37 protein-coding genes are annotated in these 41354 nt (G+C 36.8%); 31 read left to right on the forward strand and 6 right to left on the reverse strand.

Going from position 1 to position 41354, the window contains the following annotated elements; genetic code table 11:
• Positions 1-274: 274 nt before the first annotated feature.
• Positions 275-1495, reverse strand: coding sequence for a serine/threonine transporter SstT (gene sstT, locus U9M49_RS12635; protein WP_095370447.1), 1221 nt, complete (start codon positions 1493-1495; stop codon positions 275-277).
• 722 nt (positions 1496-2217) lie between these two features.
• Between sstT and codB the strand changes: the two genes are divergently transcribed.
• Complete coding sequence (gene codB, locus U9M49_RS12640) at positions 2218-3495, forward strand: cytosine permease (RefSeq protein ID WP_307319080.1); 1278 nt, start codon at positions 2218-2220, stop codon at positions 3493-3495.
• Positions 3464-4735, forward strand: coding sequence for a cytosine deaminase (locus U9M49_RS12645; protein WP_322909918.1), 1272 nt, complete (start codon positions 3464-3466; stop codon positions 4733-4735). Before codB ends, U9M49_RS12645 begins: the two co-directional genes overlap by 32 nt.
• Before the next feature lie 232 nt (positions 4736-4967).
• On the opposite strand, the gene U9M49_RS12650 is transcribed toward U9M49_RS12645, so the two are convergent.
• The gene (locus tag U9M49_RS12650) at positions 4968-5852 is read right to left on the reverse strand and encodes a LysR family transcriptional regulator (RefSeq protein ID WP_095370444.1); all 885 of its coding nucleotides are present in this window, start codon (positions 5850-5852) and stop codon (positions 4968-4970) included.
• A gap of 131 nt (positions 5853-5983) precedes the next feature.
• Here U9M49_RS12650 and U9M49_RS12655 point away from each other — a divergent pair, with 131 nt between their 5' ends.
• Complete coding sequence (locus U9M49_RS12655) at positions 5984-6649, forward strand: YczE/YyaS/YitT family protein (protein WP_322909919.1); 666 nt, start codon at positions 5984-5986, stop codon at positions 6647-6649.
• 142 nt (positions 6650-6791) lie between these two features.
• Here U9M49_RS12655 and U9M49_RS12660 read toward each other — a convergent pair whose 3' ends face one another.
• Entirely contained in the window at positions 6792-7139 is a 348-nt protein-coding gene (locus tag U9M49_RS12660) for a DUF3870 domain-containing protein (protein WP_095370442.1), read from the reverse strand.
• A gap of 326 nt (positions 7140-7465) precedes the next feature.
• Here U9M49_RS12660 and U9M49_RS12665 point away from each other — a divergent pair, with 326 nt between their 5' ends.
• The 10 genes from U9M49_RS12665 to U9M49_RS12710 all read left to right on the forward strand — a co-directional run bounded on the left by U9M49_RS12665 (position 7466) and on the right by U9M49_RS12710 (position 17793).
• Complete coding sequence (locus tag U9M49_RS12665; protein WP_322909920.1) at positions 7466-8404, forward strand: 3-hydroxyacyl-CoA dehydrogenase NAD-binding domain-containing protein; 939 nt, start codon at positions 7466-7468, stop codon at positions 8402-8404.
• Entirely contained in the window at positions 8405-9736 is a 1332-nt protein-coding gene (locus U9M49_RS12670) for a short-chain fatty acid transporter (protein WP_307319066.1), read from the forward strand.
• A 15-nt stretch (positions 9737-9751) separates the two neighbouring features.
• Positions 9752-10429: a cyclase family protein gene (locus U9M49_RS12675; RefSeq protein WP_322909921.1), complete on the forward strand. Its 678-nt coding sequence runs from the start codon at positions 9752-9754 to the stop codon at positions 10427-10429.
• Between the two features lie 21 nt (positions 10430-10450).
• Positions 10451-11521, forward strand: a complete 1071-nt coding sequence (locus tag U9M49_RS12680) for a zinc-dependent alcohol dehydrogenase (protein WP_322909922.1) — start codon at positions 10451-10453, stop codon at positions 11519-11521.
• Between the two features lie 254 nt (positions 11522-11775).
• Positions 11776-13386, forward strand: a complete 1611-nt coding sequence (locus U9M49_RS12685) for a sensor histidine kinase (protein WP_095370439.1) — start codon at positions 11776-11778, stop codon at positions 13384-13386.
• Positions 13379-14056, forward strand: a complete 678-nt coding sequence (locus tag U9M49_RS12690) for a response regulator (protein ID WP_095373527.1) — start codon at positions 13379-13381, stop codon at positions 14054-14056. The genes U9M49_RS12685 and U9M49_RS12690 overlap by 8 nt, the downstream gene beginning before the upstream one ends.
• Before the next feature lie 230 nt (positions 14057-14286).
• Positions 14287-15264, forward strand: a complete 978-nt coding sequence (locus tag U9M49_RS12695; protein ID WP_322909923.1) for a tripartite tricarboxylate transporter substrate binding protein — start codon at positions 14287-14289, stop codon at positions 15262-15264.
• Positions 15265-15279: 15 nt separating this feature from the next.
• Positions 15280-15729, forward strand: coding sequence for a tripartite tricarboxylate transporter TctB family protein (locus U9M49_RS12700; RefSeq protein ID WP_095370437.1), 450 nt, complete (start codon positions 15280-15282; stop codon positions 15727-15729).
• A 16-nt stretch (positions 15730-15745) separates the two neighbouring features.
• A complete protein-coding gene (locus tag U9M49_RS12705) occupies positions 15746-17257 on the forward strand; it encodes a tripartite tricarboxylate transporter permease (protein ID WP_095370436.1) in 1512 nt (503 codons plus the stop codon).
• A 116-nt stretch (positions 17258-17373) separates the two neighbouring features.
• A complete protein-coding gene (locus U9M49_RS12710; protein WP_322909924.1) occupies positions 17374-17793 on the forward strand; it encodes a DUF1801 domain-containing protein in 420 nt (139 codons plus the stop codon).
• A 119-nt stretch (positions 17794-17912) separates the two neighbouring features.
• On the opposite strand, the gene U9M49_RS12715 is transcribed toward U9M49_RS12710, so the two are convergent.
• On the reverse strand, positions 17913-18833 hold the full coding sequence (locus tag U9M49_RS12715; RefSeq protein ID WP_322909925.1) for an MBL fold metallo-hydrolase: 921 nt from the start codon (positions 18831-18833) through the stop codon (positions 17913-17915).
• A gap of 709 nt (positions 18834-19542) precedes the next feature.
• Here U9M49_RS12715 and U9M49_RS12720 point away from each other — a divergent pair.
• From U9M49_RS12720 to U9M49_RS12775, 12 genes are all read left to right on the forward strand, one after another.
• Positions 19543-20973 (forward strand): PLP-dependent aminotransferase family protein, encoded by a 1431-nt coding sequence (locus U9M49_RS12720; protein WP_095370432.1) that lies wholly within the window; start codon positions 19543-19545, stop codon positions 20971-20973.
• Between the two features lie 104 nt (positions 20974-21077).
• On the forward strand, positions 21078-21269 hold the full coding sequence (locus U9M49_RS12725) for a hypothetical protein (RefSeq protein WP_095370431.1): 192 nt from the start codon (positions 21078-21080) through the stop codon (positions 21267-21269).
• 21 nt (positions 21270-21290) lie between these two features.
• On the forward strand, positions 21291-21755 hold the full coding sequence (locus U9M49_RS12730; RefSeq protein WP_322909926.1) for a YfmQ family protein: 465 nt from the start codon (positions 21291-21293) through the stop codon (positions 21753-21755).
• Between the two features lie 113 nt (positions 21756-21868).
• Positions 21869-22045 (forward strand): hypothetical protein, encoded by a 177-nt coding sequence (locus U9M49_RS12735; protein ID WP_157733782.1) that lies wholly within the window; start codon positions 21869-21871, stop codon positions 22043-22045.
• Between the two features lie 153 nt (positions 22046-22198).
• Complete coding sequence (locus U9M49_RS12740; RefSeq protein ID WP_095370429.1) at positions 22199-22555, forward strand: carboxymuconolactone decarboxylase family protein; 357 nt, start codon at positions 22199-22201, stop codon at positions 22553-22555.
• A gap of 12 nt (positions 22556-22567) precedes the next feature.
• Positions 22568-22999 carry a pyridoxamine 5'-phosphate oxidase family protein gene (locus U9M49_RS12745; RefSeq protein ID WP_095370428.1) on the forward strand — a complete coding sequence of 144 codons (432 nt, stop codon included), beginning with the start codon at positions 22568-22570 and terminating at the stop codon, positions 22997-22999.
• A gap of 89 nt (positions 23000-23088) precedes the next feature.
• Entirely contained in the window at positions 23089-24105 is a 1017-nt protein-coding gene (locus U9M49_RS12750; RefSeq protein WP_307319039.1) for a serine hydrolase domain-containing protein, read from the forward strand.
• 404 nt (positions 24106-24509) lie between these two features.
• Positions 24510-25169: a DUF975 family protein gene (locus U9M49_RS12755; protein WP_095370425.1), complete on the forward strand. Its 660-nt coding sequence runs from the start codon at positions 24510-24512 to the stop codon at positions 25167-25169.
• A gap of 276 nt (positions 25170-25445) precedes the next feature.
• Positions 25446-25988 carry a glycerol-3-phosphate responsive antiterminator gene (locus tag U9M49_RS12760; protein WP_307319033.1) on the forward strand — a complete coding sequence of 181 codons (543 nt, stop codon included), beginning with the start codon at positions 25446-25448 and terminating at the stop codon, positions 25986-25988.
• Between the two features lie 452 nt (positions 25989-26440).
• Positions 26441-27151, forward strand: a complete 711-nt coding sequence (locus U9M49_RS12765) for an MIP/aquaporin family protein (RefSeq protein WP_095370423.1) — start codon at positions 26441-26443, stop codon at positions 27149-27151.
• Between the two features lie 19 nt (positions 27152-27170).
• The gene (gene glpK, locus U9M49_RS12770) at positions 27171-28661 is read left to right on the forward strand and encodes a glycerol kinase GlpK (RefSeq protein WP_307319031.1); all 1491 of its coding nucleotides are present in this window, start codon (positions 27171-27173) and stop codon (positions 28659-28661) included.
• A gap of 100 nt (positions 28662-28761) precedes the next feature.
• Positions 28762-30375 carry a glycerol-3-phosphate dehydrogenase/oxidase gene (locus U9M49_RS12775; RefSeq protein WP_341098653.1) on the forward strand — a complete coding sequence of 538 codons (1614 nt, stop codon included), beginning with the start codon at positions 28762-28764 and terminating at the stop codon, positions 30373-30375.
• 298 nt (positions 30376-30673) lie between these two features.
• Here U9M49_RS12775 and U9M49_RS12780 read toward each other — a convergent pair whose 3' ends face one another.
• A complete protein-coding gene (locus U9M49_RS12780) occupies positions 30674-31624 on the reverse strand; it encodes a zinc-binding dehydrogenase (RefSeq protein WP_095370421.1) in 951 nt (316 codons plus the stop codon).
• A 290-nt stretch (positions 31625-31914) separates the two neighbouring features.
• Here U9M49_RS12780 and garD point away from each other — a divergent pair, with 290 nt between their 5' ends.
• Positions 31915-33450, forward strand: a complete 1536-nt coding sequence (gene garD, locus U9M49_RS12785; protein WP_307319024.1) for a galactarate dehydratase — start codon at positions 31915-31917, stop codon at positions 33448-33450.
• Between the two features lie 56 nt (positions 33451-33506).
• On the opposite strand, the gene U9M49_RS12790 is transcribed toward garD, so the two are convergent.
• A complete protein-coding gene (locus tag U9M49_RS12790) occupies positions 33507-34193 on the reverse strand; it encodes a FadR/GntR family transcriptional regulator (RefSeq protein ID WP_095370419.1) in 687 nt (228 codons plus the stop codon).
• A 175-nt stretch (positions 34194-34368) separates the two neighbouring features.
• On the opposite strand from U9M49_RS12790, the gene kdgD reads away from it, so the two are divergent.
• The 5 genes from kdgD to U9M49_RS12815 all read left to right on the forward strand — a co-directional run bounded on the left by kdgD (position 34369) and on the right by U9M49_RS12815 (position 41238).
• Positions 34369-35301, forward strand: coding sequence for a 5-dehydro-4-deoxyglucarate dehydratase (gene kdgD / locus U9M49_RS12795; protein WP_095370418.1), 933 nt, complete (start codon positions 34369-34371; stop codon positions 35299-35301).
• Between the two features lie 4 nt (positions 35302-35305).
• The gene (gene gucD / locus U9M49_RS12800; RefSeq protein WP_095370417.1) at positions 35306-36766 is read left to right on the forward strand and encodes an alpha-ketoglutaric semialdehyde dehydrogenase GucD; all 1461 of its coding nucleotides are present in this window, start codon (positions 35306-35308) and stop codon (positions 36764-36766) included.
• A gap of 95 nt (positions 36767-36861) precedes the next feature.
• The gene (locus U9M49_RS12805; RefSeq protein ID WP_095370416.1) at positions 36862-38217 is read left to right on the forward strand and encodes an MFS transporter; all 1356 of its coding nucleotides are present in this window, start codon (positions 36862-36864) and stop codon (positions 38215-38217) included.
• An 18-nt stretch (positions 38218-38235) separates the two neighbouring features.
• Positions 38236-39594 (forward strand): glucarate dehydratase, encoded by a 1359-nt coding sequence (gene gudD, locus U9M49_RS12810; RefSeq protein ID WP_233435307.1) that lies wholly within the window; start codon positions 38236-38238, stop codon positions 39592-39594.
• A 1101-nt stretch (positions 39595-40695) separates the two neighbouring features.
• A complete protein-coding gene (locus U9M49_RS12815) occupies positions 40696-41238 on the forward strand; it encodes a competence protein ComK (protein WP_322909928.1) in 543 nt (180 codons plus the stop codon).
• Positions 41239-41354 lie beyond the last annotated feature (116 nt).

Here is a 41354-nt window from a genome sequence, read left to right on the forward strand (position 1 = left end):
CGAGTCACGGCTTGTAGCTTCATTTCCGCAGTAAATTTGGACAAAAAAACTGCACCTCCAATAGTTGTAGATAGTGTCTAACAATTGGGGTGCAGTTCACATTGCCTGCGGGGTCTCAGCTTTCCCTCTATTTCCTGCAGGAGTCGAGTGTCTTCCGCTTCTTTCACTATTCTTATTCATATAAGGGTTCAAATCACAGAAAAAAACCGAATGATTAGATGTTAATCATTCGGATAAATCATTAGCTATATACTTATGTCCCAACCTCTATGCTTTATGCCACGTGATTTTGTTTGCGTTTTTTTGCCTTTTCTGCAGTCGCAGTAAACAATACATCAGAAGATGAGTTCAATGCGGTTTCACAAGAGTCTTGTAGAACTCCAATAATGAATCCAACTGCAACGACCTGCATGGCTACATCATTAGAAATCCCGAACAAGCTAGCTGCTAGAGGAATTAATAATAGAGAGCCCCCAGCGACACCTGATGCACCGGCAGCAGATACAGCAGATAGGACACTTAAAATAATGGCTGTCCAAAGATCTACTTCAATACCTAGAGTATGGGCAGCGGCTAGTGTTAATACGGAGATAGTCACAGCAGCTCCTGCCATATTAATTGTAGCACCTAGTGGGATAGAGATAGAATAAGTATCTTCATCTAAATCCATCTTTTTACAAAGATTTAAGTTTACAGGGATATTAGCAGCAGAGCTTCTAGTGAAGAATGCAGTAATCGCACTTTCTCTTAATGTTTGTAAAACCATTGGATAAGGGTTTTCTCTTGTGAAAATGAAAACGATCAATGGGTTAACTACAAGTGCAATAAAGAACATACAGCCAAGCAACAAGATTAAAAGCTGTCCATATTCTGTTAATGCGGAAAGGCCATTAGAAGCAATCGCATCAAAAACAAGACCTAAAATACCGATTGGTGCTAACTCAATTACCCATTTAACAATAGTAGTAATCGCGTCTGAGATGTTTGCTAATGCCGTTTTGGTTGTATCTGCAGCAATTGATTTTAAAACAATACCTAATACAATTGCCCAAGCTAAAATACCAATATAATTCGCATTCATCAATGCGTTAACTGGATTATCTACTATATTAAATAATAATGTTTGTAATACTTCTACAATCCCGCCAGGTGGTGTTACATCATCTGCTCCCGTTTGGAGTGTAAGGCTTACAGGGAAAATGAAGCTAGCAATTACGGCGATGACACCAGCTGAAAATGTTCCTATTGCATATAGAAAGATAATCATTTTCATATTCGTTTGTTGGCCTGTTTTATGACTAGCAATGGCGTTTATAACTAGAAATAAGACTAAAATTGGTGCAACAGCTTTTAAAGCACCGACAAATAGAGAACCAAATATAGAAATCCAACTAGCTTGTGGAACAACTAAAGCTAATATAATACCAATAATCAGACCAGCTAGAATACGCTTTACTAAACTAATTTCGCTCCATTTACGTATGAAGTTTTTCATGATGCTCCTCCAAATTCAAATTTAATATATTAATATAATGTACAGTTGTCGCGTCCACGTGGACAATATCTTTCAATAAGTGTATCACGAATTGTTCATTAACGGAATAAGAAATTATTTCGAAATATTCATTTTTGATAGATGATTTTCCTTCAAAGAGTCTATGTGCTGCTCTTTCTTTAATAGATATAAAATAAAAATAGTAAATGATGGCATTCGCAAGATATGTTACTTCCCGTTCGCTAGTTTGAGATTTTTTGTGATCGTTTTACATAATGATTAATTGTCTTCCTTCCTTTTTATTACATATTTAATATATTTATAAAGCAGCGACGAAGGTATTTGAATTTACCTAGGTTTATAAAAACGTAAGTTCCTGCTTTATTATTTTTCATTTTGATTATATAGATATTTCACAGGTAAATACCATTGAATGGAATGTTATTGTAAAATATTTCATATATTAAATACTATTGACTGCAGCTTGATTATCTGCAATAATAAACTCAATTAAATACTGGTACCTTTAATTCAGTCCAGAGAGGCTGGCAAGGGCAGCGGATATCATTATTTCTGTAGTGATATAGTATTTTCTAGAGAGAAATACTATATATAATCATATACAGATAATGAAATTAGGGGCTAATTGTCAGATCTAACTGATGATTAGTCTCTTTTTTTTCTGCTTTTTGGTATCAGAAAACTGATGGAGGGATTTACAAATGAGTAAAATCGATCAAGAGTTTTCGTGGCAAGCGGTGCCAAAATCGCAGAGAAATAATTTCTGGAAGACATTATTTGTTATGTTAGGGTTCACGTTTTTCTCAGCAAGCATGTTAGCAGGAGGCGAGCTTGGTATAGGACTCAGCTTTAGTGAGTTTATTATCATCGTCCTCTTAGGGAATTTACTATTAGGCATATATACAGGTGCTCTTGCACATATTGCTGCCAAGACAGGATTGTCCACACATCTTTTAGCTAAATATGCTTTTGGAGAGAAAGGGTCGTATTTACCTTCCTTTTTACTAGGATTTACGCAAGTCGGTTGGTTTGGTGTTGGTGTGGCTATGTTTGCTGTTCCTGTAGCAACAGCGCTAGATTGGAATGTGTATGCACTTATCTTTGGTTTCGGTATTGCGATGACAATCACTTCTCTCTACGGGATGAAGTCATTGGTTATTTTAGGGTTTATTGCAGTACCAGCAATCACACTCTTGGGTGGTTATTCAGTTATAGAAGGAATTTCAGCTTTTGGTGGCTTAGAAGGCTTAATGGATTATACACCTGCGCAAACGATGACAGTTGCTGCAGCATTGTCCATCTGCATAGGGTCATTTATAAGCGGCGGAACATTGACACCTGACTTTGCAAGGTTTGCTAGGACTTCTAAGCAAGCCGTAACAGCGACGGTCATCGCCTTTTTCTTAGGAAATTCACTTATGTTTTTATTTGGTGCAGTCGGTGCGATGGCATATGGTTTAGCTGATATATCTGAAGTCATGTTTTTACAGGGATTGATGATTCCAGCTGTACTTGTATTAGGACTTAACATCTGGACAACGAATGATAACGCCTTATATGCATCGGGGCTTGGTTTTGCCAATATTACGAAGATTTCCAAGAAAGTATTTGTTGTCGTAAATGGTTTGGTTGGTACCATCTTTGCTATGTGGATGTACAATAACTTCGTTGGTTTCTTAAATATCCTAAGTGCTGCCGTACCATCTATCGGTGCGATTATCATAGCCGATTACTTCTTCATTAAACGTAGAAACTATGAAGGATTTGAGCAAGCGAAATTTAAAGTCATTAATTGGGTGGCCATGGGAGCATGGGCACTAGGGGTTACTTTTGCTCAAATTATGCCGGGCATCACACCTCTTAATGCATTGTTTGGCACAGCAATCATTTATATCGTTTTAACCTTCATTGTAGCAAAAATATCAAAATCTAAGGAGATGACAACTAATGATCATACAGAACGCGAAATTACGGGGTAAAGAAGGGCTATGGCAATTAATTATTAAAGATGGTGTTTTTCACGAGATTACACAAAAAACAATTGAAGTTCCAGATGGTGAACAAGTAATTGATGTTGATGGGGCGCTCACTTTACCTCCATTTATTGAACCTCATATTCATCTGGATACAACTTTAACAGCAGGTGAGCCAGAATGGAATAGAAGTGGTACTTTATTTGAGGGAATCCAAAGATGGTCAGAGCGGAAAGCATTTTTAACTCCAGAAGATGTTAAAACAAGGGCGAAGCAAGCGCTAAAATGGCAAATTGCCCAAGGGATTCAGCATGTTCGCACACATGTCGATACCACAGATACAACCTTAACAGCTGTTAAAGCTTTATTGGAAGTAAAGGAAGAAATGAAAGACTATGTTAATATCCAGCTTGTTGCTTTCCCGCAAGAAGGGATTTTATCGTATCCAAGTGGGGCAGAGCTGATGGAAGAAGCGTTGAAAATGGGTGTCGATGTCGTTGGTGGTATTCCACACTTTGAATTTACAAGAGAATATGGCGTAGAGTCGATGAAGATTGCTTTTGACCTTGCCGAAAAATACAATCGTTTAATTGATATTCATTGTGATGAAATAGATGATGAACAGTCACGTTTTGTTGAGGTTGTTGCTAAAGAGGCGTATGAGCGGGGTTTAGGAACACGAACAACAGCAAGTCATACGACAGCGATGGGTTCTTATAATGATGCTTACACATATAAGCTATTCCGCTTACTGAAGATGTCTAACATTAATTTTGTTTCAAACCCATTAGTCAACATTCATTTGCAAGGAAGATTTGATACGTATCCAAAAAGAAGGGGATTGACTAGGGTAAAAGAAATCCAAGAAGCTGGACTTAATATTTGCTTTGGTCATGATGATATTTTTGACCCTTGGTATCCTCTAGGAACAGGAAATATGTTACAAGTACTTCATATGGGTATTCACGCTTCACAGTTGCTAGGTTATGAACAAATTGTCAATTCAATCGATTTGATTACGAAAAATAGTGCAAAGACATTACAAATCGAGGATGAATATGGTATTGAGAAAGGTAAACCGGCGAATTTTATTATCCTTGAAGCAGAAAATGAATATGAGGCCGTTAGGAAACAAGCGACAATCCTTTATTCTATTCGCGGAGGTAAAGTGATAGCTGAAACGAAGCCACAAGTAACCAATATTACATTTGGAGATCATGTTGAGCAAGTTAATTTTAAAAAATGAATTTCAAGATAATGACCACAGAGAAAATCTGTGGTTTTTTCTATAAGAATTTTTGAATGAAGCACACAAAATTATTTATCGGCAAAAGGAAGAGGAGTGGTTTTAGTAAAAGGGTATGAATAATATCTAGTTTTTAGATGTTTAACCCTTCTATTATTAACTACTAAGACCATTCCACAACCTCAGCCAGTATTCTGTTGGATCCACCGCAGGTAGAGCGGCTGATAGTGCTTTAACTTTCCCCGTCAATCATTTCCCAAAAGTGCCAAGAGGCTTTGGACATTTGTTTCTCTTTGAGGCGCAAAATAACAGGTTCCATTTGATATTCATAAGATTGTATTGCTCGAACTTCAATATTTTCAAATAGTTGAGGAGAATTGTCCATTTGCGGAATCATTGATATCCCAAGACCTTTACTGACAAGTTGGATGGCCATCATCACATCTTTACATTCAATAATGATATTTGGAGTTATATTTCTTTCTTCAAAGGACTTAAGAATATTTTCAGTGAAAGTCAAACCCTCTAGTGCTCCTAACAAGATGAAAGGAAAGGAAACCATTTCTTCAAAAGTTGTTCTTTCAGGAGACAGTTGATCTGCCCATTCACTTGGAATAATTGCTACACAAGATCGTTTGTTCAAACTTTTTATTTTGTATTGCTCATTATTCATTGGTCTTAATAGAAAAGCCATATCGATTTCTCTTTGGTCGAGTCTTTTCAATAATTCCTCGGTATTACCGTTTAAAATACTGACCTTGACATTAGGAAATTCCTTCCGATACAAGCTGATATAATCAAGCAGCAGATTTGAGCAAGAAGAAGATACCCCGATTCGGACAGTTCCAGCATCTCCTCGTTCGATTTCTTGTATTTGTTCTTCTACAACTTGCATTTCCATTAACATTTGTGTTGCATATTTGTACAAAATGATTCCTGTCTCTGTTAACTCCCATTTTTCCCGGTAACGATGAATTAAGGTAGAACCTAAGTCGGTTTCTAGCTTCTTTAAAACTTGGCTCAAAGGGGGTTGCGCCATATGCAGAACTTTTGCTGCTTTAGAAATACTGCCTTGATCGACGATTGTTTTATAATATTGAAGCTGTCTGATATCCATAATTTCTCCCCTTTCATCATATGTAATTTAATATAACTAGTTTATCATATATATATTTTTTATATATTTGTTCTGATGATAAAATGAGTAAGTGAAACATTGAACAAATTTAGAATCGGGTGAAACAAATTATGGCTAAACGACTAGTTCTTTATGTACTAGGCTTATTTTTTTTATCACTAGGCGTTAGTTTTTCTATTCAAGCGGATTTAGGAGTTTCACCAGTATCATCATTACCTTATGCGTTAAGTTTAAGTACTGGTATGAAAATCGGTATGATGACTGTCGCTGCGAATATTCTATTCATTATTGTTGGAAGCATTTTGACTAAATCTTTTATCGTAAAAGAGGTTGTTGGTCAACTGGTTATTTCGTTCTTATTCGGTGGATTTATGGATTTAACTTTGCTTTTAGTTCAAATTTTTCCAGCACCACAAACAATTGGGATGAAAATTATCTTTTTGCTTATTAGTTTATTTGTAGTGGCAGTAGGCCTGTTAGGTTATTTTAATGCTAAGTTACCACTTATGCCTTATGATGCCTTAACCTATGCCATCAGTGCGCGTTTTAAGATGATTTTTAGTAAGGCGAAAATTACAAGTGATTTATTGAATGTCTGTGTCGCCGGTGCTGTTTGCCTCATCTTTGTCCATTCACTAGGAGCTATCGGGGTTGGCACAGTTATAGCCGCTTATTTTATTGGTAAGATCCTTGGTTGGATGACAAAATTATACGAAGTACCGTTAAAAGAATGGTTGTGGGCAAAGCCACAAGAGGAATTAAGTAAGATCAACTAAGGGGTAATATAAAATAATTCATTATAACCAGTGAGGGATGGGGATGCCTTGCTGGTTATTTTTTAGTTAAGAAAGATATTTTGTTGTTTACGCTAATCTAGTTGGAGGAGAATAAAAGCCAAACCGGCAATATAACCGGTTCTCAATTTGATTCTCCCTCTTCCAATTGCTTTAATTTCTCATGATATCTTTTATGGGCTCCTTTTAAGGCAACAATTACTGCTGTGGTGGATGGTGCGAAATAGTGCTTTTCTATCCGGTTGATAAGGCCTTGAAGGTCGGTACTCATGTCAAATCCAATCATTAATCTCTTAAAGAAATCTTGCGTCAGTCCAGTTATAAAGGTAAATTCTGCGTTGATAATCTTATGGTTAGTAGAATTGATTTCGAGAACAATACCTGCGTGTTTGTATACTTCATACATCGCTGTTCCTTGTGGAGCTTTGGCATAAGCAGTAACAAGTACGGAGCTAAGTTCATTTTGTGCCATGATAGTGGCTCCCTTCTATTTCGGTTTACTAAACAGTTCTATTTTATCATATAACTTCAAAGGTTTTTAGAATTGAAAATTTTCCATTGACTATCTAAATCTTTTAAAATATGATAATACTATCAAAATGATTTGAATATATTATTCTTTCTGAAGAAAAGCGTCTTCTTAACGATGAAATTCACCTTTCATAACACTTAAGGATACCTAGCTTTTTCAAGGAGATAAGAGTCGAGTAATTTTCTTATTTTCCTGGGATAGCTAGGTTTTTTGTTTTTGTTAAATTAAGGTAATTCGTATAAATGCTGGAGGGGGGAGTTATTAGAGTGACTAAAAGAATCGCTGTTATTGGTGGAGGAACAATGGGGATCGGGATTGCCCAATTGTTTTCTACAAATGGGTATCAAGTTACGTTAGTGGATGTGAATAAAGAAGCATTATATTTAGCAAAAGAGAGAATGGAATATCAACTTTCTACTCTTCTTTCCAATTCAGATGATGTTAAAAGTGTGTTGGCATCTGTCTCTATGACTGTTGAAATGAGTGAAGTGAAAACAGCTGAGTTCATTATTGAAGCAGTTCCGGAAAAACGAGACCTGAAACAACAGGTGCTACAGGAAATAGAGAGGTTTTGTGCGGAGGAGACGATCATTGCAACAAACACATCTGGGTTGTCTATTGATAGCTTAGCTGAAAGCCTAACCTATCCTCAAAGGATGATGGGTACACATTTTTTCATGCCAGCTCATGTCATTCCACTCGTTGAAGTGGTAAAAGCAAAAGCAACATCGGAAGCAGTTGCAGACAAAGTGATGTCACTATTAAAAGAGGTTGGCAAAAGGCCAGTACTGATTAAAAAAGACATCCCAGGATTTATTGCCAATCGCATTCAACATGCAATGGCAAGAGAGGCCATTTCACTATTAGCTTCAGGTGTCGCTTCAGCAGAAGACATTGACACAGTTATTCGTTATAGTTTAGCGCCTCGGTTATTATTTAGCGGACCGCTTGAACAACGAGATTTAAATGGACTAGATGTTCATTTTCATATTGCTTCATACTTATATCCAGATCTCGAAAATCGGACAGATCCTGATCCATTTTTTGTGAAAAAGGTAGAAGCAGGAGAACTAGGTATAAAAAGTGGGAAAGGTTTTTATGATTGGCAAGATAGAAATGTACAAGCAATTGTCGAAGAGAAGAATAACGCAATTTTGCAAATAATGAAAGCGCTTAAAGATAGAGACAACAAGGAGGGGAACTAGATGGAAAAAATGACAAACTTTTTCACAAATTTAATGAGGAAGTATTTACCTGATGCATTTGTATTTGCTATTGGATTAACGATTTTAACAATGATTCTAGCCATGTTGATTGAGGGACAAACACCAAAAGAACTTGTGCTAGCATGGGGAAATGGGTTTTGGGATTTATTAGCGTTTACGACACAAATGGCTGTTATTTTAGCTATGGGTTATGTTTTAGCAACTGCACCACTAACGGATAGGTTATTAAATAAAATTGCGGCTAAAGTAAAAACACCTAAGGGTGCAATTATAGTGGCCACTTTAGTTGGGTCGATTGGTAGCTATCTTAACTGGGGATTTGGGTTAGTTATTGGAGGAATTATCGCCCGTAAATTAGCAATGAATGTAAAGGGTGTGCATTATCCCTTAATTATTGCAGCTGCATATAGCGGTTTTACCTTTTATGGTTTAGGTTTATCAGCTAGTATTCCTGTGCTCATTTCTACACCAGGTCATCCAATGGAAGCGGCAATGGGCATAATCGGTTTAAGTGAAACCATTTTCTCTTTACCAATGGTAATAACAACGGTTGTCTTATTAATTACTTTGCCACTTGTGAATGCTGCTCTTCACCCAAAGAATAAAGAGAATGTAAGAGAGATAAATCCTGCATTATATGAAGAGAAAAAAGAAGCATCAGTGAATATATTAGGCGATGATACTTTTGCCTCAAAGATTAATAATAGCCGATTACTTAGTTATGCTATTGGTATCATTGGTTTAGTTTATATCCTTTTCTATTTCATCGATGGTAACACAATGAATCTTAATATTATTAACTTTATTATCCTTTTCTTAGGAATTATTCTTCTAGGGACACCTGCGAAATATACGCAAAGCTTAAATAGCGGAATTGGTACAATATCAGGAATCATTCTACAATTTCCGTTTTATGCAGGAATCATGGCGATTATGGCATCATCGGGTCTAGTTGATACAATTGCTGCTATATTTGTTAATTTTTCAACTGCTGAAAGTTTACCATTCTGGGGAATTATTAGTTCTTTCTTTATTAATTTCTTTGCTCCATCTGGCGGCGGTCACTGGGTTGTTCAAGGACCATTTATGATTGATGCGGCGAAGGAGTTAGGTGCAAGTCTTAGCCAAACATCTATGTCTGTTATGCTTGGTAATGCATGGAATGATGTGATTCAACCTTTCTGGATTTTACCAGCGCTCGCTTTATCGAAACTAAAGCTTAAAGATATAATGGGTTATTTAGTAATGATTATGTTTTATGTAGGAATTATTTATATTGCAGCTTGTTTAATATGGGGTTACTTACTATAAAAGGAGGAGCTAATAATGAAAGTAGTCGATTTATCTGTTGTTTTATACGACGGTTTGGTATCTTTCCCGTCTCACCCAAAGGTGGTATTTATGGATCATGTTACACATGATTTTTCAAAACCGCGATATCAAGCGCCGTGTGAAGGGTATGCGAGTAAAACGATAATCATGTCAGATCATAGTGGCACACATATGGATGCTCCCTATCATTTCTTTAAAGATGGTTGGACAATTGAGCAAATCCCTGTGGAGGCAACAATGGGGAATGCAGTGTTGGTAGATGTTTCTCAAAAGAGTGCAAATGAGCCTGTAACAAGAGATTTGGTTGAAGAGGTTGTTCGTCGTGACAATCTTAAAGTGAAGAAGGATGATATCGTTTTATTTCGCTGCTGGCCAGGAGTATGGAATGCTGCAGGTTTTCATGACTGCTTATCATTAGATCCTTCTGTTGCTAGTTGGGTAGTGGAACAAAAAGTAAAAGCGATTGGTCTTGATCTTCCTAATGCTGATATTAATACAAATATGCAACGTAATGTTCATATGGAGTTACTTGGCCGAAATATCATGATTTTTGAGAATGTAGTAAATCTAGAGAAGTTAACAAAGAAACATTTTTATTTTATGGGAACGCCACTAAACCTAAAAGGAATGACGGGCTCACCAATAAGAGCTTTAGCGATAGAAGAATGGTAAAAGAAAGGAGGAGAGCTTTTTATGAAAGCAGTAGTAAAAACTAATAGATCACGAGGTATTGAAATAAAAGATGTAGAATTGCCTACTTTAAAAGAGAATGATGTACTAGTACAAGTGCTAGCTGCCAGTATTTGTGGAAGTGACCTTCATATGCACGAAGGGATGAATGCGTATGAATGGGTATCTACCCCTGTCACACTAGGACATGAATTTGCTGGAGTGGTAGTGGAAGTGGGTCATAAGAATCACGCTCATTTGATTGGAAAAGATGTAGTCATTAATCCGTATATTCCTTGTGGTCATTGTGAGAATTGTTTGAAAGGGCAAACGAATCTATGTGACCATGGCAAAGGTTCCATGAGTAAAGTGCCGGCAGAATCATTACGATACGGTTTTAGAGAAAATGGTGGAATGGCAGAGTATGCTTCTATCGATTATCGGAATGTACTCCCGCTTCCCGAGGAAGTTACTATTGAAGTGGCAGGTATGCTAGAAGCAATTGGAATTGGTGTGCGCGCAATTGAAAGGGCGAACATTCTGCCGGGTGAAACAGCAGTTGTTATTGGACCTGGACCCATTGGATTATCAATGGTTGCCTCCCTATCAAACTATGGATTTAAACAATTGATTGTCACTGGATTAACAAAGGACAAAGACCGTTTGGCATTAGCATTAGAGCTAGGTGCTACTGATATAGTGTATGTTGATGATGAAAACTTATTAGAGGCAATTGCTCATAAGACGAACGGAAATGGCGTAGATCATGTTTTTGAAACGAGTGGGTTTAATGGTTCGCTGACAGATGCTGTGAGAATATGCAAAAAAGGTGGGGAAGTCCTACTTATTGGGATTAGCCCGCAAGAAAGTACCATAGCTACTAGTGAAATTGTACGTGGTGAGATTGATATAAAAGGAATATATGGAGTGACAGAACAAACGATGAAGCGTGCGATTGCCATGGCAGCATCAGGAAAGTATCCATATGAAAAACTTATTACACATACGTATGCTTTGGAAGAGGCAGAAGCAGGATTTAATGCAGGCATAAGAAAAGAAGCGGTAAAGGTAATATTAAAGCCATCAGGAGAATGAGCTTATATAAGATGGCAAATGCAAACGAACAATCTCTAAACTTGGGTTGTTCGTTTTTTTTTTGAGTTAGTGATTATTTCATTAGGAATTTTCGGTAAAATCTTACGCTATCAATAAAATATAGGTTTTATCATTTTATCGTCTTATTTCGTATGGTTATGCCCACCCTATAGAGAATTGATTGTATGAGTTGATAGATTATTCAGAAAGAATCCTGCTATAATGTAAAGAATCTATAAATACTGGAGAACTGTATGAAAAAGTTATTAAAAGTTCCTATAAAAATTAAGATTCTCGTCCTTATAGTCATTTTAATTATTTCTATTATTGTTTTGTTATCTGCGATGTATATCGTGATGAAATTAAATGATGATATGGCTAAGGCTGAAGAGTTAACAATGCAGACAGCAAAGACCGTTTCTTATATGCCGGCATTACATGACTTTTACAACCCTTATAAACTAGTAAATACTTTAGGAAATGTAGTAAATCAAGTAAAAAAGATAGACAATATGGAAGTGTTTTTTCAAAAACGCAATGGCATGATTATCGCCTCGACTGATGATGAATCTACTTTTGGAGAATTAACAATAGAAGAGCATGAAAAAGCACTTATTTATGGAAGCTCTTATGTGATGCAAACAGTAGAAGAAGATAAAAAAGTGATTAAGGCCGTTGCCCCTATAATGGTCAATTATGGTGAATATAAAAAAGTAGAGGGAGCAGTCATTGTCCTTTTTGAAGTGAACCAATTATATGAAGCCATTTGGGAGGATATTAGAGAAATACTTAAAGTATCTGTGATAATCTTGTTTCTTGGCATCTTTGCCGGCTATTCATTGACTAATAGTATTAGGAAAGACACATTAAATTTAGAACCTTATGAAATTGCTGCCATGTTCAGAGAGAGAAACGCTATACTCCATTCAGTGAAGGAAGGGATCCTTTCTATTGATGAAAAAGGGATGATTACGATGGTCAATACTTCCGCTGCTCAGCTATTGACATTAGAGAGTGGAGTAGAAGGGAGATTAGTAGAGGAAGTCATTTCTTCAGAGGTAATGATTGAAGGACTGAAGAGTTGTAAGAAACAAGTAAATGTTGAAATACAAATTGATGAGAAAGCCATTATCATGAATACACAACCAATTATAGAAGCTGGGAAGAGAATAGGTACAGTAGCTAGCCTCCGAGATCGTACTGAAATTAAACGAATGATAGATGCCATATCTGAAGTGAAACAGTACTCTGATGATTTACGAGCACAATCACATGAATTTACGAATAAGTTATATGCCATCTTAGGCTTACTTCAATTAGATAAAAAGGAGAAAGCGATTGAATTCATAAACAGCGAAGCAACATTATTAAAAAAAGAAGAAAAAATCATTTTTACAAAAATAAAGGATGAACGCGTGCAAGCGATATTATTAGGAAAATTAGCACAAGCTTCCGAAAAGAAAATAGACTTTGTAATAGATAAAGAGAGTTCTTTAGAAGGGTTACCAGATAACCTCAACTTATCGTCACTTATCATTATTCTAGGAAACTTAATTAGTAATGCTTTCGATGCAGTAAAAGAGAATGCGCCCAAGGAAGTGAAATTTTTTGTTACCGATATTGGAGACGAGGTTATTTTTGAAATCCAAGATAATGGAACAGGAATTGCTGAAGAAATGACACAACAACTATTCGAGAAGGGACAATCATCTAAAGGGAAAAATCGTGGTTACGGGCTCTTTAATGTTCAAGTAGAGATAGAATCTCTAAATGGTGTGATTGAATATAGCAGTGATGAGCATAAGGGTACAATCTTTACTGTATATTTACCAAAGAAAGAGGGGAGTAAAAATGGGAATCATTAATGTAGCAATAGCCGAAGATGATTATCGGATTGCGCAACTTCATGAAGAGTATATAACTAGAATAGATGGGATGAAGGTAATTGGAACAGGTTTAAATGCTCATGCAATGATGGAACTGTTACAACAGCATCCAGTTGATTTATTACTTATGGATATATATATGCCGGATCGTTTAGGAATTGATCTATTAGAGGAAATAAGGGAGAAGTATCCTCTTGTAGATATTATTTTAATTACAGCAGCGAATGAGAAAGATTATTTATTGAAAGCACTAAAATATGGAGTAATCTCTTACTTAATTAAACCGGTTTCATTGGATGTATTTATTGCAACCTTAGAAAGGTACAAAGAAGAAAAGGGGAAATTCGCTTCTGTCACTGAAGTCAATCAACAGGTTGCTGATTATTTCTTTGGTCGCACGCAAACAGACATATTACATAAACAAACCGGTTTACCAGCTGGAATTGATCACGTTACGCTTGAGAAAGTGCGCTCCATTCTACAAAAGGGAGGAACAGGTTTAACAGCTGACAAGGTCGGAGAGAAAATGGGAGCATCTCGTACAACAGCCCGCCGCTACTTAGAATATTTAGTTAGTATAAACAAAGCTTATGTGGAACAAGTATATGGAGTGGTGGGGAGACCCGAGAGGAACTATTTTTATCGTTGAAAAACTGGTCGTAAAGGGACCGGTTTTTTTATGTATAAGAGGGAAAACATACGTCGGTGAATGGTATGTCGTATTGCCACTTATAGTTATTGTGAAATAAAGCACAAATGAACACAATGAATTTAATTAATTTTAAGTTTTTAATAGACAATTTTTAGAAAACGTTTACATTTATTTATTCAGAATTTAATATTAACTCAGAATTTAACAAAATAAGGGGAGTGGATATAGTGAAAAAGCTGGTAGTTTTCGTTCTAGCTGTTCTTATATTGACAGCGTGTTCTTCCAATTCAACTTCAGGAAATGGGGAATATCCAACAAAAAATATAGAAGTAGTTGCTCCTGCCTCACCTGGTGGCGGATGGGATTTAACAGCTCGATCTGTGCAAAAAATTCTTAAGGATAATAACCTGGTGGATAATAACATTAATGTCATTAATAAGCCAGGTGGCGGTGGTGAAGTTGGATGGAGCTATTTACATACGAAGGATAGTCATTATCTTGCGGTAAACTCTAGTCTGCTATTAACCAATCATTTCTTAGGACAAAGTAAGTTAACTTATGAGGATTTTACACCTCTTGCGACCTTAGCAACCGAATGGCAGGCCATTGCTGTATCAGTAGATGCTCCATATGAAAATATAAATGACTTGTTTGAAGATATTAAGAATGATCCAGCATCTATAAAAATTGGCGTAGGACCAGGACTAGGCAATGATGATCATCTATCATTTGTGCAAGCGGCAGGAATGAGGGATGTCGCAGCAAAAGATTTGAATTTCCTCGTCTATGATGGCGGTGGTGGGGACGTAGTGACAGCCCTTTTAGGAAATCATGTAAACGCGGTCACGACTTCATTATCAGAAGTTAAGGAACAACATATAGCTGGCAAGCTAAAGATTTTAGCGGTGTCTTCGGAAGATAGATTAGAAGAATTAGAAGATGTACCTACATTAAAAGAAGAAGGTATTGACATGGTTTTCCCCCATTGGCGAGGTATTATGGGGCCACCAGATATGACAGAAGAAGAAATCAAATATTGGGATGAAAAATTGGGAGAGATGGTTAAGAGTGAAGAATGGGCTGAACTTTTAACAAATAATGATTGGGATAATTTTTACCAGAATAGTAGTGATACGAAAGCGTTTTTCGATGAACAAGCAGAATTATATAAGGATTTAATTGGCGAATCAGGGCTGGTTCAGTAAGGGAGGATTTGTTAAGTGAGAATCATCAAAATAGGTTTACCCATATTAATGATAGCCGTTAGTTTAGTTTTTCTAATTAGCTCATTTCAGATTCCAAAAGCTACATTAGGTAGTGCCAATGGGCCTCTATATTTTCCTATTGGCATCAGTGCACTGATGCTTATCCTAAGTGTTATTTATCTGGTGAATGAGCTGAGAAATATCCATGAAAAAGAAGAGAAACTGACAGATGTCTTTAGTAAGAGGGCCATACAGTTAATTGTTGTCACGATCATCCTCGGTATCATTTATGCCTTGACATTTGAAACACTAGGATTTTTAATTTCAACGATTTTATTCTTAGGTGTCTTATTATTTTATCTGAATGGTTGGAGAAAATGGCTCGTTAACGTCATCGTTACTGTGAGTTTTTCCTTCATTACTTGGTACGGATTTAGTCAACTATTAGGTGTAAGTTTGCCATAGAAAAGGAGGGAATCATATGGAGGGTTTTGTAGAAGGATTGATGACAGCCATACAACCAATTAATATTATTTGGATTGTAATAGGAGGATTCTTGGGGACAGTTGTTGGTATGTTACCAGGGTTAGGTCCAGCCACGGCTGTTGCGGTTTTAATCCCAGTTACTTTTGGAATGGACCCAACAAGTGCCATTATATTAATGGCTGCCATTTATTATGGTGCGATGTACGGCGGATCTAGAAGCTCTATATTATTAAATACACCTGGCGATGGTTCGGCAATTGCTGCCACCTTTGATGGTTATCCGATGGCAAAGAAAGGGCAAGCTGGTCAAGCAATGGCCATATCAGCAGTAGCTTCTTTTATCGGGGGGATATTAGCCACCTTTGGATTTATTGCCTTAGCTAAGCCGTTAGCAAGCTTTGCCTTGCAGTTCGGTCCATCGGAATATTTTTTACTTATGCTATTAACCCTCTCAGCTATTGTTTCGCTATCAACAGGAAAAATGATCAAAGGTTTTATAGCAATGTGCTTAGGGTTATTATTAAGTACAATTGGCATTGATCCGCAAACCGGTGTTCATCGTTTTACCCTTGGGATGCCACATTTAGCAGAAGGTATTGATTTTCTAATTGTCATCATTGGAATCTATGCGGTAGGTGAGGTATTTTATAATTTCTTAACGATTTATAAAGAAAAGAAAAAGCAAAAAGAAAATCAAGACATGGGTAAAACATGGTTCACCAAAGAGCAATGGAAACGTTCTAAATGGCCCATTCTCAGGAGTGCACCTCTTGGATTTATTGTTGGTGTACTTCCGGGAGCGGGGGGAACCATTGCATCAATGATTAGCTATTCTACTGAGAAGCAGTTATCTAAAAAACCAGAGGAATTTGGTAAAGGAGCTGTAGAAGGTTTAGCAGCACCAGAATCGGCAAATAACTCTGCCTCAGTTGGGGCGATGATTCCGTTATTAACAATGGGGATTCCAGGTTCAGGAACCACTGCTGTTATGCTCGGCGCATTAATCATGCTCGGCGTTAGACCTGGTCCGATGCTTTTTGAAAATGATCCGGTTATGGTTTGGGGACTTATTAACAGTATGTTTATCGGTAATATTGCTTTAGTGATTATTAATGTACTATTAGTTGGGTTACTCGTAAAGGTCCTTCACACGCCAGCTAAAGTACTGTATCCGCTTATCATTATGTTGGCTTTTATCGGTACTTACACGTTGAGTTATTCTACAGTTGACTTTTACTTATTATTGTTATTCGGTCTCATTGGTTTAGTTATGAAAGTGTTAGATTTTCCTATTGCTCCATTAGTTCTAGCGCTAATTGTGGGAACAGATATGGAACAAAATTTCCGTATGGCTCTGACATCATCTAATGGAAGTCTAAGTATTTTCTTTTCTTCTGGGATTTCTATTATTTTGATGATTCTTACAGTATTATCTTTATGCTATCCACTTATTTTGAAGTTGATTAAAAATAGAAAAAGAAAAGAAGACCAAACAATATCAGGTTAAATAACAGCTCGTCATTGATGGCGAGCTTTTTATTTGCCTATAATGTTGTATAGATACTTCCTGTAAAAAGAAAATAAAAAGCCTAGAGAATCACTGGATAAAAGGAGGAAGAAAACATGTATCAATTAAAGACAAAAGAGACGGATGAAGACGTCATAATGTTTATCGAAAAAGTGGATTCAGTAAAGAAGCGGGAGGATGCTTATCAGTTATTAGATATCTTTATTGAAGCGACCGGTTATCAAGCGAAAATGTGGGGAACGAGTATTATCGGATTTGGAAAATATCATTACAAATACGAATCTGGGCATGCTGGAGAGGCTCCGTTAGTTGGTTTTTCACCGCGTAAAGCTAAAATAAGTCTTTACTTAGCTGCATGTGATCCTAATCGCCTAAACATATTGAATGATTTTGGTAAGTATACTACCGGAAAGTCATGTGTGTATATTAATAAAGTTGCTGACATTGATATAGAAATTTTAGCGCAACTAATTAATAGTTCAATCAGTTATTTACAGAAGAAATATCCTCTCTAAACTCGTTGCAATGGCTGGGAAGTCACTTCGATAAAAGGGGAAACTAGGGAAGTATTGATGCATAATTTCTTTCCTAGTCAACTTTATCAATATGCTGTTTGATAGTCGATCCAAATCAGTTACAACCAAAATGTTTCGCCGATTAATAATTTTTTTAGTTGATTGGCATCTAATTGTTGCTTTTCCCATTCAGCATCTAGTCTAGCAATAGCTTCTGGTCCGGTATCGTCTGCTAAATGATAAGTACCATAATGCATAGGGATAAAGGTAGCGCCATTTAATTCTATATATGCTTTCACTGCATCTTCTGGGTTAATGTGACTGACTTTCATAAACCATTCTGGTTCGTAGGCGCCAATGGGCATTAATACAGTTTTGAGGTTGAACTTTTCGGCGATCTCTTTAAACCCACGAAAGTAACCTGTATCACCGACAAAATAAATAGAGTGTGGCTCATTTTCTATTATCCAACCACCCCAATGAGATGTATTCGTATCCGTTAGTGATCTTTTCGTCCAATGTTGAGCGGGTACAAAAGAAAGGGACAACGAATTGAGTCTAAAAGAATCATACCAGTTCGCTTCAAATATATGCTGATATCCCCGTTTGCTAAAACTTTTCCCTAAACCAATTGGTACATAGAAAGTGGGGTCTCCTTTTAGTTTTTTAATTGATGGAAAATCTAAATGATCATAATGACCGTGAGAGATTAAGACAATATCGATATCTGGTAAATCAGATATAGAAATACCGGGAGCTGTTAATCGTTTACCGAGACCCATACGTTTTGCCCACACGGGATCAGTAACGATATTTAATCCATCTATTTGAATGAAAAAAGTAGAATGGCCAATCCATGTAATAGAAGCTTCTTTTCTATTTTTGTTTAATCGTATAATTTCTTTTGTTGGGGATTGCTCAATTTGGATAGTAAGATCTTTTTTATTTTGTCTTCGTTCTTTTTGCCAACGACGAAAATCATTGAATGATTTAGTGTTTTCTACATTATCTAGATTAATAAAACGTTTTTTGCCTGTCATTCTATTCCTCCAAACTTATCTTCCTTTAAAAACATCTGTTAGCAACCATTATATCTGTCTATTTTTTAATATCAAAGTTTTTGTATTCATTTAAACGTAGAAAATGCCCCGTCATTTTTAACTCATGAAAGTACATCTAAATTTAAGTTTTGTGGAGGGAAAAAAGATTTGATGAAAAAAAGATGCCAGTGGATTCTTTATGAGGTTCCTGCGTATTTAAATAAGATTAATTCTTATGAATGCAACTCTTGGTATGTAAATTCATTGTATTTCTTATAGTAGGCATAGGACAAAATCTCTTTACGTAACTTTTAGTATGTCTAGGTGAAAGGTGCGTGAGCCGCGCTGAAAAGAGTACAAGAAAACCAAGTCGTATTTTATTCGATAAAAGCATCAACGATTAAACGTTTCATTATTTTAGACTGTGTGACTGGCACAGCGTTTTATTATGCTATTAAAGCCATTTCGACTAGTATGATACTTGCACTTATTGGTTGTGTTGTTGGGACGGAAGGAATTAAAAAAGTGAAAAGAGAAACGGATAGGAAGCATTAGCGAATACTAATTGTCTTTTAACTTCTCCCTTTTTTCAATGCTAAATAGAGTAGTGAATTTCTATGTTATTCATTTCACTCAGAAAACAAAGTACTATTCCATTATTAAATAAGTTGGTTACACTATATGTATTAACTAAAAAGGGATGTATATCATGGATGAAAAAATCAACCGTAAATTAAAGAAGCCGATTTATAAACAAATTGCCGATGAAATAGAGAACGGAATCTCTGACGGTACTTTTCCAGCTGATAAAAATCTACCATCGGAAAGACAGTTAGCTAAAACTTTTCAAGTTAATAGAAGTACGATTGTTGCTGCTTATGATGAACTTGAATCAAAAGGATTAATTGAACGGAGAATCGGAAGTGGTACAGTCATAAGTAAAGATATTTGGGGCATGACAAAAAAGCGTATGCCAAGTTGGAACAGATATATTGAAGCAGGTTCGTTCTTACCTAATTTGCCGATTACGCAAAAAATTCGTAAGGAAATGGAAAAAAGAAAACTTATCAATATGGCGAGTGGTGAGTTGTCAGAAGATTTATATCCAACCGATATTTTAAGAGAAATTACGCAAATGCAAGCGTTTATTGGGAGACTAGGTTACGACCATCCTCAAGGTAGTGAAGCATTAAGATATACCATTATGAAACATGTGGAGAAATACAGAAATATTCAAACAACACCAGCTTCTATCCTTGTTACTTCTGGAGCACAACAAGCCCTGCATCTTGTTGTGCAATGCTTATTAAAACCTGGTGATGCTGTTGTAATTGAAGATCCTTCTTATCATTACAACTTACCCATTTTCAAATCAGCAGGCATTCAAGTCTTTACCCTATCAGCACTAAGCAATAGGGCTCTTTCTGCCGAGCTTCTTTCATTACATAAAAAACACCGGATTAGTATGATTTTTTTAAATCCAGCATTTCAAAATCCAACAGGGAGGCTGTTTAGGAAAGCGCAATTGCAAGAGATTTTGGATATATCTTCTGAATACGGGATCCCAGTGATTGAGGATGATCCATACAGCTTAATTGCTTTTAATAACAATCCTGTCTCTACATTGAAATCGATGGATCAAAACGGAAATGTATTGTATATCAGTTCGTTATCAAAATTAGTTGCTTCTGGTTTAAGGATTGGCTGGATTATCGGGCCGAACTCGGTAATAGAAAGATTATCGGATGCAAAGCAGCAGATTGATTTTGGTCATGCTAGCTATACACAATGGATTGCTAATGATTTTTTGGAGTCAAAGCATTTTCCTGTACATTTAGATAGGATCAAAACAGAACTAGTGCAAAGAAGAAATGAAGTAGTTGCTAGTTTAAAGAAATATTTAGGGGATCAGGTGGTGTTTACCATTCCTCAAGGTGGTATTCATATTTGGTGTGAAATAAACAGAGACGTTGATGAAATGAAGTTGTTAGAGAATGCTATTAAACAAGGGGTTATTTATTTTCCTGGAATGATGATGGGATCAAAGAAGTTATTTGTGCGGTTTACCTTTGGACGAGCAAATGAAGAACAAATAAGAACGGGTATCCAACGCTTTAGTGCTGCATTGGCACTTACTTAAATGAAGTGGATGGTAAAAAAATAGATGAATTGGCTGGTCATAAATATGCTCGTTTCAATTAAGATAAAGGAGAAAGCGAAATACATAAAAGAGGAGCATAAAAGATGATCATATTATACGGCGTAATTATATGCATCCTAATGATTGCGATTATTGCTACCCTATTGATTACGAATAGGAGTGATGATAATTATCAATCATCTTCAAGAAAAAATAATCTAAACTTAACAATGATTTATATAGTGGTGATTGCTTTGTCCATCATTGCTTTAGCTATATATATTGCTTATGACTAAAAGTTTTAGGAGGATCAAGGCATGACATGGACAATGGGTTTTGTATTAATACTAGGTATTTTAATCAAGATGATTACTAGCCCACCAAGTGCGGCTGTCGCATGGGTATTAAAAAAATTTGCCATCCATCAAGAAATAAATGAAAAAGAGATTACATTAGTATATGATAGCCAACTGATAGAGGGACAGGTTAAGGAGAAAGTAGTTACTATGTATAATGAAGCTAGTTTTTTGAAAAGAATTCATATTTATCCTGGTAATGAAGACTTATTTATGCCGCATAATCAAAAAACAGTTCCCTATCATATTTGTTATAGTAAAGGAAAGAAAAAGATACAATTATACCTTTATATTGAAGAAAAATATCTAACTGTTGTAAAACAAACGAAGAGGAAACTAATTGCCTATCAAATGTCTGCTAAGGAACAATATATTGAGTGTGAAGAAAATAGCATATACTCAAATAGTAAAATAGATAACATGTGATCCCCTAAAAAAATTATTCTAAAAATGAGGGCTACCTATTTATTGAAGCTATCCTTGTTTTATTTTTCCTATAAAGGGTAAATACAAAAGTAATAAGGAAGGTGGCTATAAAGATGAGTAGAGAATCTGTTAAAAAAGAGCAAAAGAAAAAAATAGAACAAGATCCTCATGTTGATCCATTACCACTTAAAGATATTGAACTAGAAGTAAAAGAGGAAAAAGTAGGCAAAAAACAAAAAAATAAATCGAGTTCATCATCGAAGAACGAACATGATTATAGTAGTAAATAAAATAGATATGAACACAAGGTTTCTCAAATTTTTTGAGGAGCCTTTTTTGAATGCTGAGGTTCTTCTTGATTTCATTAGATCGAGTTAGTGCTTAAGAAATGTGAAACAGCACATACTACATCTGTAAATATTGAAAATATGGAGGGAAAAGAGATGGAACAACAATCAAATATGGCAGAATCCATTCTTCAATTTAAAGAGGGTTTGGCTCATTTATCGCACACTTTACCAACATATGCAGAGAAATTTAACGAGTTTACAGAGGAATGTTTCAAAGAAGGTGCAGTTAGTGCCAAGCAAAAGCAGTTAATTGCACTAGGAATTAGTGTGCAAGCACAAGATGAATATTGCATCATCTTTCATACAAAAGGCTGTATCGATCAAGGGTGCACAGAACAAGAAATTATGGAAACCATTGCTGTTTCGTCAGCCTTTGGTGGCGGAGCGTCAATTAGTCAAGGGGTAACTTTAGTGCAAAGTTGTATCAATGAATTCAAACCGTTAAACTAGGAGTTGAAGTTGATGTCAAATGAAAAAGTAATGAAAAAAGCAAAAGAAATCATCAAGAATCATCCTATCGGTGTATTGGCAACGGTAGAATCAAATGCGCCACATATTCGTTATATGGCTTTTTATTGTGAAGATAGCGAGGGATTCACTCTTTATAGTGCGACAAAGAAAAATACAGAAAAGGTTGAAGAGATTGAGGAGAATGGACATACTTCTATTCTTTTAGGTTATACTGGTAAAGGTCTGAATGATGAATACATTGAAGTCAAGGGACAATGTCGAATTAGTGAAGATGAAGAGATAAAAAAGAAAATTTGGCAGGATTCTTTCTCTCGTTGGTTTGAAGGGCCTGAGGATCCAAACTATGTCATATTAGCCATTACCCCTCAAACCATTCGCTTTTTAAATAATGACCATCAGCAAACAGAAGAAGTAACTCTATAGAAAAGAGATCCCGTTTTATTTAGCGGGATTTTTTTTTCATTGAATAGAACGTATGTTTGTGTTACCTTTTAAAAAAGGAGTGATATATAGTGACTGCATTAAATATAGCAGAAAGAATGAAGGCGTTACACATACAAGGATTAACAATAACAATGATTAAAAATAAGAAAATCTTTCAAAGTGAATATGGAGTGCGTAATAAACACGACCAATTTCCTGTTATGGGAAATACGATGTTTAATGTGTGCTCTATAAGTAAATTGCTTACTACGGTCTTAGCTTGCAAACTAATAGATGAACAGCTCCTCCAACTAGATACACCAATAAATGAAGTGGTCACAACATGGACAATACCCTCTAATACACCCTCAACCACACTCACCCTTAGACAATTATTAAGTCACCAATCAGGTATCATTGATCCGCCAAATAGTTTTTTACCCTATCAAAAACGTTGGGGTTACCCTACAGTAGAACAACTTTTTCTTGGGAAAACTGAATATTGTCGAGAGCCTATTATCAGACAAGAGAATCAGGTGGGGAGATTTCATTATGCAGATGCTAATTTTTGCTTGATAGAGAAGTTAATAGAGGGAGTGACAGGTAAATCTTTCACACTATTAATGGAAGAGAAGATATTCCAGCCACTAGGTATGACGTGTAGTACCTATGAGATTACTTATGCGAAAAATATTTCTCAAGGACATGATAGGAACGGAGCAACAGTGAAAGAGAAATACCCACATTATCCTTATCCAGCTGCTTCAGGGTTATGGTCAACATCTCAAGACATTAGTATGCTGATGATTGAACTCATGAATGCAATCGTTGGTGATAGTAAGCTCGGCCTCTCACCCCTAACTATAAATGAAATGTTTACATCACAGGGTGAGTGTGAATGGTCAGGGCTTGGCTGCTTTTTAGGAAATACATCCAATGGATTTGAATTGAGTTCCCTTGGTTGGGGAGTAGGCTTTCAAAGTTTGCTTGCTCTATACCCGCAAAAGAAGGAAGGGATAATAATTTTGACGAATACTGAGCTTGGTATTCATCAAATGGATGGGCTCATCGGTGAAATTTATCGGGCATTTATAGGGAAAGAGTAAGAGAATAAATAAAAAACGTAATTTACCTCCAATAAATTTTCTAAGCATTAATCATAAGTAATTAATTTCGGAAAAGAACAAAAGAGCTCAGGGATAGAGTAACCTTCTTGGAATTTTTAGTGGTGATCATCTCGTGATGCTACTTTCTTTAATTAAAAAATAGCCCAAGTTGACAAGAATAATCACAACTTATTAGAGGGGGGAGTATGCGCATTATCGGATGCTAGAACTTTTAGTAGTAATTATTATATATTGGTAAATTTTTTGATATTATCAAAGATGTTTGTGCGTTTTTTAAAGCTAATAGCTTAAGGTAAAAAAAAATATAAAAAAAGAAAAATATACAATTGATGGCATTTTTTTCTTGTGTTACAATGTGTTGGTTGTGAAAGGAGAGAAACGAGATGAAAAGTAAACAAATTAAACAACTTGCTCTCGCATCATTGCGAGACAATTGGGGAAAGGGTGTATTGCTCTCATTCTTATATTTTCTAATTACGTTCATCCCCGAATTTATTATTGAAATACTATTAATTCCTTATCCTGAATGGGAGTATGCTGCAGGGTATAATTTAATTAGTATTGCAATTAGTATAATCTTAATTCCATTTGGTGTAAGTCTTTCATTGTCGTACATTACATTAATTAGAGAGTCTAAGCTTCCAGTGGAGGAATTATTTACAGGCTTTAAGTATTTGAGTTTCTTAAGAGCTTTGGGATTAACGATTTTACAAAGCATTTATATTTTCTTATGGTTCTTATTATTGATTATCCCAGGCATCATTAAGTCGCTTTCGTATTCTCAAGCGATGTATATTTTACGCGACCGCCCAGAATTATCTGTGAACAAAGCGATAACTGAAAGTCGAAAAATGATGAAGGGTCATAAGTGGAGATATTTTTGTTTGAACTTAAGCTTCATCGGTTGGGCTTTTCTATGTATCTTAACGCTTGGAATTGGGTTTCTTTGGCTTGGCCCATACTTTTTAACAGCGCATGCACACTTTTATGAAGATTTAAGAGACCGAGAAGGTGCTGTTGCTGTGAAGGAAGCGATTATATAATTGTTTAGAAGACCTTCATCTGATAAAGATGTTGGTCTTTTTATCTTTATATAATGTCTTGTATATACCTAAGGTTTTCTTTTTAAATCAATAGGGAACACTTTTAATCTGGATTCAGTGAGTATCTAGCTTTCTTTTTTTTGTGTAGAAGATGCTTTATAATGAATGAAGCCAAAGATAAACAATTAAGACAGGTATTTAGTGTAATTGCTTTTTTCTTTACCTGTTTCTATTATTAATGGATAGATATGAGCAATGAAGAAGGAGTTGATCTTAGTGATCAAACAATCAATCCTACCAGCTATTCGTAATATGAAGGATTTCGAGAAAGTCATCTCTTCGCAATATGAGTATATGATTTTACTGGATTCTCACATTACACAAATAAAAAGTGTTGTAGCAACAGCTAAGAAGCATAATAAAAAAATCCTCATTCATATGGATATGATTGATGGTTTAAAGAATGATGAAAGTGGCACTTTATTCGTTTGCCAAGAAATTAAACCTGCTGGGATTATTTCGACCAAGAGACAAGCGATTATTACAGCCAAGAAAAAAGGGGTACTAGCCATTCAAAGGCTTTTCTCCATTGATACCCTGGCGTTAGAGAATGGACTAGAGTTGTTGAAGAATACAAAGCCAGATTATATTGAAGTGTTACCTGGCATTATTCCAGAAATCATTCGCGAAGTTCATGAGAAAACGGATATAAAAATAATTGCTGGTGGCTTGGTGAGGGAGAAATCAGAGATTGAATCAGCCCTCGAATCCGGTGCTATCTCTGTTTCAACATCTAACAGGGATCTATGGGAGCTATAATTAACTGCGATCTTTTTCTACTTACAGCAGGTTGGTAGAAAAGGATGGCTTTTTTTATTACTGCAAAAAGATTGCATTTTCTATTCGCTGAAGAAATATAATGACTTGGAAGGGCGCTCATCTTCAGTCAGATTTGTTTACTTATCGACTCGGATTGCTGTGAACATGGGGATAAGTATCTTACTTGTTGTTAAAAACCGATCGGTCTGGTGATTTTTCTTTACATGTCTCTTATCTTATTCTTCTAAAAAATTTAATTATTTATTTGCAATCGTTTTCATTTTATTATAATATGGTTCGTACAAGTTAATTTATTTTGTCGGAGATTTAGAGAGGCATGCGAAATAACGTTTGATCGTTATTTTCTTTCGCATGCCTCTTTTTGTTTTCTCTTGAAAGGGTAATGTAAAAAGTAGTTTTATAGTCTATTAAATGATTAGGAGGATTACTGAATGTCTGATATTTTTATAGGAGAGCTAATTGGCACTTTCATATTAGTCGTATTCGGTGTTGGTGCTGGGGCCAATTTGAATTTAAACAAGACATTTGCTAATGGTGGTGGCTGGATTGTCACTTCGTTTGCATGGGGGTTTGCTGTCGCGTTTGGTGTCTACGTTTCAGATTTCTTTGGTGCGGGTGGCCATCTCAATCCAGCGGTAACATTGGCGGCAGCTTTAGCTGGTAGTATTGAGTGGGGAGCTGTTGCATATTATGTATCAGGACAAATGATTGGTGCATTTATTGGTGCAGCGTTTGTTATCTTATACTTCTATCCACACTGGAAAGCTACTAGTGATCAAGGCACGAAACTGGGCGTTTTCTCAACAAGCCCAGCAATTAAAAATACGCCATTTAACTTCATAAGTGAAGTACTCGGAACATTTATTTTAGTCTTTGGTTTGAATGCGATTGGGCTAAATTCATTTGCTGAGGGATTAAATCCTCTTATCGTTGGGTTCTTTATTGCCGCAATTGGTATGAGTCTTGGGGGAACAACAGGTTATGCGATAAATCCAGCTCGTGATTTAGGACCGCGTCTTGCCCATGCATTACTACCCATCCCAGGCAAAGGGTCTTCGGACTGGGGCTATGCTTGGATTCCAGTTGTAGGTCCATTAGTTGGGGCTGTTCTTGCAACATTTGTATTTCAATCTTTATTCTAATAAATAGGGGGATGCCGACATGACAAAAAAATATATCTTATCACTAGATCAAGGAACAACAAGTTCAAGAGCGATACTTTTTAATAAAGAAGGTCATATTGTAGGTGAATATCAACGGGAGTTTAAACAGCATTTTCCAAAGCCAGGCTGGGTTGAGCATGATGCGATGGAAATTTACGCTTCTATTCTTTCTGTTATGGCGGGTGTCATAAGTGAAAATAATATACAAGGCAGTGAAATTGCTTCTATTGGGATCACTAATCAAAGGGAAACAACGGTTGTATGGGATAAAAATACCGGTTTACCAATCTATCACGCTATCGTATGGCAATCCAGACAAACGAGTGAAATCTGCAATGAATTAAAAGCAAAAGGCTTAAATGATACTTTTCGTTCGAAAACGGGCTTATTAATTGATGCATACTTTTCAGGTACAAAAGTAAAGTGGATATTAGACAATGTTGAAGGAGCACGTGAAAAGGCAGAAAATGGCGACTTGCTTTTCGGAACGATTGATACATGGATTATTTGGAAGTTATCTAACGGTCAAGCACATGTAACAGATTACACGAATGCATCAAGAACATTAATGTATAATATTTACGATTTGAGCTGGGATGACGAATTATTAGATATTCTTACAGTTCCTAAGTCTATGCTGCCTGAGGTGAAATCCAGTTCTGAAGTGTATGTGGAAACAGCGAAAGAGATTTTTGGCGATATCACGATTCCCATTTCCGGTATTGCTGGTGACCAACAAGCTGCTTTATTCGGTCAGGCTTGTTTTGAGAAAGGCATGGCAAAAAACACGTACGGCACAGGGTGCTTTATGCTTATGAATACAGGGGAAAATCCAGTGCAATCAGAAAATGGTTTACTCACAACTATTGCATGGGGACTGGATGGTAAGGTAGAATATGCATTAGAGGGTAGTATTTTTGTTGCTGGCTCGGCTATTCAATGGTTGAGAGATGGCATGAGAATGATTAAGACTGCCCCAGAAAGTGAAGACTACGCAACGCGTGTAGAATCAACTGATGGTGTTTATCTTGTACCTGCATTTGTTGGACTTGGGACACCCTATTGGGAAAGTGATATTCGAGGAGCTGCTTTTGGAATGACGCGTGGAACGACGAAGGAACATTTTATTCGTGCCACATTAGAGAGCCTCGCATATCAAACAAAAGATGTGTTAACAGCAATGGAAAGTGATTCAGGTATTGAGCTGAAGAAGTTACGTGTCGATGGTGGCGCTGTGAAAAACAATTTCTTAATGCAATTCCAAAGTGATATACTAGACACTATTGTTGAACGCTCAGAAATTAATGAAACAACGGCTTTAGGAGCTGCGTATTTAGCCGGCTTAGCTGTTGACTTCTGGACAAAAGAAGAAATCATTAATAACTGGAAAATTGGAGATTCATTTGAAAATCAAATGGAATCAAGCAAGCGTGACGAATTATATAACGGCTGGAAGAAAGCAATTAAAGCAACAATCGCATTTCAATAAAACAAGTTAATATAAAATGTTGGAGAATGAGAGACCGCAAATCAACCCTGTACATAAGGGCTATTTGCGGTCTTTTCTTTTATCCAAGGAAGGATGGATTATGATGAATAGAAAGGCAAACTTAAACGAATTGAAAAACAAAAAATTTGATTTACTTGTACTCGGAGGTGGGATTACCGGAGCTGGAATTGCTCTTGATGCCCAGTCACGTGGCTTAGATACAGGGCTAATTGATATGCAGGATTTTGCTGCTGGCACAAGTAGCCGCTCAACTAAGCTTGTTCATGGCGGGCTACGTTATTTAAAACAAATGCAAATAGGCGTGGTGGCAGAGGTCGGGAAAGAAAGAGCCATCGTTTATGAGAATGCACCCCATGTTACCAATCCTGAATGGATGCTGCTTCCGTTAATTAAAGGAGGTACATTTGGACCGTTTACTACTGGTATTGGATTAAGGGTTTACGACTTTCTTGCAGGTGTTAAGAAGAGTGAAAGACGGAAGATGCTATCTAAAGAAGAGGCAATTAAAAAAGAGCCATTACTTGTAAAAGACACCCTGAAAGGTGCAGGTTACTATGTAGAATATAAAACAGATGATGCCCGTCTCACACTTGAAGTCGCTAAAAAAGCAGATGAACTCGGTGCAACCTTAGCAAACTATGTCAAAGCAGACGACTTTATATATGAAAATGGCAAAGTCATTGGTGTAAATGCAGTTGATGTATTTTCAGGCGAAGCTTTCCCTATTTATGCGAAGGAAGTTGTTAATGCTACAGGCATCTGGGTAGATGGACTAAGAAAAAAAGATGGCTCTCTAAGCGGTAAGAAATTATTTCATACAAAGGGTGTCCACTTAGTATTTGACCAAAAAGACTTTCCGTTACAAAACGCTGTTTACTTTGACACACCAGATAAAAGAATGGTATTCGCCATTCCACGTAACGGAAAAACATATCTAGGCACAACAGATACTAAATATGAGGGAGACCTCGTAAATCCAGAAATGACAGAAGAGGACCGTGATTATCTACTAAAAACAGTAGAACTGGTTTTTCCAACATTATCATTGTCTAAAGACCAGATTGAATCACATTGGGCGGGTGTTCGTCCACTCATCTACGAAGAAGGAAAAAAAGAATCCGAAATCTCACGTAAAGATGAAATATTCTATTCTGATACTGGGCTCATCACCATAGCAGGTGGCAAACTAACAGGCTACCGCAAAATGGCCGAAAAAACAGTCGATGTTGTCGCAGAGAGATTAGGAAACACCCAATCATGTCAAACAGATCACATCATTTTATCAGGCGGTGATGTAGGTGGTTCTAATGGCTACCAGTCTTTTGTGGAAGAGCAAATAAAGAATGGTACAGCAATCGGATTTACAGAACAAGAAGCAAAGCGCATAGTCGAACGCTATGGCTCTAATATCAAAAACGTATTTGAAATTGCTAAAAAAGCTAAGGGTGAGCATGATAAAGTCAATCTATCCCTTGAAGCCTATGCTACATTAATCTATAGCTTAGAAGAAGAAATGACCGAAACCCCAACCGATTATTTTATGCGACGCACAAGTGCCATATTGTTTAATAAACAATGGGCAATGAACTATAGTGAAGCAGTTGTGACATTTATGAGTGATTATTTTGCTTGGAATGCACAAAGGACAGAGAAAATGAGAGAAGAGTTGAAAGAGGAAATAAATAAGGCATAATCATAGAAAATCGTACGGCCTGAGCCGTGCGTTTTTTTTTTTGAATTGGAATAAAGTTAGAAGTTTAAGGTTGCAATTATCAAGTTTGCTCACTTTTTAGTGGTTGTGTATTGATTACGACATGTCAAAGTAAACATGATCAGGATTTAAACGTGTGATTGAACATACTTAGGACACAAAGGATTATTTGCATGTCCACCTCTTACACCCTACTAAATTCGTTGGCGAATGATGTACTATAAAAGATAAAATGGGCTTGGAAGATAATCCAAACCCATTTTGTATCTTAAATGTCTTATTAATCCATAATCGCTACTAAACGTCCTGTCACTTCATGACGTTCTAAACGAGCTAAACCTTCCCCAATTTCATCAAAGGTGATTTCAGTAATGGCTGGATCGATATCGCCTGAAGCCATTAATTTATATACTTCTGCAATATCGTATTTATCTCCACCAACACTTCCGAGTAGGCTTGCAGCTTTTAAGATAAGTGGATCAGTATTAATTGTAGATTCTAGTTTCCCCATACCTACTAATACAACTTTACCACCTGGTGCAACTATATCAATTGCGCCAGCTGTTGTGGTACCGAAGCCAGCATAATCGACTACTAAATCTGGTGCAATATCGGCTAATTCTTTAATATCTTCAAATACATCTTTTACACCAATTTCTTTGGCTAATTCACGTGCTTTAGGGCTTACATCTACTGCATACGTTTCAATGCCAGCCACAACAGCTGCACGAGCAGCAATTTGACCTAATCCTCCGATACCAATTACTGCTACTTTCATTCCTGGTTTAGCTTCACCACGTTTGAACATTGCGTGATAAGAGGTCATTCCTGCATCGGTGCCAGCTGCCGCTTGTGCATAAGTTACACCATCAGGAATGGGTACAAGGTCAATCGCGGGAGCAGATACTTTATTTGAATAGCCTCCATCATAACCATATCCAGGTCCCATACCAACTAAGCTAACAGGACAAACACCAACGCGGTCACCTACTTTGAAATCGGTTACACCTTCGCCAACTTCAGTAATCATACCTGCTACTTCATGTCCCATAATGATTGGTTTTTTCTCGATAATATCCATCCATTTTGGATCATGTAAAGCTCCTACATCAGAATGACAAAGTCCAGCTGCCTTCACATCGATAATTACACGACCCTCAGTTGCTACTGGATCTGGTTTTTCAACTACTTTCAATGGTACATTGGTTGCTGTAAATTCCCAGCCTTTCATATTAACCCCTTCTTTCTAAAAGTTTTACCATGGTTCCTACCTAGGATTTGCCGATTAAATTGATATTACAATTGTACATTGTCGACAATATAAATTATAACGCTATTTGTGTATTCTGTATACTGAATCAAAAATAGCAATATATTACTGGCTTTCCTCTATACTTACTTTTCTATAAGAAAAGTTTGTCACCAATGCAAATGAGAGAATATTATTTAAAATATTCTCACTATTTATTGACCATTTAGTTTATTTGTCTTACAATAATACAAAATGAGGAGGGATGAATTATGCGATTGAACACAGAACGAAAAGAAGAGCCCCTTTTTATAAAAGTCCATGAAAAAGACAATGTAGCAATTGTTGTTAATGCTGGTGGGTTAAAGGAAGGTACAACCTTTTCTAACGGGCTGGTTCTTACTAGTAGAGTACCAGAAGGACATAAAGTAGCACTTAAAGAAATAGCTGAAAAGGATGAGATTATCCGTTACGGAGAGGTGATAGGGAAAGCGTTGAAACCTATTAAGAAAGGAAGTTGGGTAGAAGAGTCAATGGTTGAGCTTCCTATTCCACCAGATTTACATAAGTTAAGTATAGCAACTCGTGTGCCTGATGCCCTCCCACCATTAGAGGGGTATACATTCCGAGGATTTCGCAATCCTGATGGAAGTGTAGGAATAAAGAATGTTTTGGGAATATCAACAAGTGTGCAATGTGTTGTAGGTGTACTTGATTTTGCTGTGAAGAGAATAAAAAATGAATTACTGCCAAACTATCCAAATGTAGATGATGTCGTAGCTATTAATCATCAGTACGGATGTGGAGTAGCCATTCAAGCGCCAGAAGCAATCATCCCGATAAGGACTTTGCAGAATTTAGCTAAGCACCCGAACTTTGGAGGGGAAGCTTTAATCATCGGTCTTGGGTGTGAAAAGTTATCACCATTAATGCTCGCACCTGATGGTAAAGATCGCGACATATTGTCTTTACAAGAACAAGCAGGTTTTTCAGATATGGTAACAAATATTATGAATATGGCCGAAGAAAAGTTAGAGAAACTAAACCTTCGCAAAAGAGAAATCTGCTCAGTAAGCGATTTAGTGGTTGGCTTACAATGTGGGGGAAGTGATGCTTTTTCAGGTGTTACAGCTAATCCTGCTGTTGGTTATGCTGCTGACCTTTTAGTAAGAGCTGGTGCTACAGTCATGTTTTCTGAAGTAACTGAAGTAAGGGATGCAGTCCATCTTTTGACACCTCGGTGCGAAACGAAAGAGATTGGAAACGCTTTAATTAAAGAAATGCAATGGTATGATGAGTATCTTCAAAAAGGTAAAGCAGATCGAAGTGCGAACCCATCTCCTGGCAATAAAAAAGGAGGCCTATCTAATATAGTAGAGAAATCATTAGGTTCAATTGTTAAATCTGGTAGTAGTGCTATTTCTGGTGTGCTTGCACCAGGAGAAAAAGCAACACAGAAAGGTCTCCTTTATGCGGCTACTCCAGCAAGCGATTTCGTATGCGGTACATTACAGTTAGCTTCTGGCATGCATCTACAGGTATTTACAACTGGTAGGGGCACACCGTATGGATTAGCAATGGCACCTGTCATAAAAGTATCCACAAGAAATGCTTTAGCAGAACAGTGGAATGATTTAATTGATGTAAATGCGGGAACGATTGCCACAGGTGAATCAACAATTGAAGATGTGGGATGGGAAATATTCCATCACATTATTGAAGTAGCAAGTGGAGAAAGAAAGACTTGGGCAGATCAATGGGGGCTTCATAATGATTTAGCTCTATTTAATCCTGCACCGATTACTTAATTAGATAAAAAAAACGAACCCAGTACCGTTCTTTACATACGGTTTGGGTTCGTTTTTTATTCTAATACTTTTCCTTCAACAAACTTCAAATGATTGTACATTGCTTGAAATGCAGCCTGAGGATCTTTTTTCTTGAGTGCTTCATAAATGGCTTTATGATGTCTGATTGTTTTTTCTTTTTCTCGATATTTGATTTGTGCGTTGATTTTTACATGTGAGAGTAAAAGCGAATCAATCATTCCTTGTAAGACAGGATTATTTACACTAAGGGCTATAATTCGATGAAACATAAGATCATGTTCACCATACTCGTTGTCGACTGAATTTTCCATTTTGATAATTGTGTCATTCAAAGCTTCAAGAGTTTCATCTGTCATTTTTTCTGCTGCATATGTAACAAGACCTAGTTCTAAAGAGGTGCGTGCTTCAACGATTGCTTCAATATTGTCACTAACAAGGGAAAGCATGGTTGAAAATGGTTTATTACTTATACTCTCAGTAAAGTAAGTACCATCTCTCGTTTTTCTTTTTACAATACCAAGAGATTCCAGTGAAGTCATCGCCTCTCTCATGACGGGACGACTGACACCTAGAAGTTCCATTAATTCCATTTCCGGAGGTAGTTTGTCACCGGGTTTAAGTTTATTTGAAATTAATAAATCAATTATTTGTTCCTCTACTTGCTGAGCCAATGTTTTTCGTACGACTTGGCTACTAATTAAATCAAGCGCATCTTTCTTCACAATTGTCCACCATCCAAATTACAATAGTTTAATTAATCTAATTGTAATACAAATAGAATTAAAAGAATAGCAAGCCCTTTAGAAAAATAAATAAAAATTTTCAAAAAACATATTGTCAGTTAATTTAATTTGTCTTACAATTATACATAACAAATTGAAAGGGGAGGAATGAAATATGCATTCACCTAGAAAAGCACCTACAGGTATTCTCGGATTTCCTGTAGCTCCATTTGATGAAAATGGAAAGTTAGACGAAAAAGCGTTAGAAGTTAATATTCGATATTTGATTGAAGAAGGATTAGAGGCAATCTTTATCGCATGTGGGTCAGGAGAGTTCCAATCATTGAGTAAAGAGGAATATGAAATCATGCTTGATGTTGCCATCCAAGAAGCAGGTGGTAAGGTACCTGTTTATACAGGTGTAGGTGGAAATATTCAGGATGCCCTTTCATATGCGCGCTTATCAGAGGATAAAAAAGCAGATGGCTTTCTTGTATTACCTCCCTATTTAGCAGAAGGTGAACAAGAGGGATTATATGATTATCTGTATCAAGTAATCTCAGAAACATCACTTAATGCTATTGTTTATCAAAGGAATAACGCGATTCTACAACCTAGCACATTAGAGAAATTACTAGATTTAGAGCAACTGGTTGGCCTAAAAGATGGTGTAGGGAATATGGAACTGAATATTTGTTTAACCAATCGTATCGGTAAACGTTTAAGCTGGTTGAATGGCATGCCTATGGCTGAGGTAACAATGCCAGCTTATATTCCATTAGGGTTTGATTCGTATTCCTCTGCAATTTCAAATTATATCCCTCATATTTCTAGACAGTTTTATGATGCTTTGTTACAAGGGAAAAATGAAATTGTCCACGAGATATATAAAGATATTATTTTACCAATAAATGAGATCCGTAAGCAGCGAAAAGGCTATGCAGTCTCCTTAATTAAAGCAGGTATGGAACTGTCAGGGTTACCAGTTCAGAACAAGGTTCGTGCACCTTTCACACCTGTAGAACTTGAACATTACAAACAATTAGAAAGTATTTTGCAACGAGCAAAAGAGAAGTATCCAAAAAAGCAAAAGATTGTCAGGGGGTAAGGGAATGAGTACAGTGACAACGGCAAACTACTTAAATTATATTAATGGGGAATGGATAGAGTCGAATTCAAATGAAACAATTGAAAGTATCAATCCGGCGGCACCGAGTGAAATAGTTGGTGTGATTCAATCGTCAACAACAGATGATCTAGATAAAGCTGTTGAAGCAGCGAAGCATGCTCAGAAACCTTGGAGAAATTTAAGTGGTGCCCAGCGTGGTGAAATACTTTATAAAGTAGCTGGATTAATGGAGGAGCGGTTAGAAGAAATTGCTGAATGTGCTACGAAGGAAATGGGTAAAACACTTGCGGAGACGAAGGGTGAAACGAAACGTGGCATAGCGATTTTAAAATATTATGCAGGAGAAGGAATGAGAAAAGTAGGTGATGTCATTCCATCTACCGATAATGAAGCATTGATGTTTACGACAAGAGTACCACTTGGAGTTGTGGGCGTTATCACTCCTTGGAATTTCCCTGTTGCTATTCCAATATGGAAAGTGGCACCAGCACTGATATATGGAAATACAGTAGTCATTAAGCCTGCTAGTGAAAGCGCAGTTACTTTTGCGAAAATTGCTCAATGCTTTGCTGATGCAGGATTACCAAAGGGTGTACTAAATATGGTCACTGGCTCTGGCGCTGTAGTCGGTGGAGGGATTGCTAAACATCCAGATATAAAAGGAATTACTTTTACTGGGTCAAATGCAGTTGGTAAATCAATCGCACATGAGGCAATGAAACGAGGCGTGAAGTATCAACTTGAAATGGGTGGTAAAAACCCAGTAATCGTTGCCAAGGATGCTGATTTAGAGTTAGCAGTCGACGCTGTTATTAAAGGTGCTTTTCTCTCTACTGGACAAAAGTGTACAGCAACGAGCCGAGTGATTGTAGAAGAAGCGGTATATGATAGATTTGTAGAAAAATTGGTGATTGAAACGAAAAAGATTACGATTGGATCAGGTCTTCATGCAAGTAGTTGGATGGGACCATGTGCAAGTGAGTCGCAATATAAAAATGTATTACAAGCTATTCAAACAGGGGTAAGTGATGGTGCAAAGCTGCTTCTAGGTGGTAAGCCATATGAAGACAAGGAGAGTGGTGGCTATTTTGTCGAACCAACGATCTTTGAAGTAGCAGATCAAGAAATCGCTATTGCTAGAGAAGAGATTTTCGGACCGGTTATCGCTCTCATAAAAGTTTCGTCATTAGAGAGCGCAGTTGAAGTAGCTAATGATTCTGCTTATGGCTTAAGTGCTTCGATTTTTACGCAAAATATTACAAGAATGCTGAAATTTGTTCAAGAGATGGAAGCGGGATTGATCCGGATTAACGCTGAAAGTGCTGGTGTTGAATTACAAGCACCATTCGGTGGTATGAAGGAATCGAGTTCACATTCACGTGAACAAGGAGAGGCAGCAAAAGAATTCTTTACATCTATTAAAACTGTGTTTGTAAAAGGCTAGCATCAGGATGAGTGGGCAGCGCGACCTACTCATCATTTAAAAAAACAGTAGATTGTTTACGCTTACATTCAATAAAATAAAAGAGGGTGATTACCATGGCAGTCCTTAAATCGGAAAGACAAATAACACCAGCAACAGGAAAGAAAACAAAAACGAGATGGTTAATTGTTCTAATGATCTTTATTGTCACAGTTATCAATTATGCTGATCGTGCTACTTTATCAATTGCCGGTCCAGCGCTATCAAGTGATCTAGGTATAAATTCAGTGATGATGGGGTATTTATTTTCAGCATTTGCGTGGTCCTATGTATTAGGGCAGATTCCTGGTGGATGGTTGCTTGATAAATTTGGCTCTAAGCGTGTTTATTTTTGGAGTATTTTCCTTTGGTCTTTGTTTACTTTAGTACAAGGGTTAATAGGTTCATTTCAATCAGTCACAACAGTTGTTATCATTTTATTTGCCTTAAGATTTTTTGTAGGGTTGGCAGAATCACCATCTTTCCCTGCAAATAGCCGAATTGTAGCTGCATGGTTTCCGAGTGCGGAAAGAGGGACTGCCGCAGCAATCTTCAATTCAGGCCAATACTTTGCTACTGTACTATTCGCACCTATCATGGGGTATATCACCTTCACATTTGGTTGGGAATATGTCTTCTTTTTCATGGGGGCCATCGGAATCATTGTAGCCTTTGTATGGTTAAAAACGATATACAACCCAAAAGATCACCCTAAAATTAATCAAGCAGAGTTGGATTATATAAAAGAAGGCGGCGCATTAGTTGATATGGATACTGCGGCCAATCAAGTAGAGAAAAAGCAAGGGCCGAACTGGCAATATATAAAGCAATTATTAAGCAATAAAATGCTTCTCGGCGTCTACCTAGGACAATATTGCATAACGACATTGACCTATTTCTTCTTAACATGGTTCCCGGTCTATTTAGTGGATCAAAGAGGTATGAATATATTAGAGGCAGGTTTAGTTGCTTCATTACCTGCTATCTGTGGATTTATTGGTGGTATATTGGGAGGAACGTTCTCTGATTTCTTATTGAAGAAGGGTGTCTCGATAACGGCAGCAAGGAAAATACCAATTATTACTGGTTTACTTCTCTCTATGAGCCTTGTCATTGCTAACTATGTGACCACAGAATGGGTAGTTGTTTTTGTAATGTCCCTAGCTTTTTTTGGCAAAGGATTTGGGTCTCTGGGATGGGCCGTTGTTGCGGATACTTCTCCGAAAGAGATGTCAGGGGTGAGTGGAGGATTGTTTAATACTTTTGGTAATGTAGCAGGTATTACTACTCCAATCATTATTGGCTATATTGTAGGCACGACTGGATCTTTTAATATGGCGTTGTTGTTTGTTGGTGCGAGCGCTTTAGTCGCAATATTAAGTTATTTATTCCTTGTAGGTGAAATTAAGCGAGTAGAATTGAAGAAAGTTTGATAGGGGAGGAAGAAAGGTATGGAAGCAAATATAGTAGATAAAATGATAGCCAAAGAAGCACCTGTTATCACAAAAGTGGAGGTCATCCCTGTTGCAGGCAGAGACAGCATGCTCTTGAACTTAAGTGGCGCTCATGCCCCTTTTTTCACTCGGAACATCTTAATTTTGCATGATCATTCTGGCCGAATGGGAGTAGGTGAGGTTCCTGGAGGAGAATCTATTCGTCAAACGCTAGAAGCTGCAACAGAGATAATTATTGGGAGTTCAATTGGTGCTTATCAACAAGTGCTTAAACAGGTCAATGAAGCATTTGCTAACAAGGATGTAGCAGGAAGAGGACAACAAACTTTTGATTTGCGTACAACCATTCATGTAGTTACAGCTATCGAATCGGCGTTCCTTGACTTACTTGGTAAATATCTGAATGTACCTGTATCGGACTTGCTAGGAGAAGGTAGGCAGCGTGATCAAGTTGAAGTATTAGGCTATTTATTCTATATTGGTGACCGTCATAAAACAGATCTCCCGTATGAATCACCAACAAGCGATAATAATCGTTGGTTTCAGTTACGCCATGAAGAGGCCGTAACACCAGAGCAGGTGGTAGCCCTTGCTGAAGCCGCATACGAAAGATATGGATTTAAAGACTTTAAACTAAAAGGCGGCGTGTTTAATGGAGAAGAAGAAATGGAATCCATTATAGCCATTAAAGAACGCTTCCCTCATGCTAGAGTGACACTTGATCCTAATGGGGCTTGGTCCTTAAATGAAGCCATCGCATTATGTAAAGGGAAAAATCATATACTCGCCTATGCAGAAGACCCATGTGGGGCTGAAAATGGCTTCTCATCTAGAGAAATTATGGCTGAGTTTCGTTTAGAAACAGGCTTACCAACCGCAACTAATATGATTGCCACAGATTGGAGACAAATGGCACATAGTATTCGCCTACAAGCTGTTGATATACCTCTTGCCGACCCCCATTTTTGGACGATGCAAGGTTCTGTGAGAGTTGCCCAAACATGCAAGGACTTTGGCTTAACATGGGGTTCCCATTCTAACAATCACTTTGATATATCGCTGGCGATGTTCACCCATGTTGCAGCTAGTGCACCAGGGAAGGTAACAGCTATTGATACACACTGGATTTGGCAGGAAGGTCAGCATCTAACAAAAGACCCCTTCATAATAAAAGAAGGAAAAATCGAAGTACCAAAAAAACCAGGCTTAGGCATTGAGATAGATAGAGAGAAACTAGCAGATGCTCATCAACTCTATAAAACATACGGACTTGGCAGCAGAGATGATGCCAAAAGTATGCAATACTTAATTCCAAATTGGCAGTTTAATCCGAAGAAACCTTGTATGGTTAGATAAGGATAAATAAACGGTTCAGATAACACCAGGATTGTGTCCTGGTGTTTATTTAGCTTTTCTAAAACTTACTATTATGTAAGATCTAAGACCAATTGTGTACGATCAAATAAGTCTTGTCAGTATGAAGGCGATAAAGGTGAATAACTAGAAGGATTTAAGTGCTAGAGTTAAAGTAAATAAAAAAAATGAAAAAATATGACGAAATACATTTTAAATATTTAGAAAAATATGTATAATTACTAAGATAAAGGTCTTGGTAGTTAATCATATTTATAGTATTGATGTACTAGTCACAGTGAAAGGCTTGTGCTTGGGTTTGAGTCAATAGGTGGAGATACGACAAAATGTCTTTTAGAAACGATGAATATCTTTATTTCTTTTGATGAGAGTGTGAAGAGAAAGATAGAGATAAGTGAGCGGTGGGAGATGAGGGACTTTATTCGAGTATTAAAGAATAACGAACCATTTTATTTCTCACTTTTTATTTTAACATGAAGACAATGTCAGGTTGAGAATTTGTTCCATATGTTATAAGGGCTAAGATTAAAGGTCTTCATAGAACGCGTCATTTTTAAAAAGTAATAACACAGTTACGTATAGAGAAAGAGTTAGCGGAGAAATATCGAGATGAGAAGATGGTTCAACCATTAGTTGCCGACATGAATCAATGGGGGATAAAGGACTCTTCATTTCATTTTGGCCCCTGTTGGCAAAGAAGCAATGGCCATTAAACAAAGTCTAATCTATGAATATTGTTTATAAATCTCCTCTTTCAAATACGAAGCTCATAAAAAAAGAAATGGAGGGATTTAAGGGGTAGTTCGAGTATACAATATCCAGTTTGTAAGTCATTTAAAAGAGTATTGAAAGCAAGTAATCAGATGTTCTTCTTGATAATAACATGCATTGTTTTTGTAATCTCATTCTTTGGTTCGATAGACAAGGAGGTGAAGCTTAGGGGAGAGCTAATTAAAATAAAAGCACTCAAGTCAGTCCTGGCAGACATCGGACTTGAGCGCTGTGCAGTTGGTATACCAACATGATGTTAGTATACCCTTAATTTACTTAATTGAAAATAAGTAAATAAGAAAGGGGATAAAAATGTTAAACCATACTGATTATTTACTGAAGAGCAAAACGGAAGCTTTAAAAGCGATAAATGTACATAATAACTATATTCATACACAAGTAATCGAAGGAAAGAATACAACTTTTATTGTGGAAAAACCACCAATAGCCATTGTAAAAGACAGTTTGAGAGAGTATGGAATGACCTATAAAGGGGCTCTCCAAGCTGCTAAGTACAAGCTAAATAAAAAAAGTACACCGCCTATTCGTATTTGGGGGGCTCAGGATATGTATTGGTTCTATTTTTCATCTCAATACGATATTGATAATACATTTGTTTCTCTAGCACATATTCATGAAATGCAACCATTTAATAAAAATATGACAAAAATAATTTTAACAAGCGGTTATTATTTCAATCTTTCTATTAGCTGTAATAAAGCTAAGAAAAGGTGGGACCAAGCACGCCTTCTTCGTGGACAAATTCAAGATTCAATAAATAAGCAATCATTCGTTCCTTTAATGGAGCTCCCTGGAATGATTAGTGAAGAAAAGGAAGAGTATAAATCAGAATGATAATATACGTACGAAGGGTCAGTTCGAGAATCAAGGAGTTATTGCCATATAAGCAGGACAAGCAGTGAAATCGCAACTAATAAAAGAATAATTAGTGATATAAGTAGGGTAACCAG

Origin of the sequence: Cytobacillus sp. OWB-43, from assembly GCF_034651445.1 — a bacterium.
GTDB classification, from domain to species: domain Bacteria; phylum Bacillota; class Bacilli; order Bacillales; family Cytobacillaceae; genus Cytobacillus; species Cytobacillus kochii.

What these genes read in the sequence shown, in the direction of transcription:
- U9M49_RS12725 (WP_095370431.1), top strand. Translation starts at nt 21,078, where the DNA reads ATGATCATATTATACGGCGTAATTATATGCATCCTAATGATTGCGATT.
- U9M49_RS12780 (WP_095370421.1), bottom strand. Translation starts at nt 31,624, where the DNA reads ATGAAAGGCTGGGAATTTACAGCAACCAATGTACCATTGAAAGTAGTT.
- U9M49_RS12660 (WP_095370442.1), bottom strand. Translation starts at nt 7,139, where the DNA reads ATGGCACAAAATGAACTTAGCTCCGTACTTGTTACTGCTTATGCCAAA.
- codB (WP_307319080.1), top strand. Translation starts at nt 2,218, where the DNA reads ATGAGTAAAATCGATCAAGAGTTTTCGTGGCAAGCGGTGCCAAAATCG.
- gucD (WP_095370417.1), top strand. Translation starts at nt 35,306, where the DNA reads ATGAGTACAGTGACAACGGCAAACTACTTAAATTATATTAATGGGGAA.
- glpK (WP_307319031.1), top strand. Translation starts at nt 27,171, where the DNA reads ATGACAAAAAAATATATCTTATCACTAGATCAAGGAACAACAAGTTCA.
- U9M49_RS12670 (WP_307319066.1), top strand. Translation starts at nt 8,405, where the DNA reads ATGGAAAAAATGACAAACTTTTTCACAAATTTAATGAGGAAGTATTTA.
- U9M49_RS12720 (WP_095370432.1), top strand. Translation starts at nt 19,543, where the DNA reads ATGGATGAAAAAATCAACCGTAAATTAAAGAAGCCGATTTATAAACAA.
- U9M49_RS12745 (WP_095370428.1), top strand. Translation starts at nt 22,568, where the DNA reads ATGTCAAATGAAAAAGTAATGAAAAAAGCAAAAGAAATCATCAAGAAT.
- U9M49_RS12710 (WP_322909924.1), top strand. Translation starts at nt 17,374, where the DNA reads ATGTATCAATTAAAGACAAAAGAGACGGATGAAGACGTCATAATGTTT.
- U9M49_RS12755 (WP_095370425.1), top strand. Translation starts at nt 24,510, where the DNA reads ATGAAAAGTAAACAAATTAAACAACTTGCTCTCGCATCATTGCGAGAC.
- U9M49_RS12765 (WP_095370423.1), top strand. Translation starts at nt 26,441, where the DNA reads ATGTCTGATATTTTTATAGGAGAGCTAATTGGCACTTTCATATTAGTC.
- U9M49_RS12705 (WP_095370436.1), top strand. Translation starts at nt 15,746, where the DNA reads ATGGAGGGTTTTGTAGAAGGATTGATGACAGCCATACAACCAATTAAT.
- U9M49_RS12645 (WP_322909918.1), top strand. Translation starts at nt 3,464, where the DNA reads ATGATCATACAGAACGCGAAATTACGGGGTAAAGAAGGGCTATGGCAA.
- U9M49_RS12655 (WP_322909919.1), top strand. Translation starts at nt 5,984, where the DNA reads ATGGCTAAACGACTAGTTCTTTATGTACTAGGCTTATTTTTTTTATCA.
- U9M49_RS12815 (WP_322909928.1), top strand. Translation starts at nt 40,696, where the DNA reads ATGTTAAACCATACTGATTATTTACTGAAGAGCAAAACGGAAGCTTTA.
- U9M49_RS12675 (WP_322909921.1), top strand. Translation starts at nt 9,752, where the DNA reads ATGAAAGTAGTCGATTTATCTGTTGTTTTATACGACGGTTTGGTATCT.
- garD (WP_307319024.1), top strand. Translation starts at nt 31,915, where the DNA reads ATGCGATTGAACACAGAACGAAAAGAAGAGCCCCTTTTTATAAAAGTC.
- U9M49_RS12775 (WP_341098653.1), top strand. Translation starts at nt 28,762, where the DNA reads ATGATGAATAGAAAGGCAAACTTAAACGAATTGAAAAACAAAAAATTT.
- U9M49_RS12715 (WP_322909925.1), bottom strand. Translation starts at nt 18,833, where the DNA reads ATGACAGGCAAAAAACGTTTTATTAATCTAGATAATGTAGAAAACACT.
- U9M49_RS12650 (WP_095370444.1), bottom strand. Translation starts at nt 5,852, where the DNA reads ATGGATATCAGACAGCTTCAATATTATAAAACAATCGTCGATCAAGGC.
- U9M49_RS12735 (WP_157733782.1), top strand. Translation starts at nt 21,869, where the DNA reads ATGAGTAGAGAATCTGTTAAAAAAGAGCAAAAGAAAAAAATAGAACAA.
- U9M49_RS12680 (WP_322909922.1), top strand. Translation starts at nt 10,451, where the DNA reads ATGAAAGCAGTAGTAAAAACTAATAGATCACGAGGTATTGAAATAAAA.
- U9M49_RS12685 (WP_095370439.1), top strand. Translation starts at nt 11,776, where the DNA reads ATGAAAAAGTTATTAAAAGTTCCTATAAAAATTAAGATTCTCGTCCTT.
- gudD (WP_233435307.1), top strand. Translation starts at nt 38,236, where the DNA reads ATGGAAGCAAATATAGTAGATAAAATGATAGCCAAAGAAGCACCTGTT.
- U9M49_RS12730 (WP_322909926.1), top strand. Translation starts at nt 21,291, where the DNA reads ATGACATGGACAATGGGTTTTGTATTAATACTAGGTATTTTAATCAAG.
- kdgD (WP_095370418.1), top strand. Translation starts at nt 34,369, where the DNA reads ATGCATTCACCTAGAAAAGCACCTACAGGTATTCTCGGATTTCCTGTA.
- sstT (WP_095370447.1), bottom strand. Translation starts at nt 1,495, where the DNA reads ATGAAAAACTTCATACGTAAATGGAGCGAAATTAGTTTAGTAAAGCGT.
- U9M49_RS12740 (WP_095370429.1), top strand. Translation starts at nt 22,199, where the DNA reads ATGGAACAACAATCAAATATGGCAGAATCCATTCTTCAATTTAAAGAG.
- U9M49_RS12805 (WP_095370416.1), top strand. Translation starts at nt 36,862, where the DNA reads ATGGCAGTCCTTAAATCGGAAAGACAAATAACACCAGCAACAGGAAAG.